The organism is Rhizobium sp. P28RR-XV, assembly GCF_012641385.1.
Lineage (GTDB): Bacteria > Pseudomonadota > Alphaproteobacteria > Rhizobiales > Rhizobiaceae > Rhizobium.
In genome coordinates, this window is record NZ_JABAIG010000013.1 from 57672 (window position 1) to 115342 (window position 57671).

Here is a 57671-nt window from a genome sequence, read left to right on the forward strand (position 1 = left end):
GATCAGCATCTTGCCGGCAAAGCCCATGATGCGGCCCTGGCCGCATTCCGCTTCGTACGCCTCCGCATCCCTAAAATCGTTGAAAACGCTGTCGATGGCCTCAAGCCCGTAGGCGCTAACAGCAAGCACTACCTGCATTAGCCAAGGCACGAGATAGGCGCGGTCCGGCCGCGGCAGGACGCCCGTTTCCTTTCTGAGGTCGTTGAGGCCGACGACAAAGCAATCGAGCCGGCTGCCCGCCGTTCGCCCGGCCTCGGCGATCGAAGCAGCGTTCAGGATACCGCGCGGCGTCTCGATCATTGCCCAGATACGCAGGCTTTCCGGCGCATCGGCTTCCGCGAGCCTGTCGCTGACAACAGTCACGTCCTGCGGCCCGTCCACCTTGGGCAGGAGCACCCCATCCGGCTCCAGCTCCACCACCAGCGCCAGGTCGTCAGCCCCGAAATTGGAGGAAAGCGCATTGATGCGTATGATCCTTTCCTTGCCTGGCAGCGGCGAGGCCACGAAAAAGGCCCGCAAATTCTCCCGCGCCTCGGCTTTCTTTTCCGGCGAGACCGAATCCTCGAGATCGAAGATGACGGCGTCGCAATCGAGGCTCGAAAGCTTTTCCAGCGCGCGGCGGTTGATGGCGGGAACGCTTAAGACCGAGCGGCGCAGACAGGCGGGACGGGAAGGGGAGTTTTGGCTCGCAGATTGGCTCATTGTGCCGTTTTGCCGCGCTTTTAATCGCCAGGCAAGTCAACAAAAAGCCACGCTCCTCTTGCAGAGGGGAAGAGAGAGGACCACATTGCTGGGAGTAGAGAGGTCTCGACCATGCAGAATATCCGTTCCCTGTTCATCGCGCTTGCCGGTATCACCGTGTTTGCGGCCATGGCGTTGTTTACCGTTTCGGTCACGCTTGCCGTCGGCGGTATCCTGACCGTGCTCATGGCAGCCCGCGCGATTTCGCTTCGCATGAAGCCGGCACCGGTGCATGCCAAGGCAAAGGCGAACGGCCAGCGCGAAATGCGCATCTGGAACGACGGCCGCGGCACGATCATCGACCTTTGAGTCGAAACAGGTGAAGGTAGCCCCTCCCGGGCTACCGAACGCATTCGCCAAGCTCGGACACGGCTCGAAGAATGGAATGCGACCCAAAGCGCCGCGGTTTAGAGCATATCCAAGATTCTCCTTCATTTCGGACCGGATTTGCTCTATTGGCAGGATAATTCGTGCTTAGACGAGAATGAAGGCAGGACCCCATGGACAAGTTCGTGAAGTTGACCGGTGTCGCAGCACCCCTCCCGGTCGTCAATGTCGATACCGACATGATCATCCCAAAGGATTATCTGAAGACCATTAAGCGCACGGGTCTGGGCAAGGGCCTCTTCGCTGAAGCCCGCTACAATGAAGACGGCACGCCAAACGAAGATTTCGTGCTGAACAAGCCGGCCTACCAGAACGCCAAGATCCTCGTCGCCGGCGACAATTTTGGCTGCGGTTCCTCGCGTGAGCATGCTCCGTGGGCGCTGCTCGACTTCGGCATCCGCTGCGTCATCTCGACCAGCTTCGCCGACATCTTCTACAACAACTGCTTCAAGAACGGCATCCTGCCGATCAAGGTCAGCCAGGAAGAGCTCGACAAGCTGATGGACGACGCCTCGCGCGGCTCCAACGCCATTCTGACGGTCGATCTGGAAAACCTCGAAATCACCGGCCCGGATGGCGGCTCGCTCAAGTTCGAACTCGACGAATTCAAGCGCCACTGCCTGCTGAATGGCCTTGACGATATCGGCCTGACGCTGGAAAAATCCTCCGCGATCAACGATTTCGAGAAGACGAACGCCGCATCGCGCCCCTGGGCCGCCTGATCGGTTTATCGTTATTTTTCGCATTTCAAAGCCGGGCCTCGCGCCCGGCTTTTTTGTTGTCAGACTTTTGAAAACACCGCCTCTCTCATCCCCTGTAATATGATCGACAAGAAGCGGGTCCATACAGGCTGCCGAGACCCTTCGGGCCTCTCCCCACCCTAATTCTTCCCCACGCAATGGAGCCTCTCCATGACCTCCCTTCCCATTGTCGGCGCCGCCATGACGCTTGACGACGTTGAAATCCATCGCAACTGGCTGCTCGAAAAGCCGCGCGACCTGGAACTGCAAAGCTTCGTCGAAGCCGAAGTCCTGAGCGGCGACTGGACCCCGCTCGCCGAGCGCGCTCGCAAGCTGCTCGCTGGCCATCAGGGCCGCCTTGGCATCCATGGCCCGTTCTGGGGCTTCGTCATCGCCTCGCAGGACCCGGATATCCGCGCCGTCGTCTCCAAGCGCCTCCTGCAAGCGCTCGACGTCTGCGCCAATATCGGCGCCACGCAGATGGTCATCCATAGCCCCTATACGTCCTGGTCCTACAATAACCTCGACAACAACAAGGGCGAGCGCGAGAAGATCATCGAATATACACATCAGACGCTCAAAGAGGCTGTCAAGCGCGCCGAAGACATCGGTCTGACCATGGTCATCGAGAATATCGAGGACAAGGATCCCCATATCCGCGTCGGTCTTGCCGACAGCTTCCATTCGCCCGCCGTCGCCGTTTCGATCGACACCGGCCATGCCCATTACGCCCACGGCTACACCGGTGCACCGCCGGTCGACTATTATGTACACGCCGCCGGCAACCGCCTGCAGCATGTCCATCTGCAGGACGCGGACGGCTATGCCGACCGTCACTGGAGCCTCGGGGAAGGCAATATTCACTGGCGCGCCGTCTTCGCCGCCCTTGCCAAGCTCGACAGCAATCCGCGTTTGATCATCGAGATCAAGGACAAGTCGAAAATCCCGGCATCGGCCGCTTATCTGGCATCGCTTGGATTGGCCGAGTAAGCAGACTCACTGCCCGCCCTCGTGGTGAGGTGGGAGCCCTGAGCCTGGCGAAGGGCGACTCGAACCACGAGGGCGGATGGTTGCCCTCAAAAGCCCGAAAACCGTACCGTTTCGGCCCGTTCCTCGCTTGAAAAGCCGCATTTGCGGGTCTAAGAACCCGCAACTTGTTTTTTTGTGGAGGCTTCCCATGACAGTGCGCAATCTCTTCCTCCTGCCGGGCGACGGCATCGGTCCCGAAGCCATGGGCGAAGTTCGCAAGATCATCGCCTACATGAACGAAGCGAAGAATGCCGGCTTCGTCACCGACGAAGGTCTTGTCGGCGGCAGCGCCTATGACGCGCACGGCGCGGCGATCTCTGATGCCGACATGGCAAAGGCGATGGCCGCCGACGCCGTGCTCTTCGGCGCCGTCGGCGGCCCGAAGTGGGATGCAGTCCCCTATGAAGTGCGCCCGGAAGCCGGCCTGCTGCGCCTGCGCAAGGATCTGCAGCTGTTCGCCAACCTGCGTCCGGCCATCTGCTATCCGGCACTGGCATCCGCTTCTTCGCTGAAGCCGGAGCTGGTCGAAGGTCTCGACATCCTCATCGTGCGCGAGCTCACCGGCGGCGTCTATTTCGGCGAGCCGAAGGAAATCATCGACCTCGGCAACGGCCAGAAGCGCGGCATCGATACCCAGGTCTACGACACCTATGAGATCGAGCGCATTGCCGGCGTCGCCTTTGAACTGGCACGCACCCGCAACAACCGCGTCTGCTCGATGGAAAAGCGCAACGTCATGAAATCAGGCGTGCTCTGGAACCAGGTCGTCACCGCGACGCATAAGGAAAAGTATTCCGACGTGCAGCTCGAGCATATGCTGGCGGATGCCGGCGGCATGCAGCTCGTGCGCCAGCCGAAGCAATTCGACGTTATCGTGACAGACAATCTGTTCGGCGACATGCTGTCCGACGTCGCGGCCATGCTGACCGGTTCGCTCGGCATGCTGCCGTCCGCTTCGCTCGGCGCGCCCGATGCCAAGACCGGCAAGCGCAAGGCGCTCTACGAGCCGGTGCATGGCTCGGCCCCCGATATCGCCGGCAAAGGCATTGCCAACCCGATCGCCATGATCGCCTCCTTCGCCATGTGCCTGCGTTACTCCTTCGGCTTGGTTGCCGAAGCCGATGCGCTGGAAAAGGCGATCGCCAACGTCCTCGACAGCGGCATCCGCACCGGCGATATCATGTCGGCAGGCAGCCGCCAGGTCGGCACCGCCGAAATGGGCGACGCCATTCTCGCCGAATTCAAGGCCCTCTCGGCATAAGCCAGATAGATCGCCTGATATATTTCACGTGAAACACACAACCCCGCCCTGCAGCGCAGCGCGGGGTTTTCAGTACGAGGAGCCAGCAGTGAGCTTCGAATCGACGGACCGATATCCGCGATCTTAAAAATACTGTTACAGGAGCCTGCTAGTCGTCCAACTGATTGGAAATCAAAATGGGCGATGATTATGCAGGCGATCTTGACGTCTCTCGACAGGCGTTGGCGGCGAAGCGATGCGGCACTTGCACCGTCTCACTGGAAAATCTGCCTTTTTCTGACAGCCAATATCGTGCTTCTTTCGGCACTTCTGTTCGACTGGCCTGTCGGGGCCACCGTCAAGAACCTTTCGCCACCCCTTCACTTCTTCGGCAAGATGCTGACGGATTTCGGCGATTCCGAATGGATCATCATCATCAGCGCTTTCCTCTTCTTCGAGGGCTGGGTCGGTAGCCGTCTGCTGCATTCGCAGCGCTGTCGCTGCAAGGCGTTGCGTATCTGCCAGATCGGCGGCTATCTCTTGACGACTATCGTGCTTTCCGGCCTTCTCGCCAATCTGCTGAAGCGCGCCATCGGCCGCGCCCGCCCCACCCATTTTGCCGATTGGGGACCTTTTGGTTTCTCGCCGTTCAACGGCCGGGCCAGCTTCGAAAGTTTCCCGTCAGGCCATGCGACCACCATCGGTGCCCTCTTCGTGGCGCTTGCTTTCATGTTCCCGCGCTACCGCTACATCTTCGCTGCCTGTGCCCTGTGGCTGGCGATCACGCGTGTCATGGTCGGCGCGCACTATCCAAGCGACGTCATCGCCGGCCTGGCCCTCGGCGGCTGGTTTTCCTTCATGACGGCGATCGTCTATTCCCGCTACGGCGTGCTTTTCCGCATCAATGCCGCTGGCTGGCCGACGCCGAGATGGCAGCTGTTTAAGGGCGGCAAGTCAGGACAAGCCAACGCTTGATCTGACCCATACCATCGAATCAAGCCGCGCCCGCGGCGGGTCAAGGCAATTGGGTTCGACCGTCCTCTGGCAGGCCCTTGACGGCAGCTTTCAATGGCGATCGCGTCGTAAAGGTTGCCAAGCCCGCCGCACATTCATATATCTGGCAAGCGGGTCGCCGAAGACGGTCAACCCGATTTCGTTCTTTTGCGATGAAAATCATGGATGCCGGACCGATACGTTTGAGCGAAAGGCAGATGGGATTGATCTCCCGGGCACTTGCCGAGCCGCGACGCGTGCAGATCCTGAAGGAAATCGGCACGCGTAGCGAACCCATGCCCTGCAGCACGCTGAACGAGTGCCACACCGTCAGCGCCGCAACAATGTCCCATCATATCAAGGAGCTTGAGAATGCCGGTCTCATCGAGATCCACCGGGACGGCAAGTTCGCAAACCTTGTGCTGCGTCGCGATACGTTGAACGCCTATATGGCGGAACTTTCCAAGATCTGACGATTCCGGCTGCGCCATCAGCATATTTTGCCTGGGCTCTTGTATCAGTTAGATGCTTATCTAAATATCAAAGTGACGATGCGGATCGGTTTTCGGGTCGCATGCGCCAAATGTTTCGATGATTGTGAAACTGTCTAATAATTTCTGAAGGAAGATAACATGAGCAAACTGGCAGGCAAGGTCGCGATCGTGACCGGAGCATCCAAGGGAATCGGTGCAGGCATCGCCAAGGCGATGGGCGAGGCGGGAGCGGCGGTCATCGTCAATTATGCCTCGAGCCGCGAAGGTGCCGACAAGGTTGTGGCTGAAATCGCCGCCAAGGGCGGCAAGGCGCTCGCCGTCCACGGCGATGTTTCCAAGGCGGACGATGTCAAGCGCCTTTTTGACGAAACGAAACAGGCCTTCGGACGCGTCGATATCCTCGTCAACAACGCCGGTGTCTACAAATTCGCGCCGATCGAGGAATTCGCCGAGCAGGAATTTCATCGCCAGTTCAATATCAACGTCCTGGGCACATTGCTCGCCACGCAAGAGGCGGTGAAACATTTCGGCTCCGAGGGCGGCAGCGTGATTAACATCGGCTCCAACGCCGTCAGCATGAACTTGCCAACCGCTTCGGTTTACACGGCAACCAAGGCCGCCGTGAATTCCATCACCCAGATCCTCGCCAAGGAACTCGGTTCACGGAATATCCGGGTCAATAATCTGGCGCCCGGCGGCGTCGAAACCGAAGGCGTCGTGGCGGCGGGCATCATCGGCACCGACTTCGAAAAGCATCTCGTCTCTCAGACGCCTCTCGGCCGTCTCGGTCAGCCGACGGATATCGCTCCGGTCGCCGTCTTCCTCGCTTCGCAGGATGCCGCCTGGGTGACCGGTGAAACCATCTATGTTGGCGGTGGCCTTAAGTAATTGAGCATTGCGGAGCTGCCCTCCCACAAAAGAGGGCGGCTCGTTCAGCGGCTGTAGCCACACGGTGGGCCTATACTTTAGTAAGCGATTGCCAAACGGTCCTATTTTCCTATCTAGTATGCGTGTTCGGGTTTTCCGGCTAGAACCGCAGTCGACTGTGCCGCCAAGCCGCGCATCTCGCCCGCGAAATTTCAAAACGATCCTGTCTTCAATACGATCCCGCGCAGCAGCGAATGTCATCGAACTCCCCTAAGATCCGCCGGCGATCGCTGTCGTGAACAACAAACGGAGGACATCTTATGAATACCGCCAATACCAAGTCGAAACTGGGTACGCGCACCAATCTCAGCGAGGAGGCGACACGCGATATTTCCGCAGCCTTGAGCGCCCTGCTGGCGGATGTCTTCGCCCTCTATCTGAAAACCAAGAATTTTCACTGGCACATGAGCGGACCGCATTTCCGCGATTACCACCTGCTGCTCGACGAGCAGGGCGAGCAGATTTTCGCGATGACCGACCCCATGGCCGAGCGTGCCAGGAAGATCGGCGGAACGACCCTGCGGTCGATCGGCCAGATCGCCAAGCTGCAGCGCATTCCGGACAATGATGCCGAATATGTCGATCCGCAGGACATGCTTGCCGAGCTGGCGGACGACAATCTCAAGCTCTCTGCCGAAATGCGCGCCGTTCACGACGTCTGCGACGAGTACGGCGATGTCGCCACTGCCAGCCTTCTTGAAAACTGGATTGATGAGACCGAGCGCCGTACCTGGTTCCTGTTCGAATCCACCCGCATGTCCAACCGCTGATACCAGAAGCAGCTGGCCTTCGAACGCGACAGGTCGAAGGCGAAGCTCAATGATCCCGATTCCTCGCTCCCGCATCGATAGACCCCGCGTCGATGGGAGCGAGGAAATCCTTGACTCCTGTGGAAAACATCTTAGAACCGGCGACGGAAAAGGAAGACTTCCATGGTTCGCTTCGAACAGCTCGATAGCTTCAGTCACCTGGCAGACCATGCCGGGCGGGATGTCTATTTTCCGGTTTCTTCCAAAACCAAGGCCAAAACGACGACGAAAACCGTCTGACGTCTCTGGCCTGCCGCTCTCTCCCCGGCTCGGCTGGGGACAGGACCCGTCGCCGATGGCTGCGGTTCCCCCCTCGCCCAAGAGGAGAGAAGAGAAAGAGAGCTTGAGAAATGGGTTTCAAAGTTGCAGTAGCGGGCGCGACCGGGAATGTCGGCCGTGAAATGCTCAATATCCTGGTCGAACGCGGCTTTCCGGCCGATGAGGTCGTAGCGCTCGCATCGGCCCGTTCGCAGGGAACCGAAGTCTCCTTCGGCGACCGGACGCTGAAGGTTTCCAACCTGGAGAACTACGATTTCTCCGACACCGACATCTGCCTGATGTCGGCCGGGGGCGACGTCTCGAAGAAGCTCTCGCCGAAGATCGGCGCCCAGGGCTGTGTCGTCATCGACAATTCGTCGGCCTGGCGCTACGACGCTGACGTGCCGCTGATCGTTCCGGAAGTCAATCCGGATGCAGTCGCGCAGTTCACCAAGCGCAACATCATCGCCAACCCGAATTGCTCGACCGCGCAGCTCGTCGTCGCGCTGAAGCCGCTGCACGACTTCGCCAAGATCAAGCGCGTCGTCGTCTCGACCTATCAGTCGGTTTCCGGCGCCGGCAAGGACGGTATGGACGAACTGTTCAACCAGACCCGCGCCGTTTTCGTCGCCGACCCAATCGAGACGAAGAAGTTCACCAAGCGCATCGCCTTCAACGTCATCCCGCATATCGATAGCTTCATGGAAGACGGCTACACCAAGGAAGAATGGAAGGTTCTGGCCGAAACCAAGAAGATGCTCGATCCGAAAATCAAGGTCACCTGCACGGCCGTGCGTGTGCCTGTTTTCATCGGCCACTCGGAATCGGTCAATATCGAGTTCGAAAACGAGATCACTGCCGATCAGGCTCGCGACATTCTGCGCGACGCTCCTGGCTGCCTCGTCATCGACAAGCACGAAAACGGCGGCTACATCACCCCTTATGAATCCGCCGGCGAGGACGCGACCTACATTTCGCGCATCCGCGAGGACGCAACCGTCGAGAACGGCCTCAACATCTGGGTCGTCTCCGACAACCTGCGCAAGGGTGCCGCGCTCAATGCCATCCAGATTGCCGAGCTGCTCATCAACCGCGGCCTGATCAAGCCGCGCAAGCAGGCTGCATAAGGATCCGTAAACCAATTTACGGTTTATAAATTCTTGCCAGCTAAGCAGGATCGAATGAGAGCCTCGCCATTTCGGATGAAAGGCGGGGCTTTTACAAATGGGCGTGGCGATCAATGTTTCACGTGAAGCGGAACATTGATCGCTAAAATGAGATAATGACAGAACGGTCGTATGCTGGCATGGTCCGGTGGCGGCTAGACAGCGCATAAGCCTGGAAACTGGAGGGTTTATGCGCTTTTCAAAAACGGTTACCGCGTTCGCGGCGCGGTGAGAATTCGGGGACACTGAATGCGCATCACAAAGTCTGGAATGGCAACTCTCGTGGCGGGCGGGTTGTTGCTGGCGACGCCGATTGCCGCAAATGCGGCCTCCTGTGGCAACACTTCCGCCGGTTTCGAGAATTGGGTGCAGGAATTCAAACGCGAAGCGCAAGGACAGGGCGTCAGCCCCTCCGTCCTCGACAGAGCCTTCGCCAACGTTCATTACAACCAGCCCACCATCCGCGCCGACCGCGGCCAGAAGAGCTTCAAGCTTTCCTTCGAGGAATTCATGAAGAAGCGCGGCGGCCAGACAATCATCAATCGCGGCAAGAGCATGAAGCAGGCCAATGCGGCGCTCTTCGCCAGGATCCAGAAGCGCTTCGGCGTACCCCCTGGCCCGATCATCGCGATCTGGGGCATGGAAACCGGCTTCGGCGGCTATATGGGCGACCAGCATACCCTTTCGGCGGTTTCGACCCTGGCCTATGACTGCCGTCGCTCGGCATTCTTCACCGAGCAGCTCTACTCCGCCCTGAAGCTTGTCGGCGAGGGCTACCTCAGCCCGTCGGCGCGAGGCGCGGCCCATGGCGAAATCGGCCAGACGCAATTCATGCCCAAGAACGTCGTTGCCTTCGGCGTCGACGAAGATGGTGACGGCAGGGTCGACCTTGTGGGATCGCGCGCGGATGCACTGGCTTCGACCGCGAACTTCCTGCGTGGTCATGGCTGGCAGCCGGGCGCCGGCTATCAGCCTGGCGAGCCGAATTTCTCCGCCATTGCAGGCTGGAACGACGCAAGGGTCTATCAGCAGGCGATCGCCTATATCGGTCAGCAGATCGACGGCAAGTAAGCCGGACCATGGCCGGGGACCCGCTAAGGGGACGACGGCGACCGAAATGAAAAAGGCGCTGCGACCGGATGGTCCGCGGCGCCTTTTTCATTTGATCTGCATCTGACCTTACACGTCGGGCCGGATGAAATCGCGGGTTTCGGGATCCATGACCCACAATTCGCCGGTCGAAATATCGAACCACGCGCCATGCAGGTGCAGCTTGCCTTCTTCTTCCCGCGCCTTGATCTCCGGAAAACTACGCAGGTTGTCGAGCGAGTTGCGGATCGAAATGCGCTCCAGCGCCGTCTGACGCTCGGTCTGCGTCATGATATCATTGCTCTGGATCTGTTCGGCTGCCGGCTTCAGCAAGCCCATCCATCTTCCGATGAAATCGCCCGGCGACAGCGGCTCGGCATCGGGATCGAGGGCGGCACGAATACCGCCGCAGCGGCCGTGGCCCATCACGACGATATCCGAGACCTTGAGCGATAACACGGCGAACTCCAGCGCCGACGAGGTCGCATGGAAATTGCCATCAGGCTCATAGGGCGGCACCATATTGGCGACGTTGCGAATGACGAAGAGCTCGCCCGGACCGGCGTCGAAGATGATCTCCGGCGCCGAACGGGAGTCACAACAGGCAATCACGAGGGTCGATGGATTCTGGCCAAGCTCCGCCAGAGTGCGGTAGCGTTCGCGCTCATCGACGTAACGCCCGCTCATGAAGTTGCGATAACCGTTCAAAAGGGTGTCGGGAAAGCTTTGCATGACATTGGATTACAGCGCAGTTTGGCCGATGGCAACTGTTGCGCTGCAAAAAGCGTTAACCACCGCAAACCGCTATTTCTTGCGCCGTTGCGCCGGGTGGACGAGATGCCGCAGCTGCACCATCGCCATCGGCGTCGACAGGCTTGTTGAATCGGCGGCGAGCGTCAGCTCATCGCTGCCGCGCTTCACCGCGCGCGCCAGCACCTCGTAGACGCTGGCCGTCGTCAGCTGCAGCGCCCTTTCCTCATCCATGCCGGAAAGCAGACGCGACAGGAACACGGCCGACAAGAGATCACCAAGCCCGTTTGGCGCCCCCTCGACGCTGCGATGCTCGGCAAGCAGTGCGTTTCGGCCGCTGAGATAGAGGTTGCCGATGCCGCCGGCCATCATCGGCACTGCCGACGTCACCAGCATGCGCGACGGTCCAAGGGCAAGGGCCGCTTCCATGATGGCGTTATTGTCCTCGAGCGGAGCACCGGCAAGCCAGGCAAGCTCATAACGGTTCGGCGTTGCCAGCGAGGCCAGTGGGATCAGGAGATCGCGGATCGCTTCCGCCGTCGCCTCTGGCACATAGAGCCCGCCGGCATCGCCGATGACAGGATCGCAGGCATAGAGGAGATGTGGGTTCTTTTTCCGCAGGGCCGTCACCAGCCTGGCGACCGAGCGCGCCTGCGCGGCATTGCCGAAATATCCAGAGAGAACCGCTTTCACCTCGGAAAGCCAGGGTGCCGCGATGAGATCGTCGATGGCGTGGCCGAAATCCGTCTCGCTGAAGGTCAGCCGCGTCGAGCGACCATGGCCTGGATGCCAGGGCAGAACGACGGTCGGCAGTGCCCAGACGGGGTGGCCGAGCGTTTCCAGCGCGAAAACGGCCGCCCGATTGCCGACGGAGCCTCTAACAACATGGCTGGAAATGACGATAACGGCGCCGGGCGACATTTGCGACATGATGCTTGCTTTCAGTTCAGGGCTTCAAACTGCAATGGCGCCGTTGATGATCCCTTTCGCGCCACTCTGTCAACCGCGCTTCACAGAGTCATGAAAACCTCTGTTGACGAGCTTCTTCCGCCAATTTCATGCCGATGTTCATCTGCTTTGCATCGGAAGCGCATATTCCGGCAAAATTCTTGAAAAAACGAAGCGAAATCGATCCTAAAGCAACCAAATCCGCATTCTTTTTGCCAGTTTTTTCGCTAAACCTTCTGCTACTGTGGTCAAAATTCGAAAAATCGGGAGAAATTTCATGGCGCCCAGAACCAATCCGAAACGGGAAAAACAGATCGAAGTGGCACGCAAAATAGCCGCTGCCTCGGGCGAGGCACACCTCGATCCCGAAATCCTGTTCGGCCGGGCCAGCAATGACGATATGGAGCGATACACTCCGGAAATGCTGGCTCTTGCCGCGGCGCACGCGGCCAGGGAACTGGCAGCCTGGAGCGGTACCTCTCCGCGCGTCAGCATCGAACAGGTCGCCCATGTCGAGCCCGATGGCGCCGCCGTGTCGATCCTCTCGATCACCGACCACAACATGCCCTTCCTTTACGAATCGATCATGGGCGAGGTGACCAGCAGCTACCGTGATCTCTATATGGCGGTGCACCCGATCCTGGTCGTCGAGAAGGGCAAGCAGCCAAGCCTCTATTCCGCCGATCACCCGAGCGACCCTGCCCATCGCGTCAGCCATATCCAGCTTCATCTCTCGCCATTGACGGCGGCACAGGCAGCGGACCTGACCAAGCGAATCCAAAGCGTGCTCGACCAGACGCATCTCACCGTTTCCGACTGGAAACCGATGCTGTCGCGCCTCGACACTGTCATTTCAGAGCTTTCCACCTATGAGGCGGCCGGCCGCCGCAAGAACGATCGCGACGAGGCGCTTGCCTTCCTTGCCTGGCTACGGGATGGCAACTTCACTTTCCTCGGCATGCGTGAATATGTCTATTCCGGCAAGGGCGCCAACGCCAAGGTGGAGCGCGATCGTGGCACCGGCCTCGGCATCCTCTCCAATCCGGACGTGCGCGTTCTGAGGCAAGGCAAGGACGCCGTCACCACGACGCCGGAAATCCTCGCCTTCCTCGACGGCCCGGATTTCCTGATCGTCACCAAGGCCAACGTCAAGTCGATCGTCCACCGCCGCGCCTATATGGATTACGTCGGCGTCAAGCGCTTCGACGCCGACGGCAACGTGACGGGCGAGCTGCGCATCGTCGGCCTCTTCACCTCCACGGCCTATACCAGCGCTGCCGCCGAGGTGCCGTTGCTGCGCTCGAAGATCCAGAAGGTCAAGGATCACTTCGGCTTCGATCCCACAAGCCACTCCGGCCGCATGCTTGAGAACACGCTGGAATCCTATCCCCGCGATGACCTCTTTCAGATCGATACATCCCTGCTGGCAAGCTTCGCCGAACAGATCAACGACCTGGCCGACCGGCCGCGCGTGCGGGCGCTGCCGCGCATCGACCATTTCGACCGCTTCGTTTCGGTAATCGTCTATGTGCCGCGCGAGGAATACGATTCCGTCGTCCGCGAGAAGATCGGCAACTACCTGAAGTCAGTCTATGACGGCCGCGTCTCGGCTTATTATCCGGCTTTCCCGGAAGGCGGCGTGGCGCGCGTGCACTTCATTATCGGCCGCAGCGCCGGCAAGACGCCGCATATTCCGCAGGCCAAGCTCGAAGAGGCGATCCGCGCCATCACAGCCCGCTGGGACGAGCGCTTCGTCATGCTGGCAGGTCCGAAGGCACCGAACATCTCCGTCAGCCAGGCCTTCCAGGAAGCCTTTTCGCCGGAAGACGCCTTTGCTGATCTGCCTGACATCACGGCGACCGCCGGCGCCGAACCGATCCGCATCGCCTTCTATATCCGCAAGGACGAAGCCGGCGACATCCTCTCGCTCAAGATTTTCCATGGGCAGGGCAATCTGGCGCTGTCGCGTCGCGTACCGCTCCTCGAAAATCTCGGCTTCAACGTCATCAGCGAGCGCACCTTCGATATCTATGTCACGGGTAGAGACGGCTCGACCGGCCATGTCGTGCTTCACGATATGGAGCTCGAGGCTCGCAGCGGCGTGACGATCGATCTTGCCCGCCATGGCGCGGCACTGGAAGAAGCCTTTCTTGCTGCCTTCGGCGGCACGATCGACAACGACGCCTTCAACCGGCTGATCGTCTCCGCCGATCTCTCCGCCCGCGAAGCCAACGTGCTTCGCGCCTATTCCCGCTATCTGCGCCAGGCCGGCATCGCCTATTCGCAGGATTACATCGCCGCGACACTGGACAAATACCCGCGCATCGCTGCCTCGCTTTTCCGCCTCTTCCACGACACGCTTGATCCGAAGCTCAGCGACAAGAACCGCACGAAGAAGATCGTCGACCTACATACAGGCATCGAAACCCAGCTTGCCGATGTTCCGAGCCTCGACGACGACCGCATCCTGCGTCGCTATGTCAATGCCATCGACGCTACCCTGCGCACCAACTATTTCCAAGGGAATGCGGACGGCACGCCGAAGGCCATGCTGGCTTTCAAGCTCGATCCGAAGCTGCTGGATGGCTTGCCCGAGCCGCGGCCCTTCCGCGAAATCTTCGTCTACGGCGTCGAGGTAGAGGGCGTGCACCTGCGCTTCGGCAAGGTGGCGCGCGGCGGCTTGCGCTGGTCTGACCGCGCCGAGGACTACCGCACCGAAGTGCTGGGTCTTGTGAAGGCGCAGCAGGTCAAGAATGCGGTCATCGTGCCCGTTGGCGCCAAGGGCGGCTTCTATCCGAAGAAGCTCCCGGTCGGCGGCAGCCGCGACGAAGTCTTCAATGCCGGCCGCGACGCCTACAAGACCTATATCCGCACGCTGCTGTCGATCACCGACAACATCTCCGGTGCCGATATCATTCCGCCGGCCGACACCGTTCGGCTCGATGGCGACGATCCTTATTTCGTCGTAGCCGCCGACAAGGGCACCGCCACCTTCTCCGATACCGCCAATGCGCTGGCGCAGGAAGCTGGCTTCTGGCTGGGTGACGCCTTCGCTTCGGGCGGCTCGGCCGGTTACGACCACAAAAAGATGGGCATCACCGCCCGTGGCGCCTGGGAAACCGTCAAGCGCCACTTCCGCGAAATGGACATCGACATCCAGACGACGCCTTTCAATGTCGTCGGCGTCGGCGACATGTCCGGCGACGTCTTCGGCAACGGCATGCTGCTGTCGCCGAAGATCCGCCTGCTCGCCGCCTTCGACCATCGCGACATCTTCATCGATCCAGATCCGGACATGGAAAAGACGCTTGCCGAGCGGCAGCGCCTCTTCAACCTGCCGCGCTCCAGCTGGCAGGATTTCGACAAGTCCGTTCTATCGAAGGGCGCCATGATCATCTCGCGCTCGGCAAAATCGGTCGCGCTGACGCCGGAAGCGGTCGCCGCCATCGGCATCGACAAGTCGGTCGCGACGCCCTTTGAGATCATGACGGCAATCCTCAAGGCACCGGTGGACTTGCTGTGGTTCGGCGGCATCGGCACCTATGTCAAGGCAACCGCTGAAATCGATTCGGAAGTCGGCGACCGCGCCAACGATCCGATCCGCATCACGGCTGAAGAGGTTCGCGCCAGGGTGATCGGTGAGGGCGCCAATCTCGGCGTCACCCAGAAGGGCCGCATCGCCTATGGCCTCAAGGGCGGCCGCTGCAACTCCGACGCCATCGACAATTCCGCCGGCGTCAACACCTCGGACGTCGAGGTCAACATCAAGATCGCGCTCGCCAACGCCATGCATGACGGTCGCCTGACACGCGCCAAACGCGATATCCTGCTGTCATCGATGACCGACGAGGTCGGGACCCTGGTATTGCGGAACAACTATCTGCAATCCCTGGCAATCTCGCTGACGGAGCGCAAGGGCACCGGCAACGGCCTGGAACTCAGCCGCTTCATGAGTGTGCTCGAAGCAGCCAAGCAGCTCAACCGCAAGGTCGAGACCCTGCCGGATGATCAAACCTTCGCCGAACGTTATGCCAATGGACGGCCGCTGACCCGCCCTGAAATCGGCGTGCTGCTCTCCTACGCCAAAATCGTTCTCTTTGACGCGATCGTTGCGAGCGACCTGCCTGACGATCCCTATTTCGCCGCAACCCTCAGCCGCTATTTCCCAGCCAAGATGCAGCGCTCGAACACCACCGATATCGAAAGCCATCGCCTGCGCCGCGAGATCATCGGCACGGCGCTTGCAAATGAAGCGATTAACCGTGGCGGCCCGGGCTTTGCGGTCAGTATGATGGACGCGACGGCCGCATCGGCCGCCGAAGTCGTCAAGGCGGCCGTGATCGCCCGCGACGGCTTCGACCTCGACCGGCTCTGGAACGAGACCGACGCGCTGGACGGCAATGTCGGCGGCCAGATGCAGAACCGCGTCTATGGCGAGATCACCGAGGTCTATACTGCGCTGACGCGGCTCCTCTTGAAGACCGGCGCCGCCAAGGGCGACATCGAGGAAACCGTTAGCCGGCTTCGCTCGGCCTTGAAGAAGCTGCGACCCGTCTTCCTCAGCCATATCCCGGCGGATTTCGCGGCCGAGATCGCTACACGCGAAGCGGAATATCAGACCGCAGGCCTGCCGGAAAAGCTGGCTTCGGAGATCGCGACGATCTACGCGCTCGTCCTCGTTCCGGAAATCATGCAGATCGCCGAACGCACCGGCGATACGCTGAACCGGGCGGCGGAAAGCTACTTCACCGTCTCGCAGACCTTCCGAGTCGGCCGCCTGCTGCTCGCCGGGAGCCGGATCGTCACCGGCGACCACTATGAGAGCCTTGCCCTGGCGCGCAGCCTCGACCAGATCGCCGGCGCCCGCCGCGATATCGTCATCTCCGCGCTGTCGAACCATCCGAAGGACAAGCAGCCGGTCCAGGCATGGCATGCGGAAGATCGTATCCGCATCAACCGCATCGCCGAAGAACTCGGCGGCCTCAGCGAAAGCGGCGATCCCAATCTCGCCCGCATCACTGTCGCCGCAGGCCTGCTCAGCGATCTTGCGAACGGCCGGGCAAGGTGACACAGTCCGCCCCAACCCGGCAAACAAACGGGTGAGGGAATAAGGGGCAGGATGTGGTAGCGACTGAAATCGACAATCCCGTGCCGGCAAAAGTGCCGGCGCGCGGCATCTGGGGCTGGATGTTCTTCGACTGGGCGGCTCAACCCTTCTTCACTGTTGTTACCACCTTCATCTTCGGCCCATATTTCGTCGCACGGCTGACGGCCGATCCCGTCTCCGCACAGACGACATGGAGCAACATGGCGACGATCTCTTCGGTGATCATCGCCATCCTTTCACCAGTCCTCGGTTCGATCGCTGATCAATCCGGCGCCCGCAAACCCTGGATTGCCTTCTTCGCCGTCATCAAGATCGTCAGCCTCGTCTGTCTTTGGGGAGCAGCACCCGGATCGCCTGTGATCTATCCGGTGATCTTCATGATCCTCGCTTCGATCTCGGCCGAATTCTCGATCGTCTTCAACGATTCGATGATGCCGCGGCTGATCGGCAAGGACGATGTCGGCAAGCTGTCGAACGCCGCCTGGGGGCTCGGCTATCTCGGCGGCATGATCGTGCTGATCACTGTCGTCGCCCTGCTCGCCGGCAATCCGCAGACCGGCAAGACCATTCTCGGCCTGACGCCGCTTTTCGGCCTCGATGCGACGCTCGGCGAGGATGCCCGCATCACCGGGCCGATTTCCGCCGCATGGTATCTCATCTTCATCCTGCCAATGTTCTTGTTCACGCCGGATGCCGACCACGGCCTGCCGCTTCGCGCCGCGGTTCGCTCGGGCCTGCGCGAGCTATCGGCGACCCTGGGCGAACTGAAGCGCAGGCGCGGCATCAGCCTCTTCCTCATCGCCCGCATGATCTATCAGGATGGCGTCAACGGCCTGCTGATCCTCGGCGGCACCTTTGCGGCCGGCATGTTCGGCTGGGCGACGATCGAGATCGGCATCTACGGCATCATCCTCAACATCATCGCCATTTTCGGCTGCTTTGCCGCCGGTTATGTCGATCGCTGGCTGGGCTCGAAGACCACGGTCGTCATCAGCCTGACCTTGCTGCTCGTCGCCACCTTCGGCATCATCTCGACCGGGCCGGGCTTCACGCTCTTCGGTCTCGTGCCGTTCTCGACCGTCAGTTCCGGCGGTCTGTTCGGCACGGCGGCGGAAAAGGCCTATATCGGCTATGGCCTGCTGATCGGCATCGCCTTCGGTCCCGTACAGGCCTCCTCGCGCTCCTATCTCGCCCGCAGCGTCATCCTCACCGAAGCCGGTCGTTATTTCGGCATCTACGCCCTCTCGGGCCGCGCCACCAGCTTCATGGCGACGCTGTTCTTCTCATTGGTGACCTATTGGAGCGGCTCGGCCCGCCTCGGCATGGCGACGCTCGTCATCTTCCTCGCCGGCGGCCTTCTGCTTCTGCTGCCGACGCCCTATCCGGCCGATAAGGTAACAAAGTAGGCAAAGAAAATCCCGATCGGAAAACCAACCGGGATATAAAATTTGCCAACTAGGTATATCCGCCGCTTAGTGGCGGAAGTGACGGATGCCGGTGAAGACCATCGCGACATTATGCTCGTTGGCTGCGTCGATGACTTCCTGGTCGCGCATCGAGCCACCGGGCTGGATAACGGCCGTCGCACCCGCGGCGATCGCCGAGAGCAGGCCGTCGGCAAAGGGCAGGAAGGCTTCGGAAGCGACGGCGGAACCACGCGTCAACGGCTCGGCAAGCCCCATGGCCTTGGCCGCTTCCTCGGCCTTGATGGCGGCGATGCGGGCGGAATCGACGCGGCTCATCTGTCCTGCGCCAATGCCGGCCGTCTGGCCATCTTTGGCGTAAACGACGGCATTCGACTTCACATGCTTGGCGACACGGAAGGCGAATTTCATGTCTTCCAGCTCCTGCGCCGTCGGCGCACGCTTGGTGACGACCTTGAGGTCCATGTCCTCGACCAAAGCGTTGTCGCGGTTCTGGACAAGCAGGCCGCCGGAGACGGTCTTGGCGGTCAGCCCGGCGGCACGCGGATCGGGCAGGGCGCCGACCGAAAGCAGGCGAAGGTTCGGCTTGCGGGCGATGATCGCCTTGGCTTCCTCGCTGACCTCTGGCGCGATGATGACCTCGGTGAAGAGCTTGACGATCTCTTCGGCGGTCTCGGCATCGAGCAGGCTGTTGAGCGCAATGATGCCCCCGAAGGCCGAGACGGAATCGCAGGCGAGAGCCCGCTTATAGGCTTCCGCCAGGCTCGGGCCGGTGGCAACGCCACAAGGGTTGGCATGCTTGATAATCGCGCAGGCCGGACCCTTTTCCGGCAGGAACTCGGCAACGAGTTCATAGGCGGCATCGGTATCGTTGATGTTGTTGTAGGAAAGCTGCTTGCCCTGGATGAGCGTCGCCGTGGAAACGCCCGGGCGGTTTTCGCCGGTCACGTAGAAGGCCGCTTTCTGGTGCGGATTCTCGCCGTAGCGCATCTCCTCACGCAGGACCCCGCCGATGACGCGATGGCGCGGCGTGGCGATATCGAGCGCTTCGGCAAACCAATTGGAGATCATCGCGTCGTAAGCAGCGGTGCGGGCAAAGGCCTTTGCAGCCATACGCTTGCGGAAATCGTAGGTCGTTTGGCCGGCGTCGGCGGAAAGCTGCGCCAGCAGTTCGGCATAATCGGCGGGATCGGTGAGCGTTGTCACATAGGCATGGTTCTTCGCCGAAGCACGGATCATCGCCGGGCCGCCGATATCGATATTCTCCACCGTGGTCGGGTAATCGCCGCCAGCCTTGCGCACGTCTTCGAAGGGATAAAGGTTGATGACGGCAAGGTCGATGCCTTCGATCCCATGTTCCTTCATCGCAGCCTGATGCTCGGCGTCGTCACGGATGGCGAGCAGGCCGCCATGCACCTTCGGATGCAGCGTCTTGACGCGGCCGTCCATGATTTCGGGAAATCCCGTCACGTCCGACACGTCGGTCACGGCAAGGCCGGCCGCCGCGATCGCCTTATGCGTGCCGCCAGTCGACAGCAACCGCACGCCCTGTTCGCTGAGCGCGCGCGCCAGCTCGACGATGCCGGTCTTGTCGAAGACGGACAAAAGCGCTGTTTTCACTGTCACCTTGTCGGGAGCGGGAATTTTCTTGGAAACGACGGCCATGGGGGTTTCTCCGATCTAGCATGAGGAGACGAGATGTCCGGCGGAAGTGGCGCGGAACGGATAATGCCGCCCCGTTAGCATAGCTGACGCGCTTAGCCTATGGCCGATGGGATAAAAACCAGCGGATTTCCGGCTTTTCGGTGATCTTGAAAACGATCTCGAGCTGATCGGAAGAGCGCATGCCCGAGGGATCGGCGAAGAAGATATCCTCCGCGACAAGCACCTCATTGCCCGGGGAGGAGAAGACCCAGGTCTCCCCATCCGGCGCGATCAGCAGCGCGGAATCCGTTTCCGTCTGCAACAGGCTGATGGAAGGGTGTATATGGAAGCGCGCCGAGGCAATGCCTTCGCCCTTCGGCGGCTGTTTCCTGCCCTCTGGCACGAAGAGCCGGTCGCGGCCGGCGAGGATCGTGCCTGACGCATTGAGGCTGAGTTCACGCTCGTGAACATAGCCGAACACGGAGAGATAGCCGTCATGAGCCGCGCGAACATAATCGCGTCCGTCTTCGGTCTCGGCGCGCTCGACGATGACCTTCTTGACGCCACCGACCATGATCGGCCCCAGAGATTTCGATTTGGAAAACTGGGACGACGAGGTGTCGTTGAGCGTGACGGTCGAATGCGCCGCAGTCGCCCGCGCAACCTGCATGAAGCGATCGCCCGCAAACTCCGGCGAACCGGAATTGATGATGAAGCGCGTCTTGCCCGATGACATTTCGAAGGAAAGGCAGCCCGCATGCGCCGTGCGGCTGAGATCGGCCGAAGCAGCAGTTCCCACGTCGACGATGACGACGGCCGAACCGGCCGCCAACCGATGATATCGAGTGTGCGGCAGCGCCTTGAAAGCCTGTCCCGCCGTCTCGTCGTAGCGCAGCACCGACATCAGTTCATTGGCAAGCGTCGATGTGGCACCGTTGAACAGCGCCAGATCGCCATCCTGGTGGCGGAAAAAGCGCAACGCCGGATACATGCGGTCGATGCCGGGGATCAGCCGTATCGGCACGTCATGGCCGAGATTGACATAGGTCTGTCTCAGCGGCAGCAGATCGAGCAGCAGTTCCAGCGACGCGCGCGGATTGCGGGAGATATGACCGCCATCCTGCAAAATTTGACGGTCGATTTCGCGATCGAGTGCCTGGCCGGCACGCTTCAGCCTGAGCGCGCTGCTCGGCATGGCGACCGAGGACATGGCAAGCGCGATGCGGACGCGGAATCGGGTGACGCCGTCGGGCGACGACGACACGATCCGGTGCAGGAAGCGCACATGAAAGACAAGCATCCGCATGAAACGGCGATAGAAGCCGCTGTCGGTGCCGTGCAGCAGCACCGGCGAATGCGACAGAAGCGCAATCAGCCGCTGCGCTGCTATATCGGGCGACCAGGCGAGACCATGCAGCCGGCGGCCATGAACGGCAATCCAGTCGGTGAGGATCGAGCGCGCCATAGCCGAGGCTTGGTCGCTTTTCTCCGCCCGCAAATGCCGCAGCCAGCGAAAATTGTGCAGCCGGGCGGCGAAGGCCAGCGATGGCAATTCCAGCGAGAAGGGCGATGCTCCCTGTGTTTCCAGAACTCGCCCGGCAAGCAGGATGCGCCCATTCAGAAGTTCTTCGACAAAAAAGGGATCGACACTGCGCAGATCGGTCGGCGCCACGATCAGACGTTCCGGCACACGCATCGTGTGGCGGGTGAGACGCAATCGCGTCAACGCCGCGCGGCGCGACATCCGCCGCCATGCTTCCCGCATGTATGAACTCACAAAACCCTGCCGCAGACCTGCATATTTGCTTCTGCTTACTCTCATTATCCGTGGTTAAAAAGAGGTTACAAATATACCAATTAAGAACAGGTTACCGTGCTTTTAACCTGCTCGAGAAAGCTGTTGGAAACCGCGATTAATGCGTGCGCCGAAGCACCACGGCATAGAAGCCATCGAGTCCGGAAGCAAAACCTTGCGCCACCTGCAGCATATCCGGCGTCGTGCGGAAGGCGCCGAGTGGCGAGATCGCCACTTCCAGCCCCGGCCAGTCGCCCGTTACGATCGGCATGCGTTCGACATTGTCCTTGTCGGCTAACAAGCGCGCGACCAGATCCTCGCCCTCTTCGGGATCGAGCGAGCAATTGGAAAACACCACCAGGCCGCCCGGCTTGACCAGCGTCAAGGCATGGCGAAGCAGGCGCTCCTGCAGGGCCGCCAGCTTGGCTATATCCTCCGGCCCCTTGGTCCACAGCACGTCCGGATGACGGCGGGTCGTTCCCGTCGAAGAACAGGGCGCGTCAAGCAGAGCGGCATCGAACAGCGCGTCGGGCTGGTATTTGCTCATATCGGCAACGACAGTCTCGGCCTCAAAACCAAGGCGCGACAGATTGGCGGATAGCCGCTTCAGGCGATTGGCGGATTGATCGAGAGCCGTGACCTCGGCGCCGGCGAGAATGAGCTGAGCGGTCTTGCCGCCGGGTGCTGCGCAGAGATCCACCACCCGCTTGCCGGCGAGCGAACCGAAGAGCTTGGCCGGAATGCTGGCGGCGGCATCCTGAACCCACCACTCGCCCTCATCGAAACCTTCCAGCGAGGGAATGGAGCCTTCGAATGCGGCGAGCCGCACGCCGCCAGTCGGCAGCACGATACCGTTGAGACGATTCGCCCAGCCCTCGGCATCAGATTTCACCGTGAGATCGATAGCAGCCGGCTCGAGCTGCGTGTCTGAGATTCTAAGGGCGGCGGGAGCGCCATAGGCAGCTTCCAGACGGGCCAGGAACCAGTCCGGCATGGCCGGCACATTCGCGACACGCTCGAGAATCTCCTGCTTCTCACGGCCGATGCGGCGAAGAATGGCGTTGACGAGCTTGGCAAAGCGGCGGTTGCGGGGATCGCGGTTGGCCTGCTCGACGGCAAGATCGACGGCGGAATGATCCGGCACGTCGAGATAGAGGATCTGCGTCGCACCGACAACAAGCACATGATGCAGGGCACGGGCGCCTTCCGGCAGCGGCGAATCGAGCAGCGACGAGATTGCCGCCTCAATGCGCGGCAGGTGCCGCAGCGCGCTGTTCAAAATTGCGCGCACCAGCGCCCGGTCGCTATCACTGAGCGCGGTATAGGCGGCGCTGCCGCCTTCGGCGTCGAGCATGCCGTCGAGCGGCGTCTTGCGGTCGAGCACGGCTCCCAGGATCTTCGACGCCGCCGCGCGGGCCGCAAGGCCGGGCTTCGGCGGAGACGAATCGAGCGGCCGCGATTGCTGCGGCCGCTTGCCCGATCGTTTTCCATCTCGGTTGGAAGCGTTGTTTTTCGTGTCAGAACTCAAGACCAGGGACCCTTCGGCGGTTGCGAACCACCGCGACCCGTATTCGGCACGGAACGCGATTTGCGCCCCCGATTAGCAGTGAAGGACGGTCCCGTCGAGGCAAAGTCCGAAGATGGGCCTGAAGATGGCGTCATCGGCGGAGCGCTGCCGCCACCAGAACGGGCCATTTCACGCAGCGCGGCAATGCGGTTTTCCGTATTCGGATGTGTGGAAAACAGATTGTCCATGCGCTCGCCGGAGAGCGGATTGATGATGAACATATGCGCTGTCGCGGGATGACCTTCGGCCTCTTCATTCGGAATATGCTCCGCGCCGCGCGCGATCTTGCCGAGCGCAGAGGCGAGCCAGATCGGATTGCCGCAGATCTCCGCGCCGCGACGGTCGGCCGAATATTCGCGCGTCCGGCTGATCGCCATCTGCACCAGCATAGCAGCCAGAGGGGCGACGATCATCGCGACGAGAACGCCGACCATGCCAAGCGGATTGTTGTTGTCGCGCCGGCCGCCGAAGAAGAAGGCAAAGTTGCCAAGCATGGAAATGGCGCCGGCAAGCGTCGCCGTGATCGTCATGGTCAGCGTGTCGCGGTTTTGCACGTGGGCAAGCTCGTGCGCCATCACGCCGGCCACTTCCTCCGGCGTCAGCGCGTGCAACAGGCCGGTGGAGGCGGCAACGGCGGCGTTTTCCGGATTGCGGCCCGTCGCAAAAGCATTCGGCTGCGGGCTGTCGTAGAGATAGACCTTCGGCATCGGCAGCCCGGCATTGCGGGCGAGATCGCGCACGATGCGGTAGAATTCCGGGGCGCTGCGCTCATCTACCTCCTGGGCACCATAGGTTGCCAGTACCATGCGGTCCGAATTCCAGTAGGAAAAGAAATTCATGCCGGCGGCGACGACCAATGCGATCAACATGCCGGATTGACCGCCGATCAGATAGCCGACGCCCATGAACAGGGCGGTCATGAAGGCAAGCAGCATCGCGGTACGCATGAGATTCATCGAGAGGTCTCCAACACATCTGTCGTCCGAACCTTTTTCTTTGCGGCCGGACGCACTATGATTTGGCTATTCATCCGCTTAATTCAACGGTTCCGGGCCGATCAGACCATGCAGACAGCCGATAACGACAATAAACTCGACACCGAAACCGGTGAAATCACTCGCAAGCCGCTCTCGCCCGCCGCTAAGCGCGCGCTTGCCGAAGCCGAGGAACGCCGCCAGGCGCAGGAAGCTCAAGCACAGGCCCAACTACCCCCCGAAATCGGTGGCCGCGGCGGTGCCGACCCCGCCCGCTTCGGCGACTGGGAGATCAACGGTCGCGCGATCGATTTTTGAGATGGACATAGGTTAACCGTCATTCGATGAGAGAATAATGCCTGTAGGTTTCTCTCAAGGTCTGTCCTTTGATAGGAAGCGCGCAAACTGGAGCAGTACGGGCCGCCGCCCTTTGGCTTGGTGCGCGTGGTATCCGGCCGATGATAATGCAGTCGAAATTGCGCCCTCGCCGACTTGGTTCAAGCAAAAGCCAGTCGCGCCCAACGCACCAATGAAAAAGTCTACGGGTTCGCATCCCCTGGTGCTGCTGTCGCATGGGTCAGGCGGCCTTGCCATCGGACTGGAATGGCTCGGACACCGCTTGGCGCAGGCCGGCTTTGTGGCCTTGGGCCTCGACCATCACGGCCATACAGGTTCAGAACCATACAGAGCCGAGGGGTTTCTCTGTCTCTGGGAGCGAGCGGCCGATCTGACCGCCTTGCTCAATGCCGATGACTGGAGAGAGGTTTTGGGAGGGGTCGTCGAAGACCAGGCCTACGTGGCGGGCTTCTCCGCCGGCGCCTACACCGCGATGCTGCTCGTCGGCGCGCGCGTTGCCTATTCTCAGTTCGAGCCGGATAACCCTCGAAAGAGCCCGATACGAGGTCCGAAAGAATTCCCTGATTTGGCGGATTACATTCCTTCGCTTCTCCTCGACGGCATGTTCCTGGAATCATGGAATCGACGACGAGATAGCTTCAAGGATGACAGATTGAAAGCCGCTTTGGCGATCGCACCAGGTCGATCGGTTCTCGGCTTTGCCAGGGAAAGTCTCGAAGAAATAACAGCACCCGTTAAGATTATTGGCGGCGACGCCGATGTCATAGCCCCGGCTCACGAATGCTGCACATGGCTCCACAAAAATGTGCGCCCCAGCTCCCTTGAAATCATGAGCGGCGGAGTGGGCCACTATAGTTTTTTGCCGGAGCCCACACAGCGGGGCCTGGAGGCCTCACCAGCAATCTTTACCGACATTGCCGGCTTGGTGCGAGAAAACGTGCACAACCATGTCGCCCAAATGGCAATTGCTTTTTTCAGCACTGTGAGATGAGAAACTTAGGCGAGAGCCACGCTCCCGCCTAATATCGAATGGCCTAATGCCCCTGGCTCGACTTACGCCGCATCGGGCTTGTTCTGCCGGTTTGCGATGAGATCGTCGACGACGGCGGGGTCGGCGAGCGTCGAGGTATCGCCGAGTGCGCCGAAATCGTCCTCGGCGATCTTGCGCAGGATGCGGCGCATGATCTTGCCCGAGCGGGTTTTCGGCAGGCCGGGGGTGAACTGGATCTTGTCGGGCGAGGCGATCGGGCCGATTTCGGCGCGCACATGCTTCACCAGCTCCTGCCGCAGCGCATCCGAGCCTTCCTGGCCGACCATCAGCGTCACATAGCAATAGATGCCCTGGCCCTTGATAGAATGCGGATAGCCGACCACTGCCGCCTCCGACACGTGGCTGTGCGACACCAGCGCCGATTCCACCTCCGCCGTGCCGAGGCGATGGCCCGAGACGTTCAGCACGTCGTCGACGCGGCCGGTGATCCAGTAATAGCCGTCCTCGTCGCGGCGGCAGCCGTCGCCGGTGAAGTACTTGCCCTTGTAGGTGGAGAAGTAGGTCTGGATGAAGCGCTCATGGTCGCCATAGACCGTGCGCATCTGCCCCGGCCAGCTATCGGCAATGACGAGATTGCCGTCGGCGGCCCCTTCCAGCACATTGCCCTCATTGTCGACCAACTCCGGTTGCACGCCGAAGAAGGGCAGGGTGGCCGAGCCGGGCTTCAGGTCGGTCGCACCCGGAAGCGGCGTGATCATGTGGCCGCCGGTCTCCGTCTGCCACCAGGTATCGACGATCGGGCAGTGGCTGTCGCCGACCACCTTGTAATACCATTCCCAGGCTTCCGGATTGATCGGCTCGCCGACCGTGCCGAGGATGCGCAGGCTGGAGCGCGAGGCGCGCTTGACGAACTGATCGCCGGCCCCCATCAGCGAGCGGATCGCCGTCGGCGCGGTATAGAATATGTTGACCTTGTGCTTGTCGATGACATCCCAGAACCGGCCCTGGTCGGGATAGTTCGGCACGCCTTCGAACATCAGTGAGGTCGCGGCGTTGGCGAGCGGGCCGTAGACGATATAGGAATGGCCGGTCACCCAGCCGACATCGGCCGTGCACCAGTAGATATCGCCGGGGTGATAGTCGAACACATATTCATGCGTCATCGCCACATAGACGAGATAGCCGGCCGTCGTGTGCAGCACGCCCTTCGGCTTGCCGGTCGAGCCGGAGGTATAGAGAATGAACAGCGGATCTTCCGCCTTCATCTTTACCGGCGGGCAATCGGCCTTCACCCTGGCGATTTCCTCGTGGTACCAGAGATCGCGGCCGGGCTCCCAGGCAACCTTGCCGCCGGTGCGGCGCACCACCAGCACATTCTTGACCGCGACCTTCTGCTTGGCGGCAATCTTGATTGCCGTATCGGTATTGTCCTTCAGCGGGATCGACTTGCCGCCGCGGACGCCTTCGTCGCAGGTGATGACGAAGGTCGACTGGCAATCGACGATGCGGCCGGCGAGCGCTTCCGGCGAAAAGCCGCCGAAGACAACCGAATGCACCGCGCCGATGCGGGCGCAGGCCAGCATCGCGTAAGCCGCCTCCGGGATCATCGGCATGTAGATGGTGACGCGGTCACCCTTCTTGACGCCGTGCTTCTTCAACACATTCGCCAGCCGGCAGACCTGCTCGTAGAGCTCGTTATAGGTGATCTTCTTGTCGAGATAGGGATTGTCGCCCTCCCAGATGAAGGCGACGCGATCGCCGTGCTTCTTCAGATGCCGGTCGATGCAATTATAGGAAACATTGGTGACGCCGTCCTCGAACCACTTGATCGAGACCTTACCGGTGAACGACGTGTTCTTCACCTTGGTATAGGGCTTGAACCAGTCAATGCGCTTGCCGTGCTTGCCCCAGAACTTGTCGGGATCCTCGACGCTCTGCTCATACCATTTCCGGTACTTCGCCGCATCGATCAAAGCACGCGCCTTCACCGGCTTCGTCACCGGATGAACCTTCTCCGACATTCTCTCCTCCTCAATTCAGTTGGCACTCCAATTTGCAAATTCGAGTGCTCTTTCCGCGCAATCAATAGCAGGTCAAACTACGACAGCAATTGGACAAAGTGCATTTCATGCGCAAAGAATTGCAATTCCGCGACACTATCGCTATATAGGGCCGTATTTCCCGGACATTGAGGTGTTACACCCCGGACCGCGACACCGGCGCGGACTGACAGAAGGACTATATCCATGGCTCAACAATTGCTCATGCCGAAGGCAACCGCCATCTGGCTTGTCGACAATACAGCCTTGTCATTCGACCAGATCGCGCAATTCTGCAAGCTGCATCCGCTCGAAGTGAAGGCCATTGCCGATGGCGAAGCTGCACAGGGCATCAAGGGCCTCGACCCGATCTCGACCGGTCAGCTGACGCGCGATGAAATCGCCCGCGCCGAAGCCAACCCGAACCACAAGCTGAAGCTTTCCGAGCCGAAGGTCCGCGTGCCTGAATCCAAGCGCCGCGGCCCGCGCTACACGCCGGTTTCCAAGCGTCAGGATCGCCCGAACGCCATCCTCTGGCTGGTGCGAAACCATCCGGAACTGAAGGACGCGCAGATTTCTCGCCTGGTCGGCACCACCAAGTCGACCATCGAGCAGATTCGCGACCGCACCCATTGGAACTCTGCCAACCTGGCGCCGATGGACCCGGTCACCCTCGGCCTCTGCAGCCAGATCGACCTCGACATGGAAGTCGAAAAGGCCGCCAAGGGCCGTCCGCTGCCGACCGCCGCCGAACTCGGCGCAACCCTGCAGCCGGCCCAGGAAACCGAAAAGCTCGGCTTCAGCTATGAGCGTGAAGAAGAGAAGGAAAAGGAAATCGACGCCGACGCCGTTTTCGCCAAGCTGAAGTCGCTGAAGTCGACCAGCCGCGACGACGAGGACGACGATCAGTTCTAAGATCCGGCATAGCGGACCTTGTTACAAAGCCTCGGCCGAAACCGGGGCTTTTTTGTTGGCTTTTGTTAGCCGGAAGGTCCGGGCCATCCTTGCACTTCGAGGCTGCGCGCCTCGTGGTAAGGTGCGCAGGCTCCCGAGCCTGTCGAGGGGCCGAAGCCTCGCGAACCACGAGGGTGAGCGCGCGCCAAGGGCTTTCGGCACGCTTATTTTTGGCAGAATTTATCGCGCCCCGAAAATCGCAGAGCCGACGCGAACGCTGGTCGCGCCGAAGGCGACGGCGGTTTCGTAATCGCTCGACATGCCCATGGAGAGCTTTTCGACGCCGGCCTGCTTGGCCAGCTTTGCAAGCAGGGCAAAATGCGGGCCCGGATTTTCGTCTGCCGGCGGAATGCACATCAGGCCCTCGACCGAAAGACCGAGCTCCTTGCGGCAAAAATCGACGAAATCGGCCGTATCGTCGGGCGCGATACCCGCCTTTTGCGGTTCCAGCCCGGTATTGACCTGCACATAGAGGCGCAAAGTCTTGCCCTGCCGCTTCATTTCGTCGGCGATGGTGCGCGCGATCTTTTCCCGGTCGATCGTCTCGATGACATCGAACAGCGCCACGGCCTCCGCGGCCTTGTTCGATTGCAGCGGCCCGATCAGATGCAGCTCGATGTCAGGCGTTTCAGCCTTCAGCTCCGGCCATTTGCCCTGGCTTTCCTGCACGCGGTTCTCACCGAACACCCGCTGGCCGGCCGAAATCGCCGGGCGGATCTGATCGGCATCGAAAGTCTTGGAAACGGCAACGAGCTGCACGGAGCCGGTAGCTTTGCCGGCCTGACGCTCGGCAGCCGCGATATGGGAACGAACTTCGTTCAGGCGCTCTTGAAGTTCCATCTTTTCGCCTCGATATCTTCGCTTGCTTCTTAGACTTTGCAGTAATGAGGCAGGCGGGTTTTGCCAAGGGCGAATACGCCCGAATCCGGCTTTGCTTTGCAAGATAAGGCACTTGCTGCAACTGCTAAACTTGACGCTTGGGTAGTTTCGTGGTGAAGGTCACCCCCTAACTCCCCATGATTTTCCGGAATACAAGATCAGATGACGACCGAACGTTATAATCCGCGCGACGCCGAGCCCCGCTGGCAGCAGAAATGGAACGAAGACGAGGTCTTCGTGACCGACAATGATGATCCGCGCGAGAAATACTACGTTCTAGAGATGTTTCCTTATCCGTCGGGCCGCATCCATATGGGTCATGTGCGCAACTACGCCATGGGCGATGTCGTCGCCCGCTATAAGCGCGCCCGCGGCTACAACGTGCTGCACCCGATGGGCTGGGACGCCTTCGGGATGCCGGCGGAAAATGCCGCGCGCGACAACAAGGTGCATCCGAAAGAATGGACCTACCAGAACATCGCCTCGATGCGCACCCAGCTGAAGGCCATGGGCCTGTCGCTCGACTGGAGCCGCGAGTTCGCAACTTGTGATGTCGATTACTATCACCGTCAGCAGATGCTCTTCATCGACATGATGGAGAAAGGCCTGGTCTATCGCAAGAAGTCCAAGGTCAATTGGGACCCGGTCGACAATACCGTTCTCGCCAACGAGCAGGTCATCGACGGTCGCGGCTGGCGCTCCGGTGCGCTCGTGGAACAGCGCGAACTGACGCAATGGTTCTTCAAGATCACCGAATTCAGCCAGGAACTGCTTGATGCCCTGGACACGCTCGACCATTGGCCGGAAAAAGTGCGGTTGATGCAGAAGAACTGGATCGGCCGGTCGGAGGGCCTTACCGTTCGCTGGGAGATTGTGCCGGAAACCGCTCCCAATAGCGATCGCGAGATCACGGTCTATACGACGCGCCCGGACACGCTGTTCGGCGCGTCCTTCCTGGCGATCTCCGCCGACCACCCGCTGGCCAAGGAAGCGGCCGCCAAAGATCCTGCGATCGAGTCCTTCTGCGAGGAGTGCCGGCGCGCCGGCACCTCGCTGGCTGCCTTGGAAACGGCGGAAAAGAAGGGCATGGATACCGGTATTCGGGTTCGCCATCCCTTCGATCCATCCTGGGAATTGCCCGTCTACGTCGCCAATTTCGTGCTGATGGACTATGGCACGGGCGCCATTTTCGGCTGCCCGTCCGGCGACCAGCGCGACCTGGATTTTGCTCGCAAATACGGCCTGCCCGTTGTGCCTGTCGTCATGCCGCAGGATGGCGACGCCGCAAGTTTCAGTGTTGGCGACACCGCCTATGACGGCGATGGCGTCATGATTAATTCCCGTTTCCTCGACGGCCTGAGCACCGGGGAAGCCTTCGAGACGGTGGCGACGAAGCTCTCGGAAACGAGCCTCGGCAATGCGCCGCAAGCCGAACGCAAGGTGAATTTCCGCCTGCGTGATTGGGGCATTTCCCGCCAGCGCTACTGGGGCTGCCCGATCCCTGTCATTCATTGCGACGATTGCGGCGTGCTGCCCGTGCCGAAAAAGGACCTGCCGGTCAAGCTGCCCGACGACGTCACCTTCGACCAGCCGGGCAACCCACTCGACCGGCACGCCACCTGGCGGCATGTTGCCTGCCCGCAATGCGGCAAGGATGCGCGCCGTGAAACCGATACGATGGATACTTTCGTCGATTCCAGCTGGTATTTCGCCCGCTTCACCGCGCCCTGGGAAAGCCAGCCGACGGATCAGAAGGCCGCCAACCACTGGCTGCCCGTCGACCAGTATATCGGCGGCATCGAGCACGCGATCCTGCATCTGCTTTATTCGCGCTTCTTCACCCGCGCCATGCGCGAGACCGGCCATCTCGACGTGAAGGAACCCTTCAAGGGCCTGTTCACGCAAGGGATGGTGGTGCACGAGACCTATAGCCGCGGTAGTGGTTTGACGCGCGAATGGGTGTCGCCGGCCGATATCCGCATCGAGGAGGTGGACGGTCAGCGCCGCGCCACCCTGCTGTCGAATGGCGAGGACATTGCCATCGGCTCGATTGAGAAGATGTCGAAGTCGAAGAAGAACGTCGTCGATCCCGATGACATCATCGCCTCCTATGGTGCCGATACCGCACGCTTCTTCGTGCTCTCCGATTCGCCGCCCGATCGCGATGTGATCTGGTCGGAAGCAGGCGTCGAAGGCGCGCATCGTTTCACGCAACGCATGTGGCGCCTGGTCTCCGAAGCGGCCGAAGCTCTGAAGATGGTCGAATCGACTCCGGCTAAGGAGGGCGATGCGCTGGCGATTTCGCAGATCGCCCATCGCACGCTGAAGGCGGTTCAAGGTGACTACGACAAGCTCGCCTTCAACAAGGCCGTGGCGCGCATCTATGAATTCGTCAATGCGCTGGCGGCACCGCTGAGCAGGGTCGCAACCGGCCAGGCCGATGTTTCTTATCGTTCGGCCGTTCGCGAAGCCGTCGAAATCCTGATTGCGCTCGTTGCACCGATTACGCCGCACCTGGCTGAAGAATGCTCGGCAGTGCTTGGCAACGTCAATATGATCGCTACCAGCGCGTGGCCTGCCTATGACGAAGTGCTCGTCATCGAGAACGAGATCGTCTATCCCGTTCAGGTCAACGGCAAGAAGCGCGCTGAATTGACAATCGCGCGCGATGCGGATCAGAATGCCGTGCAACAAGCCGTGCTCGCCCTGGATGCCGTTACGAGCGCATTGAATGGTCAGGCGCCAAAGAAGATCATCGTCGTTCCACAGAGGATCGTAAACATTGTCGTCTGATAGTTTTTTCAAGTTCGCCCGCATCGCCGGCGTCGCCTCTCTTGTGGCCGTTACCGGTCTTCTGTCCTCCTGCCAGGTTCGGCCGCTCTACGCCGTCAGCACGGGTGTTACGCAGAAACTTTCCGAAGTTGCCTTCTCCGACGCCAACTCACGCGTCGGCCTGCAGGTCCGCAATCAGCTGATCTTCATTGCAGGTCGAGGCGCCGGTGAAACGAAGACGCCGAAATATACCGTCGACCTCAGTGTCGCCTCGGGTACGGGAGGCGTTCTCTATCTGCCGTCGTCCAGTACGTCGGCAGCTGGTCGCACCACGGTGACTGCGTCCTTCACGCTGAAGGAAGCAGCTAGCGGAAAGGTGCTTAAATCCGGCAGCCGCTCGGTAACATCGCTCGTCGACTTCCCAACGCAGGAATTCGGCAAGCAGCGCGCGATCCGTGATTCGGAAGATCGGGCAGCCCGCGAAGTTGCCGAGATGGTGGCTGTCGACATCGCAGCCGCGCTCAGCCGCTGATAGAGAGCGCGGCATGGCGGAAATCAAGTCTCACGAATTCGACGGGTTCCTCCATAATGCCGCGCGAAACTATCGCATTTTTGTCATTTATGGGCCGGATCGCGGCCTGGTGTCTGAACGGGCTGCGCAAATCGCCGGCAAGACCGGCGTCGACCTGAACGATGCTTTTTCTCTCATTAAGCTCGACGTCACAGACCTGCAGAATGATGCCGGCCGCCTGCTTGACGAAGTGAATGCCATCGGTCTGTTCGGCGGCGAGAAGCTCGTCTGGATTCGCGGTGCCGCCAATGAAAAGGCGCTCATCGATTCCCTGCAGATCGTTGCCGACAATCCTCCGGACACCAGCTTTGTCATCATCGAAGCCGGCGATCTCAAAAAAGGATCAGGGCTGCGCAAGGTTGCGGAGCCGACTCGCAGCATCGCTACCATTCCCTGCTATGCCGATGATGTCAGGGCTCTCAATAGCCTGATAGATACTGAGCTGTCCAATGAGGGACTGCGTATTACGCCTGCCGCTCGCCAGACATTGCTGGAGCTTCTCGGAGGCGATCGCATCGCGTCACGCAACGAAGTGCGCAAACTTGCCCTTTACTGCCGCGGCCAGGACATGATCGAGGAACAACACGTCATCGAGATTATCGGTGACGCCAGCGCGGTTTCCGCTGATGACGCCGTCGATGCCATTCTGAAGGGTGATTCGGAGGCCTTCCTGCGCGCCATGCAGAGGATTTCCTCATCTAAAACGCCGATGTTCCTCGTGTTACAGGGCTGTCTGAGACAGTTTCAGATGCTTGATACGATGCGGGCGGAGATGGATGAAAAGCGGATCGCTCCCGCCCAGGTCATGCAGACGCACGGCCGCCATCTGCATTTCCGCCGCAAGCCTCTCATCGAACAGGCGCTCCGGAGCTGGACCGCGCCAGCGATTGCCCGGGAAATGAACAGATTGCAAAGCGCTATTCTTCAGACACGCCAGCGGGCCAGCCTGGAAGATACTATTGCCACCCAGACCCTATTGGCAACCACGCTGCAATCGGCTCGAAAGGGTTGATGTTTCGCAGGAAACAGCCGGCGCAAATGGCTACGGATCCATTTCCAATGGACCAAGCTTTGCCTTTAGCCGGCTGACTGTAATTGCAAAGCTGCGGAATGCCTTCAGCGCCGCTCCAGCAACCGGCAGATCTCCTCGAGCTGCTCCAGCGTCTTGTAACTGATCTTCACCTGGCCGCCATTGCCGCGATGATTGATCGAAACGTCCAAACCGAGCGTATCGGAGAGTGTACGCTCCAGCGCCAGTGTATCGGAATCCTTTTCGTCCTTGCGCGCACCGGCGGGGCGAGGATCGTTCTGGGCCTTGATATCATTCTGCGCCAATCGCTCGGCATCGCGCACCGACATGCCCTTGGACACGATGGTGCGGGCCAGCGCAGCTGGATCGGATGTCGACACCAGGGCACGCGCATGACCGGCAGACAGACTGCCGCCCGCAAGCATATCGCGCACCGGATCGGGCAGCTTCAGCAGTCGCAGCGAGTTGGCGACATGGCTGCGGCTCTTGCCGATGATTTCGCCGAGATCGTTCTGCGTATAGCCATGCTCAGCGATTAGCTGCTCGTAGCCCAGCGCCTCTTCAAGTGGGTTGAGATCGGCACGCTGGACGTTTTCGACAATCGCAATTTCAAGAGCGGTCTTGTCGTCGACATCCCGGACAATGACCGGAATTTCGATCAGGCCGGCAAGCTGCGCTGCTCGCCAGCGTCTTTCGCCGGCTATGATCTCATAGCGGTCCGCCGAAATCGTTCGCGCGACGACCGGCTGGACGATACCGTGCTGGCGGATGGAGCTGGCAAGATCATGCAGCTCCGTTTCATCGAAATAGCGGCGCGGGTTTCTCGGGTTCCGGTTGATGAATTCGATCGGCACCAGACGATCCGGATTGACCGCCGGCTTGCCCGCATCCACTGGCGTTGGCTGGTCCATCTCACCGATGAGAGCCGCCAATCCGCGCCCGAGACGCCGCTTCGAAAGATCATCATTCATTACCGATACTCACTCTGGAACAATACATATCATGCGGCAGCCTTGCGCTGCCGCTCTCTTTGGATCACTTCCGAAGCCAATTGCAGATAAGCCTGGCTGCCTGCGCATTTCAGGTCATAGAGAATGGCTGGCTTCCCATAGGAAGGCGCCTCGGACACGCGTACGTTGCGCGGAATCAACGTATGGTAGACTTTCTCACCCAAATGGGTGCGAACATCGCTGACCACCTGCTGTGCCAGATTGTTGCGGGAGTCGAACATCGTCAAAACGATCCCCTGAATATCCAGGGATGGATTGACCGTGCGGCGAACCTGATCAACAGTTTCCAGGAGCTGGCTGAGGCCTTCCAGTGCGAAAAATTCGCACTGCAACGGCACCAACACGGAATGTGCCGCAGCCATGGCATTCATCGTCAGCAAATTGAAGGACGGCGGGCAATCGACCAGAATATAGGAGAAGGCGAGGGCCTCCGGCGCATTCAGCGACCGGCGAAGCTTGAAGACCCGATCCGGCTGCTGTGCAATCTCCATTTCGACACCGAGCAGATCCATCGTCGATGGCACGATGAAGAGATTTGGGACGGCGGTTTCCTGGACGGTATCCATGATCGAATGGGTGCCTACCAGGAGATCATAGGAGGATAGTTTTCGATCTCGCCGCTCGATCCCAAGACCCGTACTGGCATTGCCCTGTGGGTCGAGATCAACGATCAGGACGCGCTCACCGATCGCAGCAAGAGCGGTCGCCAAGTTGATGGCGGTCGTGGTCTTGCCGACTCCGCCCTTTTGATTTGCGATGGTAATAATCCGGTTTCGCTCGCCGATCATCTGCCGCACATCCAATTATGGTTAATTCACGCATCGCAGTCGACTCAGCTCCAAAATGACGGAATCTTGCTCGACGACACTCCGATGTTTTACCAGATCGAATTCCCAACGACCACGGGCTTTCTCAAGCTCACGCTCGTAATCCCGGCCTTTGTGCAGAAAAAGCCGTAGATTTTCGTTGCGCTCGCGCCAGGGCGCCGCGTAATCAAGCAACAATTCCAGCTCCGCAAGAGCCCGCGCCGAGATCGCATCGCAATGCTGGGCGACAGTAGGTGCGTTTTCGATGCGAACGGCGTGAACGGCGCCGCGCGCTTCGCATTCCCGCAGGCACACGCGCAGAAAAGCAGCCTTCTTCTGATTGCTTTCAATTAAATCAACATGTCCCGCGCCCGTTTCAGCCAGGAGAATTGCCGTTATCACGCCGGGAAAGCCGCCGCCGCTACCTAGATCGACCCAATGACTCGGCACGGGATGGAGCTGAAAAATCTGCGCGCTATCGGCAATATGGCGGCGCCAGAGATCATCGACAGTAGAAGGCGCGACAAGATTGATAGTTTTCGCCCATTTCTGGAAAAGTTGGGCGAAATGCTGCAACCGCTCCTGTGTTTCACGTGAAACACGTACACCGTTCAATTCCATATTTGGACTCTCTAACCTTGTAGGATCAGGATACGAGCTTCTGCTCGTCCTGATTGCTCGCCTTCCTAAGATGCGCCAGCAATAAGGAAATAGCCGCTGGCGTCATTCCATCAATCCGCGACGCCTGAGCAATGTTCTTCGGATTTGCCGCGGCGAGCTTCTGCTTCAGCTCATTAGACAATCCTGAGAGAATGGCAAAGTCGAAGTCGAGCGGAATGGCCCGCTCTTCCTCTTTCCGGACCTGTGCGATATCCGCCGCCTGCCGGTCCATATAAACCGCGTAAGCGGCCTCGATCTCGATCGCTTCGGTAACGCCCCGCTCCATGGATTGCAGCTCAGGCCAAAGACGGGACAGCGTCTCGATCGATTGACCCGGATGAGAGAGAAGCTCATAAGCAGAACGGCGCTGACCATCCCTATTCAAATGCATTCCGGCCTTCTCGGCCTCGCTTGGCGTAATCTTCAAATCCCTCAGGCGCGCACGCGCCTGCTCGAGCTTCGTCACATACCCTCCGAACCGCGATGCGCGATCGGCGCCCACGCAACCGATGGATAGGCCGACCGGGGTCAGGCGCACATCCGCATTATCGGCCCGCAGGGAAAGGCGGTATTCCGCGCGCGAGGTAAACATGCGATAGGGTTCTGCAACGCCGCGTGACGTCAGATCGTCTATCATCACGCCGATATAGGAGTCCGTTCGGCTGAATTCTATGGCTTTGCCGCCGGAAGCAAGGCGCGCAGCATTCAGCCCCGCAACAAGACCCTGCGCTCCAGCCTCTTCATATCCGGTGGTGCCGTTGATCTGGCCGGCAAGGAAAAGCCCGGGAATCTTTTCCACCTCCAGAGAGAGCTTCAGCTCGCGCGGATCCACATGATCATATTCAATCGCATAGGCGTATTGGAGGATTCTGACTCGTTCCAGACCCGGAATGGTTTTAATGAAATTCTCTTGGACGTCCTCGGGAAGGGAGGTCGATATGCCGTTCGGATAGACAGTCGTATCATCGAGACCTTCCGGTTCCAGGAATATCTGATGGCCGTCGCGCTCCCCAAACTTAACGATCTTGTCCTCAATGGAGGGGCAATAGCGCGGTCCGACACCTTCAATCTGTCCGGAATACATCGCCGAACGCTTTAGATTGTCGGCAATGATCCTATGTGTCTCCGGTGTCGTTCGCGTGACGCCACATTCAATCTGCGGATTGACGATGGAATCAGTCATGAAAGAGAAAGGCGTGGGATCCTCGTCGGCGCCCTGTTTCCCGACAGAGGCCCAATCGATGGTCGTGCCGTCAAGGCGGGCCGGGGTTCCGGTCTTCAAACGTCCAAGGGCAAGCCCATGTCGCAACAATGTTGCCGAAAGCCCAACTGAAGGTTCTTCGCCGACACGGCCAGCCGGGATTTTCTTGTCGCCAATATGAATAAGGCCGCGAAGAAAAGTTCCGGTCGTCAGAACGACGGCACCACAACGGATGACCCTGCCATCCTTCAACGCAACGGCGGATACGCGCCCGTGCTCGAGGACGAGGTCAAACGCATCCCCTTCGATGACATCGAGATTGTCAATTGCACCGATCTCGGCCTGCATGGCCAAACGATAGAGCTTTCGATCAGCTTGCGTACGCGGGCCACGAACGGCAGGTCCCTTCTTGCGATTGAGCATGCGGAATTGAATGCCGGCCGCATCGGCAACCCGGCCCATCAAGCCGTCAAGCGCATCGATTTCCCGCACGAGATGACCCTTGCCGAGGCCGCCAATGGCGGGATTGCAGGACATGACGCCGATCGTGTCTCGCTTATGTGTCACCAACACAGTGCGCGCGCCCAGGCGCGCGGCCGCGGCTGCGGCCTCGCTGCCAGCGTGGCCGCCTCCCACAACGATCACATCATACACTTTATCGAACATCACCAAGTCCTCGGTCGTGCCGTCTGTTTGGCACACCAATTTCAGGAGTCAAGAAGGTTTCACGTGAAACGTTCGTCCGTCACCCAATCGGACATGTTTCACGTGAATCATTTGCCAATGCAGAATTCCGAGAAGATCACGTCCAACAGATCTTCGACATCAACGCGTCCCGTTATGCGCCCGAGGCTGGTGGCCGCCTGTCGCAAATACTCAGCCCTGATATCGAGACCGCGATCCTCGGAGGCAAGTGCTGCCGCAACGGCAGCCAGACTTTCACTGAGTAATGTCCGATGCCGCAGCCGGCTCGGTAGTGCCAATGAAAGAGATTCCGAGCGATCCTTTAGGTCGTTTCGAAGAAACTGGTGTAGCTCCGATAATCCTACGCCCGTCTCCGACGAAATAAGCACGTCATATTCCTTGCTGCCTTGGTCGGGATATAGGTCTGATTTCGTCCCCAGCGTGACAATTTTGCCGGAGAAGCCTGGGAAATCCAGTTGCGGACGATCACCGATTTCCGCCAGGGACAGAACGAGATCGGCATCAGCGACGGTCTTAAGGGCGCGGCGTATTCCCTCGCGCTCGATAATCTCGTCGGTTTCCCGCAAACCGGCCGTATCGTAAAGCTTGACGGCATATCCCTCGATGTTGAGGTCGACATGCAGAACGTCACGTGTCGTTCCAGCAATGTCGGTAACAATCGCCACTTCACGTTTTGCCAGCGCATTCATCAGGCTGGATTTGCCAGCATTCGGCGGTCCGGCAATCACCACTTTCAAGCCGTCGCGGATAATTTCGCCCAGATCCGCACCCTTGAGATGATCGGATAGTTCGGAATGTAGCCGCTGCATATCCGCCCATACAATATCCGATACAGAGCCGGGCACATCGTCTTCGTCGGCGAAATCCAGCTCCGCCTCGATCAACGCGCGAACGCGCGTCAACCTGTCAGCCCAGCCATTATAAATGTCCGATAGCCCGCCGGCGGCATGCTCCAAGGCGAGACGCCGCTGCATCTCGGTTTCGGCACTGATAAGGTCTGCCAGGCCTTCCACCTCGACAAGATCCATCTTCCCGTTCTCAAGGGCACGACGCGAAAACTCTCCATGCTCCGCAAGACGGCACGCGTCGAACATGGAAAGTTCCGTTAGAAGCGCATTGACGACGGCCTTACCACCATGAACATGAATCTCGACGCAATCCTCTCCGGTAAAGGAGGTTGGACCGGGAAAAATCAGCACAAGGCCGCGGTCGATCATTAAACCGTTACGAGTCCGAATCGTTTTCAGCGCAGCCTGCCGCGGCGCTGGCAGAGACCCAGCCAAAGACAGAGCGGCAGGGAAGGCTGCTGGTCCGCTGATGCGGATCACAGCAACGCCGGCCGGCAGCCCGCCGCTGGATAGGGCATAGATCGTATCATTTGCCGTCATTGAATTGATCCGCATCCGAGTCGATACCCATCGACTTCCCGCTTCGATGATATCACGTCGCTAAAACGAAACAGGGGCCGCTTAAAGGCGGCCCCGACTATAACATGCAACCAGCGCCGCCAAAGAGCACTGTGGACGAATCCGGCTAATGATCAGGTGTTCATCGACTCGAAGAAGTCCGGATTGTTCTTCGTCTGCTTGAGCTTGTCGATCAGGAATTCGATCGCGTCGGTCGTGCCCATTGGCGCGAGAATACGGCGAAGAACGAAGATTTTCTGGAGATCCTGGCGCGGCACCAGCAGATCTTCCTTACGCGTACCGGACTTGAGGATATCCATCGCCGGGAAGATGCGCTTGTCGGCAACCTTGCGGTCGAGAACGATTTCCGAGTTACCGGTACCCTTGAATTCTTCGAAGATGACTTCGTCCATGCGGCTCCCGGTATCGATCAGCGCCGTCGCGATAATCGTCAGGGACCCACCCTCTTCGATATTACGGGCAGCACCGAAGAAGCGCTTCGGGCGCTGCAGAGCGTTTGCGTCAACACCGCCAGTCAAAACCTTACCGGAAGAGGGGACGACGGTGTTATAGGCACGGCCGAGGCGTGTGATCGAATCGAGCAGGATGACGACGTCACGTCCGTGTTCGACTAGGCGCTTCGCCTTCTCGATCACCATTTCGGCGACCTGAACGTGCCGGACGGCCGGTTCATCGAATGTCGAGGAGATGACTTCGCCGCGAACGGAGCGCTGCATGTCGGTCACTTCTTCCGGACGTTCGTCGATCAGGAGAACGATCAGATAGCAGTCCGGATGATTGGCGGTGATCGAATGGGCGATGTTCTGCAGCAGGACGGTCTTACCCGTGCGCGGCGGTGCGACGATCAGGCCGCGCTGGCCCTTGCCGAGCGGCGCCACCAGGTCGATCACGCGCGGCGACAGATCCTTCGTCGTGGGCACGTCGAGTTCCATGCGGAAGCGCTCGTTCGGATAGAGCGGCGTCAGGTTGTCGAAGTGAACCTTGTGACGGATCTTTTCCGGATCGTCGAAATTGATGGTGTTCACTTTCAGCAGCGCGAAATAGCGCTCGCCTTCCTTCGGTCCGCGGATCGGTCCCTCGACCGTGTCGCCCGTCTTCAGCGAGAAGCGGCGAATCTGGGAGGGAGAGATGTAGATATCGTCCGGGCCGGGAAGATAGTTGGCATTGGCGGAACGCAAGAAACCGAAGCCGTCCTGCAGAACTTCGACGACGCCCTCGCCGATGATTTCCACGTCCTGGCTCGCCAGTACCTTCAGAATGGCAAACATCAGTTCCTGTTTGCGCATCGTGCTTGCGTTCTCGACCTCGAGCGATTCGGCGAAGGCCAGGAGATCGGTCGGGGATTTATTTTTCAGTTCCTGAAGCTTCATTTCAGCCATGAAGGGAATTACTCGTTTTTTTAGGAGGGGAAAGGCAATGTTGCTCGAATTCAGAACCGCGATAGGGGCGCTCGCGGGCGACAGAATGGATACATGCCACGAAGAGAAGATGGCGGGAAAATAGCGACTCACTTTCTGAACCGCAAGGGGGGCATGCAAAATGAAAGAAATTTAACGCTGCCCCTAATACAGCCCCACCTTACGCAAATGGCTTCACCACCACGAGAATGACAATCGCGATCATCAACAGCGTCGGCGCCTCGTTCATTAGTCGCCAGTAGCGCGCCGAATGTTTGTTCTCATCGCGGGCAAAAGCGCGTGCCGCGCTGCTGAAATGCCCATGAACAGCCGATAGCAGCACGACAAGCCCGATCTTGGCGTGCAGCCATCCGCCGTGAAAATCATAGACCGACCAGGCAAGATAGAGCCCGAAAATCCACGTCAAAATCATCGCCGGCGTGATGATGTAGTGCAATAGCCGCTGCTCCATCACCTTGAACGTCTCGGATTGCTGCGAACCCGGTTCGGCATCGGTATGATAGACGAAAAGCCGCGGCAGGTAGAACATGCCGGCCATCCATGAAATCACCGCGATGATGTGAAGCGCCTTGATCCAGAGATAGAGATCGCTTGGATGCCAGGCGAACAGGCCGATCGCCAGGACGGCGAAGATCAGGATCATGGAATAGGCGCGCCGTCCGGCTTTCTGGCCAGGTGCGGAATCCGTCTGCTTTTCCACCGCCATCAGTTCCTCCATCCCCGCACACGTTCGACAAGCGTCGAAACATTGGCGGGATCCGCCTGTGGCGTAATGCCATGGCCGAGATTGAAAATCAGCGGACCGCTGCCAAGATGCCGCAGAATATCGTCGATCCCCTCTTCCAGAGCCTTGCCCCCGGCAACCACGCGCATTGGATCGAGATTTCCCTGTATGGGCCCATCCTTCTGGAGTTCGCGCGCGAAAGCCAGCGGCACCGACCAGTCGAGACCGATCGCATCGGCGCCAGTCTTCTGCCGATAGGTTTTCAGCAGATATCCCGCGCCCTTGGCGAAAGCGATGACGCGAGCCTGCGGCCGCCGTGCCTTCACCGACGCAATCATTTTCGCAACCGGCTTGACCGCATAAGCTGCGAATTCCTTTTCGCCGAGCACGCCAGCCCAGGAATCGAAAATCTGCACGGCATCTGCGCCGGCGTCGATCTGCGCCACGAGATAATCGGCTGAGATATCGGCAAGCAGCATCAAGAGATGTTCGAACGCCTTGGGATGGCGATAGGCAAATAGCCGGGCAGGGGCCTGATCGGGCGTACCATGTCCGGCGATCATATAGGTCGCAACGGTCCAGGGTGCCCCGCAGAAGCCGAGAAGCGTCGTTTCCACCGGCAGCTCCCGCCGTAACCTCCTCACCGTTTCCATGACCGGCGCAAGATGCGCCAGGATGCCCTCCGGCTTCAGCGCCAGGATGCCGGCTTCATCGATCGGATCCATCTCCGGTCCATGCCCTTCAGTAAACCGGACATTCCGTTTCAGCGCATCAGGGATGACCAGGATGTCGGAGAAAAGAATAGCCGCATCGAAGCCATAACGACGGATCGGCTGCAGCGTCACTTCCACCGCGTGATCGGGCGAATAACAGAGATCGAGAAAGCTCCCAGCTTTAGCGCGTGTCTCGCGATATTCCGGGAGATAGCGTCCTGCCTGACGCATCAGCCAGAGAGGGGGAGGGATGAGCGTTTCTCCGCTTAGCACCCGCATGATCTTCCGGCGTTCATCGGTCAAAGACGTCGTCCTATATAAAACCAAACATATATCTAAGGTTTCTATTTCTTAGAGTCGGTGACTATCAAGGATTAAAGTTCATCCATCGCCTGTCCAATTTGTCGCGCCTCACGCGGAAATTTGCAGCGATTCGAACGCCGCGAGCCGATATGTGGAAAACAAAGACGATCTTTCAATCATTTGAGCAGCTTGCAGCTGAATTTGCTTTATCCCGTTCTGGGGACAAAGTGGGGATCGAAGTTGCGCTTCTCAACTTGTCCACATTGCCCACAGCCGCGGCGAAGGCCTTCTCTCGAAAATCCCAAATGTGGAAAACTCGGCGGTTTTCCACTTGCCGAGGATAGGCCCCTTCTCGTACCTCTCTTTTCTCCCGAGATATCAACAGGTGACGGAAAGTAGCGTGGAAAACCGAACGAGCTTCTTTCATCTGCACCTGATTTCTGACTCAACGGGCGAGACTCTCATCTCCGCCGGTCGTGCCGCCTCGGTGCAATTCCATGCTAGCCAGCCGATCGAGCACGTCTATCCGCTGATCAGAAACCGCAAGCAGCTGCTGCCGGTTCTGGAGGCGATCGATAATAGCCCCGGCATTGTCCTCTATACGATCGTCGATCGTGAACTCGCCGATTTCATCGCCGAGCGGTGCAAGGATATGGGCGTGCCTTGCGTCAATGTTCTCGAACCTGTCATGAATGTCTTCCAGACCTATCTCGGTACGGCATCGCGCCGACGCGTCGGCGCGCAGCATGTGATGAACGCTGATTATTTCGCCCGCATCGAAGCGCTGAACTTCACCATGGATCATGATGACGGGCAGATGCCGGATGATTATGACGATGCCGATGTCGTCATCATCGGCATCAGCCGCACCTCGAAGACGCCGACGAGCATCTATCTGGCCAATCGCGGCATCAAGACCGCCAATATACCTATCGTCCACGGCGTGCCGTTGCCGGAGAGCTTGAGCAAGGCGACCAAGCCATTGATCGTCGGATTGGTGGCAACGACCGATCGCATCTCGCAAGTACGCGAAAACCGCATTCTCGGCACGACGCCCGGCTTCGATCGTGGTGACTATACGGATCGCGCCGCCATTTCCGAAGAGCTGAAATATGCCCGCTCGCTTTGCGCCCGACACAATTGGCCGATCATCGATGTCACGCGCCGCTCGATCGAAGAGACTGCGGCGGCCATTGTTGCCCTGCGCCCCAAGCTGCGTTAAGCGCTGCACATTATTATCCCGGAGGCAGCCGTCATGACCGTGCCCCTTATTCTTGCATCATCCAGCCCATTCCGACGGATGCTGATGGAAAATGCCGGGTTGCATTTCCAGGCCATCGCCGCCGATGTCGACGAACGCGCAATCGAAGCCCCGCTCGAACGGGATGGCGCCAGCCCCGATGCTGTCGCGCTCGTCCTGGCAAAGGCGAAGGCAAAGGAAGTCAGCGATCGCTTCTCGGGCTCGCTCGTCATCGGTTCGGATCAGACCATGTCGCTCGGTGACCAGGTCTTCCACAAACCGAAGACGATGGCGGATGCGGAAAATCATCTGCGGACCCTGTCGGGTAAAACGCATCGCCTGAACAGCGCCATCGCGTTGGCCCGCAATGGCGATATCATCTGGGAGCATGTGTCGCACGCCGATCTGACCATGCGCGAGCTGCCGGCCGATTTCATCCATCGGCATCTCGGCCGCGTCGGAGAGAAGGCATTGTCAAGCGTCGGCGCCTATCAGCTCGAGGGCGAAGGCATCCAGCTTTTCTCGAAAATCGACGGCGATTATTTCACGATCGTCGGATTGCCGATGCTGCCGCTGCTGGAAAAACTGCGTGAGTTGGGGACGATCGATGGATGATTCACGTGAAACACCGGGCATAAACGCTTTCGTAACGGGTTATCCGATCAAGCATTCGCGCTCGCCGCTGATCCATGGCTACTGGCTGCGGCAGCTCGGTCTGGCCGGCAGCTATCGCGCGCATGCAGTGCTCCCCGAGGATTTCGCTGCCTTCATCACGTCGCTGAAAGAGGGCACCAGCGGCTTCGTCGGCGGCAATGTCACGATCCCTCACAAGGAAGCGGCGTTCAAACTCGCCGATCGGCCCGATGAGCTTTCGGAAGAACTTGGCGCCGCCAACACCTTGTGGATCGAGGACCGGCTGCTGCATGCGACGAACAGCGATGGCCGTGGTTTCACGGCGAACCTCGATGAGCGTCATCCCGGCTGGGATCGCAGCGACCGGACCGTGATCCTCGGCGCAGGCGGCGCCAGCCGCGCGGTGATACAGGCCGTGCGTGATCGCGGCTTCAAGGAAATCCACATCGTCAACCGCACGGTCGAGCGGGCGCGGGAGCTGGCGGATCGGTTCGGCGAACGTGTTCATGCCCATCCGATGGCAGCACTTGGCGACGTCATGCAAGGTGCCGGCCTTTTCATCAACACGACCTCGCTCGGCATGGATGGCGAAGCCGCACCGCGGATCGATTTCTCGCCACTTGCACAAGGGGCTGTCGTTACCGACATTGTCTATGTACCCTTGAAGACGCCGCTTCTGACGCAGGCCGAGGAACAGGGCTTTGCCATCGTCGATGGCCTTGGCATGCTGTTGCACCAGGCGGTGCCAGGCTTCGAAAAATGGTTCGGAAAGCGTCCGGTGGTTGATGATACTTTGAGGGCGTTGATCATCGCGGATATGGAAAAGCATTGATGATCAGGATCGGGCTGACGGGATCGATCGGCATGGGAAAATCGACCTCGGCGAAACTCTTCGCCGAAGCCGGAATTCCGGCGAACGATTCCGATGCTGTCGTGCATGATCTTTATAGCGGCGAAGCGGTTCCTCTGGTCGAGGCTGCCTTCCCCGGTACGACCAGCAATGGCAAAGTCGACCGGCAGGAACTCAGCCGGAAGCTTGCGGGCGAACCCTCCGGTTTCAAGCGTCTCGAAGCCATTATCCATCCGCTCGTTCGCGAGCGCGAGCGCGAATTCCTGGAACGTCAGCGGCAAGCAGGCGCCGATATGGTGGTGCTGGATATTCCGCTCCTGTTCGAAACCGGCGCGGACAAGAGGGTCGACAAGATCGTCGTCGTCAGCTGTGATCCACAGATTCAGAGAGAAAGAGTGCTTGCCCGACCAGGCATGACGGAGGAAAAATTCAACATGATTCTCTCCCGACAGACGCCGGATGCGGAAAAACGCGCACGCGCCGATTACGTCATCGATACCGGCGGCAGTATCGATGCGGCCCGCAAGCAGGTAAGAGAGATCGTCGCGGATCTGCGGCGCAAGCAGCGGAATAAGAAATAGGAAGGCGGAGCCCCCACATGCGCGAAATCATTTTCGATACGGAAACCACCGGCCTCGACAACAGGGCAGACCGTATCATCGAAATCGGCGGCATCGAGCTCTTCAACCATTTCCCGACCGGCAAAACGCTGCATCTTTTTATCAATCCCGGCGACCGCAAGGTTCATCCCGATGCGCTTGCTGTGCACGGCATCACCGATGAATCACTGAAGGACAAGCCGCCCTTCGAAGTCGTTGCGGATCAGATCCTCGATTTCTTCGGCGACGCCAAATGGATTGCGCACAACGCCACCTTCGACATGGGCTTCGTCAACGCGGAATTTGCAAGGATCGGCCGGCCGCCGATCCTGCCCGATATGGTGATCGATACGCTCGCCATGGCCCGGCGCAAGCATCCCATGGGTCCGAATTCGCTGGATGCACTCTGCCGGCGCTACGGCGTCGACAATTCGCATCGCACCCAGCATGGCGCGCTTCTCGACTCCGAACTGCTCGCCGAAGTCTATATCGAGATGATCGGCGGCCGGCAGACCGCGCTGGGTCTCGGCAGCGCCAATGGTTCGTCGGCGCGTTCGCGTCAGAACTATGCCGTGGAGGAAATCGTTGCTGATATTCTCGAACGGCCTTATCCGCTGCCGAGCCGACTGAGCGAGGAAGAGCTCGCTGCCCATGCCGCACTGGTCGCCAAGCTTGGCGCGAAGGGAATCTGGTCCAAATATCGCGCCTCCGAATAAGGCGCTTCCCCAGGTCGTCAAAGAAAATGCCCAGGTCTTTCGATCCGGGCATTTCTATTCTATCTCTTTGTTATCTAGCAATTCTAGGCGGAAAACCGCTGCGCACTGGAATTGCTCTAGTTCGGAACGGCCGAAACCTGGGCGCGGGCCTGCTCCTCGGCCATGCGCTGCGTGAACATCTGCGCGAAATCGATCGGGTCGATCATCAGCGGCGGGAAGCCGCCATTGCGCGTGACGTCAGCGATGATCTGGCGTGCGAAGGGGAACAGCAGGCGCGGGCATTCGATGAAAAGCAGCGGCAGCATGTGTTCCTGCGGGAAGCCGGTGACGCGGAAGACGCCGCCATAGACCAGCTCGGTATGGAAGAGAACGCGCTCGCCATCCTTGGCTTCGGCATTCAGCGTCAGCACGACGTCAAAATCCTCGTCCGACAGCGGGTTGGCGTTGACGTTGACATTGATATTGATGTCGGGAGCATTTTCCCGGGCCTGAAGCGAGCGCGGAGCCCCCGGATTTTCAAAGGAAAGATCCTTGGTGTACTGAGCAAGGATGCTGAGGCTCGGGCTGGCTGCACCGTTGCCGTTGGTCTCGTTGGCCATGGGGGTGTCCTCTCACGTCTCGATGGGTGTCGCCATCTAGCATTTAGAATAGGGGCTTACAACCCTTATGGCCCGGTGCTCAATTGCGCTATTCTAGTCCTTTAGGCGCTTCTGATCGGACCATGGCGAGTTGCGGTTCGGCTCGCGATGGAAATCGGTTTCGTCCAGATCGACCACCGTTTCAGGGTTGCGTGGCCGGCCTTGCGGGCTGGCGTCCGGACCCTGTCCTCGCCGGAAGGCGCGCGAATTGCCGACAACGACGATGCGCTTGCGCAGCACCGTCCAGGCAAGATCGCGCACCGCCGGGATGAAAAGCAGCAGGCCAATGATATCGGAAATGAAGCCGGGCAGCATTAGGAAAAAGGCCGCGACGACGATCATGGCGCCATGCACCATCTCGCGGCCGGGATCGCCGCCATTGCGGCTTTCGGCGGAGATGCGCTGGAGGATCCCGATCCCTTGAATTCTTAAGAGAACGGCACCGAGCAGCACGCTGAGGATGACAAGCCCCAGGGTGGCCCAGACGCCGATCATTTTTCCGACGACGATGAATCCGGCGATTTCCGCCAGAGGCATCAGAGAAACGAAGATAGGAAGAAGTGATAGGCGCATGTTACGGTGGTCCTGAAAGCGGGTTTCTTCGCGTAGGCGTTGGTTTCTCGCGTATAATAAAGAAACTGGTCCGCTATTTGAATGATAGATCGATGCGGACTATATGGGGATTAATCTTTTAATTTTAACGGTGGTTCCGATACGAGATGGGTGCAAACGACTTTGTGACGATCTTTTTCCTGGTGGCGGCAGTGCTGATCTTCTTTCAGCTGCGCAGTGTTCTTGGCCGCCGCACGGGGAATGAGAAGCCGCCGCGCGATCTCTATGGTTCCGCAGATCCGGCAAATGGCCCGACGCCGCCGGATGCCGGCAAGGTGGTGACCCTGCCGCGGCGCGATGCGACCGAAGAGGAAGACCGTTTTGCCGCCATCGATACCTTCGCCCCGGCTGGTACGCCGCTGAACGACTCGCTGCGTGAAGTGAGCAAGGCTGATCCCGCCTTCAACCCGAAGGAATTCGTCAACGGCGCCCGCATGGCCTATGAGATGATCGTTATGGCCTTTGCCGATGGCGATCGCAAGTCTTTGAAGGGACTGCTGTCGCGTGAGGTCTATGAAGGTTTCGATACCGCCATCGCCGATCGCGAGGCTAAGGGCGAGAAGGTCAAATCGACCTTCATCGGCATCGACAAGGCTGATATCCTCAGCGCCGAGATGAAGGGAACGGAATCCTTCATCACCATGCGCATCGTTAGCCAGATGATTTCCGCCATCTACGACAAGAGCGGCACCGTGATCGATGGCGATGCCGAAGCTGTGGCCGAGATCAGCGACCTGTGGACCTTCGCCCGCGACACGCGTTCGCGCGATCCGAACTGGAAACTCGTGGCGACCGAATCCGAACAATGACGATCCCATTGCAGGAATTCAGGCTGGAGCCGGCAACCTTCGCCGATCTGAAGGGCTGGAAGGACGATGATCCTTCCAGCCTTTTTCGCGCCATGAAGGACTGTCGAGCCTATATCCGCGACGTGAAGCCCTATCGCACGGGCGCGGCCGGACTGACTGCGGCCGATCTCCTGACGCTCCTCGATGCCGCAGAGGGAAGAGAGCCGCAAAGCGCGCCCGACGCCCGGGCATTTTTCGAGGAGCATTGCCAACCGTTCTTCATTCGCCGCGATGGCGGCGCGACCGGTTTCGTGACGGCCTTCTATGAGCCGGAAATCGAAGTTTCGGCCGAACCGGACGAAACCTACCGCTACCCCTTTTATCGCCGGCCGGCTGATCTAATCGATCTGGACGACGCCAACCGCCCCGCTGGGCTTGACCGGTCCTATATGTTCGACAGGCTCCAGGGCGGCGCAATTTCCGCCTATCCCGATCGCGGTGAGATCGATCGCGGCTATCTCGACGGCAAGGGGCTGGAGATCGCCTGGGCGAAATCCAAGGTTGATGTCTTCTTCGTGCATGTGCAGGGCGCGGCGCGCCTGCGCTATCCGGATGGGCGTCTCGGCCGCATCACCTATGCCGCCAAGGCCGGTCATCCCTTCTCGGCGGTTGGGCGCCTGCTCATAGAGCGCGGCTTGCTGGACCGCGCCACGATCTCCATGCAGACGATCCGCGACTGGCTCTATGCACACCCTGAACAGGTCGACGAGGTCCTCTGGCACAATCGATCCTATATCTTCTTCCGCGAGGCTGATGTCAGCGATCCGGCGTTGGGTCCGATCGCAGCTGCAAAGGTGCCGCTGGTGGCGGGTCGGTCCCTTGCGATCGATCGGCTAATCCACACCTTCGGCTTTCCCTTCTTCATCCGTTCGGAAAGCCTGACCCATCTCGATGGCGGCAAGCCTTTCGCGCGGCTGATGCTGGCGCTCGACACGGGCTCGGCGATCGTCGGGCCGGCGCGCGGAGATATCTTTACCGGTTCGGGTTATGATGCCGGAGAGCTCGCCGGCACCGTGCGCAATGACGCCGATTTTTATATTCTCATTCCGAAAGCGGCGGCGCAAAGGTTCGGCTGATGGCCCCGGAACGGCAGAACAAGGAACGAAAGCTCAGCGCGGAGGACCGCATCCTTTGGGGAAAGGTCGCCAAGAGCGCCCGCCCCATGCCGGGCCGCATGGCGGATATCGAGGCTTTCGAAGCGGCGCTGCGTGCAGAAGCCGAAAAAGAGGAAAGCGGCCGTGCCGCGAAGGCGAAGACAGCGCCCGCCCCGGCAGAAACCCAGGAAGCACCGGCGCCTGCGAAGCAGCCCAGCGGCCGACACCACCCGCTGGAACGCCCCGTCAAACGCAAGATCGCCAAGGGCCACCTGGCGCTTGAGGCCCGCATCGACCTTCATGGCCTCATCCAGAGCGAGGCGCATTCCATGCTTCTGGATTTTCTGCTGCGAGCTCACAGCCGCGGCCTTCGCCATGTGCTTGTCATAACCGGCAAGGGCAGCTCCATGGGCAGCGAGGGCGCGCTGAAGCGCGCCGTACCGCTCTGGTTTTCCAAACCGGAATTCCGCTGTCTGATCTCTTCCTACGAGACGGCGGCGCAACATCATGGCGGCGAGGGTGCGCTTTATATCCGCCTGTCGCGCTTGAAGGGGGAGAAGCTTTGACCCCCTTCGGCGAAGCCGTGCGAAAGCTGAGATTACGCAAGGGCGTCTCGCAGAAGCAGATGGCGGCGGCGTTGAATGTGACTCCGGCTTACTTATCCGCCTTAGAACATGGGAAGCGCGGCTTGCCGACCTTCGACCTGCTGCAGCGCATTGCCGGATATTTCAATATCATCTGGGACGAAGCCGAAGAACTTTTCCTGCTGGCCCGGTTTTCCGATCCGCGCGTCGTCGTCGATACATCCGGGCTTGCGCCCGAATATACGGCCTTCGTCAATCACTTGGCGGGCAAGATCCGCGGCCTTGACGCCGCGACGATCCGGGAGCTGAGCCGAGTTCTGGAAAATGCCGGGAAAACCGGCTGAAAACCGCCTTAATCCCCTGTTTTATACTTGATTTCGGGGCCTTCCGTTTGGAACTTCAGGGCGAAACATCCTATATACAGGCGAGGAAAAACCGCTGATTCGTTGGAGCCGGATGATTTCAGGTCGAAACGACCTAAAATCTGAATCCGCTCTAGACTCAAAGAAGTAGGGCATGATGTCGTCCGAAATGCGCTGACACTTTTCGGCATCATGCTCTAGGGATCGGCATGGTTCTCTAAACTACTGGAAAGACTTCAATATATGAGCGACACATCCGTAACCGATAACGGTGGCAACGCCGAGTATGGCGCAGATTCCATCAAGGTCCTGAAAGGACTTGATGCGGTGCGCAAGCGTCCCGGCATGTATATCGGCGATACGGATGACGGCTCGGGCCTGCATCACATGGTCTATGAGGTCGTCGACAACGCCATTGACGAGGCCTTGGCCGGCCATGCCGATATTGTGACGGTCACGCTCAATCCCGATGGCTCGGTGACGGTTACGGACAACGGCCGCGGCATTCCGACGGCTATTCACACTGGCGAAGGTGTTTCGGCGGCTGAAGTCATCATGACCCAGCTTCACGCCGGCGGCAAGTTCGACCAGAATTCCTACAAGGTGTCCGGCGGTCTGCATGGCGTCGGCGTTTCCGTCGTCAACGCGCTCTCCGTCTGGCTACGCCTGAAGATCCGCCGTCACGGCAAGATCCACGAAATGAGCTTCACCCATGGCGTTGCCGATGCGCCGCTAAAGGAGACCGGTGACGCGGGCGATGCCACGGGCACGGAAGTCAGCTTCATGCCGAGCACCGAAACCTTCACCATGACGGAATTCGACTACGGCACCCTGGAGCATCGCCTGCGCGAACTCGCCTTCCTCAATTCCGGCGTCCGCATCCTGCTGTCCGACAAGCGCCATTCCGACGTCAGGCAGGAAGAAATGCTTTATGATGGCGGCCTGGAAGCCTTCGTTTCCTATCTCGACCGCGCCAAGAAGCCGCTGGTCGACAAGCCGGTCTCCATCCACGGCGAGAAGGATGGCATCACCGTCGAAGTGGCGATGTGGTGGAACGACAGCTACCATGAAAACGTGCTCTGCTTCACCAACAACATCCCGCAGCGCGACGGTGGCACCCATATGGCCGGCTTCCGCGGGGCCTTGACGCGCCAGATCACCTCCTACGCCGATACATCGGGCATCACCAAGAAAGAGAAGGTGACGCTGACCGGCGATGACTGCCGCGAGGGCCTGACCGCGGTGCTCTCGGTCAAGGTTCCCGATCCGAAATTTTCGTCGCAGACCAAGGATAAGCTGGTTTCCTCCGAGGTTCGCCCGGTGGTCGAAAGCCTGGTCAACGAGGCGCTCGGCACCTGGCTCGAAGAACATCCGTCCGAAGCCAGGGTGCTGGTCGGCAAGGTCGTTGAGGCCGCCGCTGCCCGCGAAGCCGCCCGCAAGGCGCGTGAACTGACCCGCCGCAAGGGTGCGCTGGATATCGCCTCGCTGCCCGGCAAGCTTGCCGACTGCTCCGAGCGCGATCCTGCCAAATCCGAGGTCTTCCTCGTCGAGGGTGACTCGGCGGGCGGTTCGGCCAAGCAAGGCCGCTCGCGCGAAAACCAGGCCATCCTGCCGCTGCGCGGCAAGATCCTGAACGTCGAGCGCGCCCGCTTCGACAAGATGCTGTCGAGCCAGGAAATCGGCACGCTGATCACCGCGCTCGGCACCGGCATCGGCAAGGACGAATTCAACGCCGAGAAGCTGCGTTATCACAAGATCATCATCATGACGGACGCAGACGTCGACGGCGCGCATATTCGTACGCTGCTCTTGACCTTCTTCTTCCGCCAGATGCCCGATCTCATCGAGCGTGGTCACCTCTATATCGCCCAGCCGCCGCTCTATAAGGTGACGCGCGGCAAGTCGGTGCAGTATGTCAAGGATGAGAAGGCGCTCGAGGAATATCTGATCGGCCAGGGCACCGAGGATGCAAGCCTGCATCTTGGCAATGGCGAAGTTCGCGCCGGCCACGATCTGCGCGAGGCGATCTACGATGCGCTGCGACTGCGCACCCTGATCGACAATCTGCATTCCCGCTACAATCGCTCCGTCGTCGAACAGGCATCGATCGCCGGCGCACTCAATGCCGAAATGGTCAGCGATTCCGCACGTGCCGAAGCGCTGGTGAATGATGTTGCCAAGCGGCTTGACGTCATCGCCGAGGAAACCGAGCGCGGCTGGAGCGGTGCCGTGACGGACGAGGGCGGTCTGCGCTTCGAGCGCACGGTGCGTGGCGTCAAGGAAGTCGTCTTCCTCGACCTGGCGCTCATCGGCTCGCAGGATGCCCGCCTCATCGATCAGTTGGGCTCTCGCCTGAAGGAAGTCTACCAGACCCCGCCGAAGCTCGTTCGCCGCGATGGCGAGAAGGAGATTTCCGGTCCGCGCATGCTGCTGGATATGATCTTCGCGGGGGGACGCAAGGGCTTGACGCTGCAGCGCTACAAAGGCCTCGGCGAAATGAATGCCGAGCAGCTCTGGGAAACGACGCTCGATCCGAACGTCCGCACGTTGCTGCAGGTGAAGGTCACGGATGCCACCGATGCTGACGGGCTGTTTGCCCGGCTCATGGGCGACGAAGTCGAGCCGCGGCGCGAGTTCATTCAGGATAACGCACTGAACGTCGCCAATCTCGACATCTGATCAGTTGCCGAACATCATGAAAAAGGCCCGCCGGCTGTCTGGTGGGCCTTTTCCATTTTTATCAATTACTTGGCGATAAAGGTGCCGTTGAAGGCGAGCCCCGAAAGCGGATTGCGCTGGCTCGGCACTTCGCGCTCGCGCAGCTTTTCCGGAAGCTGGTTTTTGTCGCCGACCTTACCGATCGCGACGGCGGCTTCGACGCGAAAGCCTTCGGGAATGCCGAGGACCTCATAGGATTTTTCGACATGGAAGCCGGTCATGCCATGGGCTTCATAGCCGGCTAGATGCGCCTGGATTGCCAGGAAGCCCCATGCGGTTCCTGCATCGAAGGAATGGCTGTAGCTGGGCTTCTGCTCGGCCGAACCAAGCTCGCCGTTATGAGTGCGCGAGATGACGAAAAGCAGGGCGGCCGCGGATTTCACCCAGCCCTGATTGAAGTCGATCAGGACGCTCAGGAACCTGTCCCAGTGTTCCGAGCCACGCAGCGCATAAAGAAAGCGCCAGGGCTGCAGGTTCGAGGCGGAGGGTGCCCAGTGCGCCGCTTCCAGAATGGTCAGCAGGTCGGCTTCCGGCATGGTTTCATTGGAATAGGCGCGGGGAGACCAGCGATCGAGAAAGAGCTTGTCGATCGGGTATTGGGATTCGCGGCTGTTGCTGGATGTCATGGGAGCTTCTTTCGTCAGGGAGGGCTAGCCCGCGGGCCGCTGGAAGCGGTCCGTTGGCTGGCTATGAACACGGGATGGGAACCTATACTCTGGCCGCACCGGCAGTCCAGGCCACGTCGAGCTCTTCGCGAAAAGCAAAGCGCTTGAGATGATCGGCGACGACGTTCTGCATGCGCTCGAGATCTTCAGGCTTCTCGACCGTCAGCGTCATGACCAAGAGGCCGGGCTTGGCCGCCAGATCGAGGGAGTTTTCCGGGCTGAAGGGCACCTTGCCGGCCGCCGCATCGAATTCCACGCTGAAGCGATGGCTCCAGTGCTTGCAGAGCTGTTGGAGATAGCGGCTGGCATGATCGGTTTTAACGTTGGAAACGGATGTCGCCATGGGATGATGCTCCAATAAGCCTGATCGCAAAACCTGATCTCAGTCAGCACTTTTCATACATAGAGCCATCCGCATCCTCCAGGTAGACAGTCTGTTTCAAGTTTGCGTTATTCCGGTGAAATTCTGTTCCGCTATGGTGTCCTTATGAAGGAACAGGTGCGAGTGGAGATGCAGCCTTGCTGGTAAATGGAAAATGGACCGAGGATTGGCAGCCGGTCCAGGCCAAGGATGAGAAGGGCGGCTTCGTCCGCCAGACCTCGAGCTTTCGGAATTGGGTAACGCCCGATGGCCGAACGGGGCAGACGGGCGAGAGCGGTTTCAAAGCGGAGGCCGGCCGCTATCACCTCTATGTCGCGCTGATCTGCCCCTGGGCGTCGCGCACCCTGATCGGCCGCAAGCTGAAGGGGCTGGAGGACGTTATTTCCGTTTCGGTCGTCGAACCGGTGCTTTCCAAGCAGGGTTGGCGTTTTGGCGATTATCCCGGTGCCACGAATGACGCCGTCCATGGCGTCACCTACATGCACGAGATCTACACGAAGGCCGATCCTCATTTCACCGGCCGCGCCACCGTCCCGGTGCTGTGGGACAAGCGAACCGGCACGATCGTCAACAATGAGTCGGCTGACATCCTGCGCATGTTGAACGACGGTTTTGGTGATCTGGCTCGCAACGACATCGATCTTTATCCGGCCGGCAAGCGGGAAGAGATCGACCGTCTCAATGCCCGGATCTATCCCGCTCTCAACAATGGCGTCTATCGCGCCGGCTTTGCCACGACGCAGGTCGCCTATGAAGATGCCTTCAACGAAGTATTCGCCTGTCTCGATCGGGTGGAGGCGGAACTGGAGGGCAAGACATTCCTCTTTGCCGACAATCCCACGGAAAGCGATATCAGGCTGTTCGTCACCCTCGTCCGCTTCGATGTCGCCTATTACGGCCTGTTCAAATGCAATCTCCGCCGCCTGTCCGACTATGCCAATCTCCAATCCTTCTGCCGTCGCATGCTTGATTGGCCGGGGATTGCGGAAACGGTCAGCTTCGATCATATCAAGCGCGGCTACTACTCGATAGCGACGCTCAATCCCACAGGCATCGTGCCGCTGGGGCCTGCCCTCGACGAGCTGTTCTGATACTCGACCGGGTACCAAAACCGGTCTAAGGTCCGCCCGTTCGATGGAGCAGGGAGGACCGTCATGGATTGGGAGCAGTTCCGGCAGTGGTCGGAGAAGGCGGCGCATTGGGGCGCGGATTATCGCGCATCGCTTCGCGACAGGCCGGTCCGGGCGAAGATAGCGCCGGGAGAAATCGCCGCCCGCATCGCGGACTCCCCGCCGGTAACAGGCGAAGCCATGGAGGATATCTTCAAGGATTTTGAGGATATCCTCGTCCCCGGCATGACGCATTGGCAGCATCCACGCTTCTTCGCCTATTTTCCCGCCAATGCTGCTCCCGTCTCGGTGATCGCCGAATATCTGGTCAGCGCCATCGCTGCCCAATGCATGCTGTGGCAGACATCGCCCTCGGCGACCGAGCTGGAAACCAAGGTGGTCGACTGGCTGCGCCAGGCCCTTGGCCTCCCCAGCCGCTTCACCGGCGTCATCCAGGATTCCGCCTCGACGGCAACGCTTGCAGCCGTTCTGGTCATGCGGGAAAGGGCGCTCGATTGGCGGGGCAACAGCCAAGGCCTCGCGGCGAACAAGGCGGTGCGAATCTATTCCACCGATCAGGTCCACACCTCGATCGATCGAGCCATCTGGATATCCGGCGTCGGCGCGGAGAACCTTGTCCGCATTCCCTCTGGCGGCCCCAATAGCGCCATGGATACGCAGGCGCTCGCGACCGCGATCGAGCGAGATCGCGCAGCGGGCCTGCTGCCGGCCGGCGTGATCGCCTGTGTCGGCGGCACCAGCATCGGTGCTTGCGACGATATCGCCGCAGTTGTCGAAGTCGCGCACCGTTATGGACTTTATGTGCATGTCGACGCTGCCTGGGCAGGCTCCGCAATGATCTGCCCGGAATTCCGGACGCTATGGCAAGGCGTCGAGAAGGCTGATTCCATCGTCTTCAATCCGCATAAATGGCTTGGCGCTCAGTTCGATTGTTCGGTCCAGTTCATCTGCGAGCCGGAATCCCTGGTGCGCACGCTGGCAATCCATCCGGAATTTCTGCGTACCCACGGCCATGATGGCATTACCAATTATTCCGAATGGTCGGTGCCGCTCGGCCGCCGCTTCCGTGCGCTGAAGCTGTGGTTCCTACTGCGCTATCACGGGCTCGAAGGCTTGCGGACGATGATCCGCAACCATGTCGGCTGGTCCGAGACCCTGGCAAGGCGTCTGGCCGCCGAGCCGGATTTCGAGATCGTCACCCAGCCGTTCCTGTCGCTCTTCTCTTTCGACCACAAAGCGCCCGCCGGCGCTGATCAGGAAAATCATACTCAGCGTCTGATCGCCGCCATCAACAATGATGGGCGCATTTATCTGACGCAGACGCGGGTGGGCGGTCGATTAGTCATTCGCTTTCAGGCCGGACAGTTCGAGACGACGGCGGAAGATGTCGATATGGCCTTCGTCACGATCGTTGAAATCGCACGATCTTTGCCGTCCGCATAGGAAAAGTTGTTGTTCCGCCGCGGGCAGACAAGACGTGTTATGCTCCGAAATCGATTGATGACACTGGTGAATAATTCGTTCATATATGATGTTATCAATTTCGTCTTTGAAAATGCAGGGAAGGAAAATCCATGAAATTGTTGCGTGTTGGCGAAGTCGGCAAGGAAAAGCCGGCGCTTCTGGATAGCGACGGCAAGATCCGCGATCTCTCCGCCCATGTCGCCGATATCGGCGGCGAGGCCATTTCGCCCGCCGGTCTGGCAAAGATTGCAGCCCTCGATCCGAAGAGCCTGCCCGAACTGACGGAAGGCCGCCTTGGCGCCTGCGTTGCCGGCACGGGCAAGTTCATCTGCATCGGCCTAAATTTCTCCGACCATGCTGCCGAAACCGGCGCCACCGTGCCGCCCGAGCCGATCATCTTCATGAAGGCAAGCTCGGCCATTGTCGGCCCGAACGACAACGTGCTGATCCCACGCGGCTCGGAAAAGACCGATTGGGAGGTCGAGCTCGGCGTC

52 protein-coding genes (2 of these 52 cut by a window edge) are annotated in these 57671 nt (G+C 59.7%); 31 read left to right on the forward strand and 21 right to left on the reverse strand.

From position 1 onward, the window contains the following. Positions 1-702, reverse strand: the 5' portion of a protein-coding gene (locus tag HGP12_RS25840; RefSeq protein ID WP_168841938.1) for a CoA ester lyase. It extends 240 nt beyond the left edge of the window; only the first 702 of its 942 coding nucleotides appear in the window; its start codon is at positions 700-702; its stop codon lies off the left edge, out of view. Between the two features lie 111 nt (positions 703-813). Here HGP12_RS25840 and HGP12_RS25845 point away from each other — a divergent pair, with 111 nt between their 5' ends. From HGP12_RS25845 to HGP12_RS25890, 10 genes are all read left to right on the forward strand, one after another. Continuing rightward, positions 814-1050, forward strand: a complete 237-nt coding sequence (locus HGP12_RS25845) for a hypothetical protein (RefSeq protein ID WP_168841937.1) — start codon at positions 814-816, stop codon at positions 1048-1050. 191 nt (positions 1051-1241) lie between these two features. Continuing rightward, entirely contained in the window at positions 1242-1850 is a 609-nt protein-coding gene (gene leuD / locus HGP12_RS25850) for a 3-isopropylmalate dehydratase small subunit (protein WP_168841936.1), read from the forward strand. A 189-nt stretch (positions 1851-2039) separates the two neighbouring features. Beyond that, a complete protein-coding gene (locus HGP12_RS25855) occupies positions 2040-2858 on the forward strand; it encodes a sugar phosphate isomerase/epimerase family protein (RefSeq protein ID WP_168841935.1) in 819 nt (272 codons plus the stop codon). 187 nt (positions 2859-3045) lie between these two features. Then, positions 3046-4158, forward strand: coding sequence for a 3-isopropylmalate dehydrogenase (gene leuB, locus HGP12_RS25860; RefSeq protein ID WP_168841934.1), 1113 nt, complete (start codon positions 3046-3048; stop codon positions 4156-4158). Positions 4159-4347: 189 nt separating this feature from the next. Then, positions 4348-5112 (forward strand): lipid A 1-phosphatase LpxE, encoded by a 765-nt coding sequence (gene lpxE, locus HGP12_RS25865; RefSeq protein WP_168841933.1) that lies wholly within the window; start codon positions 4348-4350, stop codon positions 5110-5112. Positions 5113-5348: 236 nt separating this feature from the next. After that, a complete protein-coding gene (locus HGP12_RS25870) occupies positions 5349-5603 on the forward strand; it encodes an ArsR/SmtB family transcription factor (RefSeq protein WP_168841932.1) in 255 nt (84 codons plus the stop codon). Positions 5604-5762: 159 nt separating this feature from the next. Beyond that, positions 5763-6512 (forward strand): SDR family NAD(P)-dependent oxidoreductase, encoded by a 750-nt coding sequence (locus HGP12_RS25875; RefSeq protein ID WP_168841931.1) that lies wholly within the window; start codon positions 5763-5765, stop codon positions 6510-6512. Between the two features lie 299 nt (positions 6513-6811). Continuing rightward, positions 6812-7321, forward strand: coding sequence for a Dps family protein (locus HGP12_RS25880; protein ID WP_168841930.1), 510 nt, complete (start codon positions 6812-6814; stop codon positions 7319-7321). Positions 7322-7710: 389 nt separating this feature from the next. Further along, the gene (locus HGP12_RS25885) at positions 7711-8745 is read left to right on the forward strand and encodes an aspartate-semialdehyde dehydrogenase (RefSeq protein ID WP_168841929.1); all 1035 of its coding nucleotides are present in this window, start codon (positions 7711-7713) and stop codon (positions 8743-8745) included. A gap of 288 nt (positions 8746-9033) precedes the next feature. Further along, on the forward strand, positions 9034-9855 hold the full coding sequence (locus HGP12_RS25890; protein WP_168841928.1) for a lytic transglycosylase domain-containing protein: 822 nt from the start codon (positions 9034-9036) through the stop codon (positions 9853-9855). A 108-nt stretch (positions 9856-9963) separates the two neighbouring features. On the opposite strand, the gene HGP12_RS25895 is transcribed toward HGP12_RS25890, so the two are convergent. After that, positions 9964-10605: a carbonic anhydrase gene (locus tag HGP12_RS25895; RefSeq protein WP_168841927.1), complete on the reverse strand. Its 642-nt coding sequence runs from the start codon at positions 10603-10605 to the stop codon at positions 9964-9966. Positions 10606-10677: 72 nt separating this feature from the next. Next, entirely contained in the window at positions 10678-11553 is an 876-nt protein-coding gene (gene pdxY / locus HGP12_RS25900) for a pyridoxal kinase PdxY (RefSeq protein ID WP_168841926.1), read from the reverse strand. A gap of 295 nt (positions 11554-11848) precedes the next feature. Here pdxY and HGP12_RS25905 point away from each other — a divergent pair, with 295 nt between their 5' ends. After that, positions 11849-16639, forward strand: a complete 4791-nt coding sequence (locus HGP12_RS25905) for an NAD-glutamate dehydrogenase (protein ID WP_168841925.1) — start codon at positions 11849-11851, stop codon at positions 16637-16639. A gap of 53 nt (positions 16640-16692) precedes the next feature. Continuing rightward, on the forward strand, positions 16693-18084 hold the full coding sequence (locus HGP12_RS25910; RefSeq protein ID WP_168841924.1) for an MFS transporter: 1392 nt from the start codon (positions 16693-16695) through the stop codon (positions 18082-18084). Positions 18085-18150: 66 nt separating this feature from the next. On the opposite strand, the gene purH is transcribed toward HGP12_RS25910, so the two are convergent. The 4 genes from purH to htpX form a co-directional block, all read right to left on the reverse strand. Beyond that, on the reverse strand, positions 18151-19767 hold the full coding sequence (gene purH / locus HGP12_RS25915; RefSeq protein ID WP_168841923.1) for a bifunctional phosphoribosylaminoimidazolecarboxamide formyltransferase/IMP cyclohydrolase: 1617 nt from the start codon (positions 19765-19767) through the stop codon (positions 18151-18153). Between the two features lie 97 nt (positions 19768-19864). Next, positions 19865-21511 (reverse strand): heparinase II/III family protein, encoded by a 1647-nt coding sequence (locus tag HGP12_RS25920; protein WP_246703533.1) that lies wholly within the window; start codon positions 21509-21511, stop codon positions 19865-19867. A gap of 148 nt (positions 21512-21659) precedes the next feature. Further along, complete coding sequence (locus HGP12_RS25925) at positions 21660-23069, reverse strand: RsmB/NOP family class I SAM-dependent RNA methyltransferase (RefSeq protein ID WP_168841921.1); 1410 nt, start codon at positions 23067-23069, stop codon at positions 21660-21662. After that, positions 23066-24064 (reverse strand): zinc metalloprotease HtpX, encoded by a 999-nt coding sequence (htpX, locus tag HGP12_RS25930; RefSeq protein ID WP_168841920.1) that lies wholly within the window; start codon positions 24062-24064, stop codon positions 23066-23068. The genes HGP12_RS25925 and htpX overlap by 4 nt, the downstream gene beginning before the upstream one ends. A gap of 108 nt (positions 24065-24172) precedes the next feature. Here htpX and HGP12_RS25935 point away from each other — a divergent pair, with 108 nt between their 5' ends. After that, positions 24173-24400 carry a DUF1674 domain-containing protein gene (locus tag HGP12_RS25935; RefSeq protein ID WP_168842024.1) on the forward strand — a complete coding sequence of 76 codons (228 nt, stop codon included), beginning with the start codon at positions 24173-24175 and terminating at the stop codon, positions 24398-24400. Positions 24401-24437: 37 nt separating this feature from the next. After that, positions 24438-25430: an alpha/beta hydrolase family protein gene (locus HGP12_RS25940; protein WP_168841919.1), complete on the forward strand. Its 993-nt coding sequence runs from the start codon at positions 24438-24440 to the stop codon at positions 25428-25430. Between the two features lie 62 nt (positions 25431-25492). On the opposite strand, the gene acs is transcribed toward HGP12_RS25940, so the two are convergent. Continuing rightward, positions 25493-27451: an acetate--CoA ligase gene (acs, locus tag HGP12_RS25945; RefSeq protein WP_168841918.1), complete on the reverse strand. Its 1959-nt coding sequence runs from the start codon at positions 27449-27451 to the stop codon at positions 25493-25495. 225 nt (positions 27452-27676) lie between these two features. Here acs and HGP12_RS25950 point away from each other — a divergent pair, with 225 nt between their 5' ends. Continuing rightward, positions 27677-28384, forward strand: coding sequence for a DUF1013 domain-containing protein (locus tag HGP12_RS25950; protein WP_075853359.1), 708 nt, complete (start codon positions 27677-27679; stop codon positions 28382-28384). A gap of 219 nt (positions 28385-28603) precedes the next feature. Here the strand turns inward: HGP12_RS25950 and HGP12_RS25955 are convergent, their stop codons facing one another. After that, positions 28604-29263: a YggS family pyridoxal phosphate-dependent enzyme gene (locus HGP12_RS25955; RefSeq protein WP_168841917.1), complete on the reverse strand. Its 660-nt coding sequence runs from the start codon at positions 29261-29263 to the stop codon at positions 28604-28606. 201 nt (positions 29264-29464) lie between these two features. Here HGP12_RS25955 and leuS point away from each other — a divergent pair, with 201 nt between their 5' ends. Genes leuS through holA form a run of 3 tightly spaced genes read left to right on the forward strand, consistent with a single transcriptional unit; the run spans position 29465 to position 33657 of the window. Next, the gene (gene leuS, locus HGP12_RS25960) at positions 29465-32095 is read left to right on the forward strand and encodes a leucine--tRNA ligase (RefSeq protein ID WP_168879645.1); all 2631 of its coding nucleotides are present in this window, start codon (positions 29465-29467) and stop codon (positions 32093-32095) included. Further along, positions 32085-32606 (forward strand): LPS assembly lipoprotein LptE, encoded by a 522-nt coding sequence (gene lptE, locus HGP12_RS25965; RefSeq protein ID WP_168841915.1) that lies wholly within the window; start codon positions 32085-32087, stop codon positions 32604-32606. The genes leuS and lptE overlap by 11 nt, the downstream gene beginning before the upstream one ends. Positions 32607-32619: 13 nt before the next feature. Further along, on the forward strand, positions 32620-33657 hold the full coding sequence (holA, locus tag HGP12_RS25970; protein ID WP_168841914.1) for a DNA polymerase III subunit delta: 1038 nt from the start codon (positions 32620-32622) through the stop codon (positions 33655-33657). Positions 33658-33761: 104 nt separating this feature from the next. Here the strand turns inward: holA and HGP12_RS25975 are convergent, their stop codons facing one another. From HGP12_RS25975 to hemE, 8 genes are all read right to left on the reverse strand, one after another. Further along, a complete protein-coding gene (locus tag HGP12_RS25975; protein ID WP_168841913.1) occupies positions 33762-34646 on the reverse strand; it encodes a ParB/RepB/Spo0J family partition protein in 885 nt (294 codons plus the stop codon). Between the two features lie 29 nt (positions 34647-34675). Next, positions 34676-35473 (reverse strand): ParA family protein, encoded by a 798-nt coding sequence (locus tag HGP12_RS25980; RefSeq protein WP_168841912.1) that lies wholly within the window; start codon positions 35471-35473, stop codon positions 34676-34678. A 21-nt stretch (positions 35474-35494) separates the two neighbouring features. Further along, positions 35495-36112 carry a 16S rRNA (guanine(527)-N(7))-methyltransferase RsmG gene (gene rsmG, locus HGP12_RS25985; RefSeq protein WP_168841911.1) on the reverse strand — a complete coding sequence of 206 codons (618 nt, stop codon included), beginning with the start codon at positions 36110-36112 and terminating at the stop codon, positions 35495-35497. Between the two features lie 25 nt (positions 36113-36137). Next, positions 36138-38018 (reverse strand): tRNA uridine-5-carboxymethylaminomethyl(34) synthesis enzyme MnmG, encoded by a 1881-nt coding sequence (mnmG, locus tag HGP12_RS25990; protein WP_168841910.1) that lies wholly within the window; start codon positions 38016-38018, stop codon positions 36138-36140. Between the two features lie 107 nt (positions 38019-38125). Then, on the reverse strand, positions 38126-39460 hold the full coding sequence (gene mnmE, locus HGP12_RS25995) for a tRNA uridine-5-carboxymethylaminomethyl(34) synthesis GTPase MnmE (RefSeq protein WP_168841909.1): 1335 nt from the start codon (positions 39458-39460) through the stop codon (positions 38126-38128). 137 nt (positions 39461-39597) lie between these two features. Continuing rightward, positions 39598-40863 (reverse strand): transcription termination factor Rho, encoded by a 1266-nt coding sequence (gene rho / locus HGP12_RS26000; protein WP_205926641.1) that lies wholly within the window; start codon positions 40861-40863, stop codon positions 39598-39600. Between the two features lie 199 nt (positions 40864-41062). Continuing rightward, positions 41063-41608, reverse strand: coding sequence for a protoporphyrinogen oxidase HemJ (gene hemJ / locus HGP12_RS26005; protein WP_205926642.1), 546 nt, complete (start codon positions 41606-41608; stop codon positions 41063-41065). After that, positions 41608-42642, reverse strand: a complete 1035-nt coding sequence (gene hemE / locus HGP12_RS26010; RefSeq protein ID WP_168841908.1) for a uroporphyrinogen decarboxylase — start codon at positions 42640-42642, stop codon at positions 41608-41610. The genes hemJ and hemE overlap by 1 nt, the downstream gene beginning before the upstream one ends. Positions 42643-43042: 400 nt before the next feature. On the opposite strand from hemE, the gene HGP12_RS26015 reads away from it, so the two are divergent. From HGP12_RS26015 to dnaQ, 5 genes are read left to right on the forward strand one after another with little or no spacing between them, the layout of a single operon-like run. Next, the gene (locus tag HGP12_RS26015) at positions 43043-43864 is read left to right on the forward strand and encodes a pyruvate, water dikinase regulatory protein (protein WP_168841907.1); all 822 of its coding nucleotides are present in this window, start codon (positions 43043-43045) and stop codon (positions 43862-43864) included. Positions 43865-43897: 33 nt separating this feature from the next. Continuing rightward, complete coding sequence (locus HGP12_RS26020) at positions 43898-44497, forward strand: Maf-like protein (protein ID WP_168841906.1); 600 nt, start codon at positions 43898-43900, stop codon at positions 44495-44497. Next, positions 44490-45347 carry a shikimate dehydrogenase gene (locus HGP12_RS26025; RefSeq protein WP_168841905.1) on the forward strand — a complete coding sequence of 286 codons (858 nt, stop codon included), beginning with the start codon at positions 44490-44492 and terminating at the stop codon, positions 45345-45347. The genes HGP12_RS26020 and HGP12_RS26025 overlap by 8 nt, the downstream gene beginning before the upstream one ends. Next, positions 45347-45946, forward strand: a complete 600-nt coding sequence (coaE, locus tag HGP12_RS26030; RefSeq protein ID WP_168841904.1) for a dephospho-CoA kinase — start codon at positions 45347-45349, stop codon at positions 45944-45946. Before HGP12_RS26025 ends, coaE begins: the two co-directional genes overlap by 1 nt. Before the next feature lie 17 nt (positions 45947-45963). After that, a complete protein-coding gene (gene dnaQ / locus HGP12_RS26035; RefSeq protein ID WP_168841903.1) occupies positions 45964-46680 on the forward strand; it encodes a DNA polymerase III subunit epsilon in 717 nt (238 codons plus the stop codon). A 116-nt stretch (positions 46681-46796) separates the two neighbouring features. Here the strand turns inward: dnaQ and secB are convergent, their stop codons facing one another. Continuing rightward, positions 46797-47279, reverse strand: coding sequence for a protein-export chaperone SecB (gene secB, locus HGP12_RS26040; RefSeq protein WP_112339883.1), 483 nt, complete (start codon positions 47277-47279; stop codon positions 46797-46799). Positions 47280-47372: 93 nt separating this feature from the next. Continuing rightward, positions 47373-47891: an FxsA family protein gene (locus tag HGP12_RS26045; protein WP_168841902.1), complete on the reverse strand. Its 519-nt coding sequence runs from the start codon at positions 47889-47891 to the stop codon at positions 47373-47375. Positions 47892-48037: 146 nt separating this feature from the next. Between HGP12_RS26045 and HGP12_RS26050 the strand changes: the two genes are divergently transcribed. From HGP12_RS26050 to gyrB, 5 genes are all read left to right on the forward strand, one after another. Next, the gene (locus tag HGP12_RS26050; RefSeq protein WP_168841901.1) at positions 48038-48739 is read left to right on the forward strand and encodes a Tim44/TimA family putative adaptor protein; all 702 of its coding nucleotides are present in this window, start codon (positions 48038-48040) and stop codon (positions 48737-48739) included. After that, the gene (locus tag HGP12_RS26055; RefSeq protein WP_168879646.1) at positions 48736-49854 is read left to right on the forward strand and encodes a murein transglycosylase A; all 1119 of its coding nucleotides are present in this window, start codon (positions 48736-48738) and stop codon (positions 49852-49854) included. Before HGP12_RS26050 ends, HGP12_RS26055 begins: the two co-directional genes overlap by 4 nt. After that, complete coding sequence (locus HGP12_RS26060; RefSeq protein ID WP_168841899.1) at positions 49854-50438, forward strand: Smr/MutS family protein; 585 nt, start codon at positions 49854-49856, stop codon at positions 50436-50438. Before HGP12_RS26055 ends, HGP12_RS26060 begins: the two co-directional genes overlap by 1 nt. Further along, complete coding sequence (locus HGP12_RS26065; protein ID WP_168841898.1) at positions 50435-50800, forward strand: helix-turn-helix domain-containing protein; 366 nt, start codon at positions 50435-50437, stop codon at positions 50798-50800. Before HGP12_RS26060 ends, HGP12_RS26065 begins: the two co-directional genes overlap by 4 nt. Before the next feature lie 261 nt (positions 50801-51061). After that, positions 51062-53497 (forward strand): DNA topoisomerase (ATP-hydrolyzing) subunit B, encoded by a 2436-nt coding sequence (gene gyrB, locus HGP12_RS26070; RefSeq protein WP_168841897.1) that lies wholly within the window; start codon positions 51062-51064, stop codon positions 53495-53497. Between the two features lie 65 nt (positions 53498-53562). Here the strand turns inward: gyrB and HGP12_RS26075 are convergent, their stop codons facing one another. Then, a complete protein-coding gene (locus tag HGP12_RS26075) occupies positions 53563-54162 on the reverse strand; it encodes a nitroreductase family protein (protein ID WP_168841896.1) in 600 nt (199 codons plus the stop codon). An 82-nt stretch (positions 54163-54244) separates the two neighbouring features. After that, positions 54245-54544: a DUF2218 domain-containing protein gene (locus HGP12_RS26080; RefSeq protein ID WP_168841895.1), complete on the reverse strand. Its 300-nt coding sequence runs from the start codon at positions 54542-54544 to the stop codon at positions 54245-54247. Positions 54545-54720: 176 nt separating this feature from the next. Between HGP12_RS26080 and HGP12_RS26085 the strand changes: the two genes are divergently transcribed. The 3 genes from HGP12_RS26085 to HGP12_RS26095 all read left to right on the forward strand — a co-directional run. Next, on the forward strand, positions 54721-55674 hold the full coding sequence (locus tag HGP12_RS26085) for a glutathione S-transferase family protein (protein WP_168841894.1): 954 nt from the start codon (positions 54721-54723) through the stop codon (positions 55672-55674). Between the two features lie 63 nt (positions 55675-55737). Continuing rightward, a complete protein-coding gene (locus HGP12_RS26090) occupies positions 55738-57156 on the forward strand; it encodes a pyridoxal-dependent decarboxylase (RefSeq protein WP_168841893.1) in 1419 nt (472 codons plus the stop codon). Between the two features lie 131 nt (positions 57157-57287). Then, on the forward strand, positions 57288-57671 hold the 5' end (the start) of the coding sequence (locus HGP12_RS26095) for a fumarylacetoacetate hydrolase family protein (protein WP_168841892.1). It continues 459 nt past the right edge of the window; the window shows 384 of its 843 coding nt (coding positions 1-384); the start codon lies at positions 57288-57290; its stop codon lies off the right edge, out of view.

Bases quoted from the DNA above. Each gene is read 5' to 3' on its own strand.
- HGP12_RS25845 (WP_168841937.1), top strand. From the start codon at position 814: ATGCAGAATATCCGTTCCCTGTTCATCGCGCTTGCCGGTATCACCGTG.
- leuD (WP_168841936.1), top strand. From the start codon at position 1,242: ATGGACAAGTTCGTGAAGTTGACCGGTGTCGCAGCACCCCTCCCGGTC.
- HGP12_RS25855 (WP_168841935.1), top strand. From the start codon at position 2,040: ATGACCTCCCTTCCCATTGTCGGCGCCGCCATGACGCTTGACGACGTT.
- leuB (WP_168841934.1), top strand. From the start codon at position 3,046: ATGACAGTGCGCAATCTCTTCCTCCTGCCGGGCGACGGCATCGGTCCC.
- lpxE (WP_168841933.1), top strand. From the start codon at position 4,348: ATGCAGGCGATCTTGACGTCTCTCGACAGGCGTTGGCGGCGAAGCGAT.
- HGP12_RS25870 (WP_168841932.1), top strand. From the start codon at position 5,349: ATGGGATTGATCTCCCGGGCACTTGCCGAGCCGCGACGCGTGCAGATC.
- HGP12_RS25875 (WP_168841931.1), top strand. From the start codon at position 5,763: ATGAGCAAACTGGCAGGCAAGGTCGCGATCGTGACCGGAGCATCCAAG.
- HGP12_RS25880 (WP_168841930.1), top strand. From the start codon at position 6,812: ATGAATACCGCCAATACCAAGTCGAAACTGGGTACGCGCACCAATCTC.
- HGP12_RS25885 (WP_168841929.1), top strand. From the start codon at position 7,711: ATGGGTTTCAAAGTTGCAGTAGCGGGCGCGACCGGGAATGTCGGCCGT.
- HGP12_RS25890 (WP_168841928.1), top strand. From the start codon at position 9,034: ATGCGCATCACAAAGTCTGGAATGGCAACTCTCGTGGCGGGCGGGTTG.
- HGP12_RS25895 (WP_168841927.1), bottom strand. From the start codon at position 10,605: ATGCAAAGCTTTCCCGACACCCTTTTGAACGGTTATCGCAACTTCATG.
- pdxY (WP_168841926.1), bottom strand. From the start codon at position 11,553: ATGTCGCAAATGTCGCCCGGCGCCGTTATCGTCATTTCCAGCCATGTT.
- HGP12_RS25905 (WP_168841925.1), top strand. From the start codon at position 11,849: ATGGCGCCCAGAACCAATCCGAAACGGGAAAAACAGATCGAAGTGGCA.
- purH (WP_168841923.1), bottom strand. From the start codon at position 19,767: ATGGCCGTCGTTTCCAAGAAAATTCCCGCTCCCGACAAGGTGACAGTG.
- HGP12_RS25920 (WP_246703533.1), bottom strand. From the start codon at position 21,511: ATGCGGGAAGCATGGCGGCGGATGTCGCGCCGCGCGGCGTTGACGCGA.
- htpX (WP_168841920.1), bottom strand. From the start codon at position 24,064: ATGAATCTCATGCGTACCGCGATGCTGCTTGCCTTCATGACCGCCCTG.
- HGP12_RS25935 (WP_168842024.1), top strand. From the start codon at position 24,173: ATGCAGACAGCCGATAACGACAATAAACTCGACACCGAAACCGGTGAA.
- HGP12_RS25940 (WP_168841919.1), top strand. From the start codon at position 24,438: ATGCCTGTAGGTTTCTCTCAAGGTCTGTCCTTTGATAGGAAGCGCGCA.
- acs (WP_168841918.1), bottom strand. From the start codon at position 27,451: ATGTCGGAGAAGGTTCATCCGGTGACGAAGCCGGTGAAGGCGCGTGCT.
- HGP12_RS25950 (WP_075853359.1), top strand. From the start codon at position 27,677: ATGGCTCAACAATTGCTCATGCCGAAGGCAACCGCCATCTGGCTTGTC.
- HGP12_RS25955 (WP_168841917.1), bottom strand. From the start codon at position 29,263: ATGGAACTTCAAGAGCGCCTGAACGAAGTTCGTTCCCATATCGCGGCT.
- leuS (WP_168879645.1), top strand. From the start codon at position 29,465: ATGACGACCGAACGTTATAATCCGCGCGACGCCGAGCCCCGCTGGCAG.
- holA (WP_168841914.1), top strand. From the start codon at position 32,620: ATGGCGGAAATCAAGTCTCACGAATTCGACGGGTTCCTCCATAATGCC.
- HGP12_RS25975 (WP_168841913.1), bottom strand. From the start codon at position 34,646: ATGAATGATGATCTTTCGAAGCGGCGTCTCGGGCGCGGATTGGCGGCT.
- HGP12_RS25980 (WP_168841912.1), bottom strand. From the start codon at position 35,473: ATGATCGGCGAGCGAAACCGGATTATTACCATCGCAAATCAAAAGGGC.
- rsmG (WP_168841911.1), bottom strand. From the start codon at position 36,112: ATGGAATTGAACGGTGTACGTGTTTCACGTGAAACACAGGAGCGGTTG.
- mnmG (WP_168841910.1), bottom strand. From the start codon at position 38,018: ATGTTCGATAAAGTGTATGATGTGATCGTTGTGGGAGGCGGCCACGCT.
- mnmE (WP_168841909.1), bottom strand. From the start codon at position 39,460: ATGCGGATCAATTCAATGACGGCAAATGATACGATCTATGCCCTATCC.
- rho (WP_205926641.1), bottom strand. From the start codon at position 40,863: ATGGCTGAAATGAAGCTTCAGGAACTGAAAAATAAATCCCCGACCGAT.
- hemJ (WP_205926642.1), bottom strand. From the start codon at position 41,608: ATGGCGGTGGAAAAGCAGACGGATTCCGCACCTGGCCAGAAAGCCGGA.
- HGP12_RS26020 (WP_168841906.1), top strand. From the start codon at position 43,898: ATGACCGTGCCCCTTATTCTTGCATCATCCAGCCCATTCCGACGGATG.
- HGP12_RS26025 (WP_168841905.1), top strand. From the start codon at position 44,490: ATGGATGATTCACGTGAAACACCGGGCATAAACGCTTTCGTAACGGGT.
- coaE (WP_168841904.1), top strand. From the start codon at position 45,347: ATGATCAGGATCGGGCTGACGGGATCGATCGGCATGGGAAAATCGACC.
- dnaQ (WP_168841903.1), top strand. From the start codon at position 45,964: ATGCGCGAAATCATTTTCGATACGGAAACCACCGGCCTCGACAACAGG.
- secB (WP_112339883.1), bottom strand. From the start codon at position 47,279: ATGGCCAACGAGACCAACGGCAACGGTGCAGCCAGCCCGAGCCTCAGC.
- HGP12_RS26045 (WP_168841902.1), bottom strand. From the start codon at position 47,891: ATGCGCCTATCACTTCTTCCTATCTTCGTTTCTCTGATGCCTCTGGCG.
- HGP12_RS26050 (WP_168841901.1), top strand. From the start codon at position 48,038: ATGGGTGCAAACGACTTTGTGACGATCTTTTTCCTGGTGGCGGCAGTG.
- HGP12_RS26055 (WP_168879646.1), top strand. From the start codon at position 48,736: ATGACGATCCCATTGCAGGAATTCAGGCTGGAGCCGGCAACCTTCGCC.
- HGP12_RS26060 (WP_168841899.1), top strand. From the start codon at position 49,854: ATGGCCCCGGAACGGCAGAACAAGGAACGAAAGCTCAGCGCGGAGGAC.
- gyrB (WP_168841897.1), top strand. From the start codon at position 51,062: ATGAGCGACACATCCGTAACCGATAACGGTGGCAACGCCGAGTATGGC.
- HGP12_RS26075 (WP_168841896.1), bottom strand. From the start codon at position 54,162: ATGACATCCAGCAACAGCCGCGAATCCCAATACCCGATCGACAAGCTC.
- HGP12_RS26080 (WP_168841895.1), bottom strand. From the start codon at position 54,544: ATGGCGACATCCGTTTCCAACGTTAAAACCGATCATGCCAGCCGCTAT.
- HGP12_RS26090 (WP_168841893.1), top strand. From the start codon at position 55,738: ATGGATTGGGAGCAGTTCCGGCAGTGGTCGGAGAAGGCGGCGCATTGG.